The organism is Sphingopyxis sp. GW821-FHT02C12 (assembly GCF_059421785.1).
Genome location: NZ_JBWKVQ010000001.1, coordinates 448,359 through 504,696, shown reverse-complemented (window position 1 = coordinate 504,696; position 56,338 = coordinate 448,359). Strand labels below are relative to the sequence as shown.

At 66.3% G+C, this 56,338-nt stretch carries 52 protein-coding genes and 1 tRNA gene (2 of these 53 only partly in view); 27 read left to right on the top strand and 26 right to left on the bottom strand.

What is annotated here, in order from left to right; genetic code table 11:
- Positions 1-964, top strand: partial view of a MarR family transcriptional regulator gene (locus AC07U1_RS02400; RefSeq protein ID WP_495178829.1) — the 3' portion only. 71 nt of this gene lie to the left of the window's left edge; 964 of the gene's 1,035 nt are visible here — the last part of the coding sequence; its start codon lies beyond the left edge, outside the window; its stop codon occupies positions 962-964.
- Here AC07U1_RS02400 and AC07U1_RS02395 read toward each other — a convergent pair.
- The gene (locus AC07U1_RS02395) at positions 940-2,190 is read right to left on the bottom strand and encodes a hypothetical protein (RefSeq protein WP_495178828.1); all 1,251 of its coding nucleotides are present in this window, start codon (positions 2,188-2,190) and stop codon (positions 940-942) included. The genes AC07U1_RS02400 and AC07U1_RS02395 overlap by 25 nt on opposite strands.
- 160 nt (positions 2,191-2,350) lie before the next feature.
- On the opposite strand from AC07U1_RS02395, the gene AC07U1_RS02390 reads away from it, so the two are divergent.
- A tRNA-Val gene (locus tag AC07U1_RS02390) sits at positions 2,351-2,426 on the top strand.
- A gap of 93 nt (positions 2,427-2,519) precedes the next feature.
- Here the strand turns inward: AC07U1_RS02390 and AC07U1_RS02385 are convergent.
- Both AC07U1_RS02385 and AC07U1_RS02380 read right to left on the bottom strand, forming a co-directional pair.
- Positions 2,520-3,491 carry a quinone oxidoreductase family protein gene (locus AC07U1_RS02385; RefSeq protein WP_495178827.1) on the bottom strand — a complete coding sequence of 324 codons (972 nt, stop codon included), beginning with the start codon at positions 3,489-3,491 and terminating at the stop codon, positions 2,520-2,522.
- A 69-nt stretch (positions 3,492-3,560) separates the two neighbouring features.
- On the bottom strand, positions 3,561-5,300 hold the full coding sequence (locus tag AC07U1_RS02380; RefSeq protein ID WP_495197631.1) for an N-acyl-D-amino-acid deacylase family protein: 1,740 nt from the start codon (positions 5,298-5,300) through the stop codon (positions 3,561-3,563).
- A gap of 87 nt (positions 5,301-5,387) precedes the next feature.
- On the opposite strand from AC07U1_RS02380, the gene AC07U1_RS02375 reads away from it, so the two are divergent.
- The gene (locus tag AC07U1_RS02375) at positions 5,388-6,068 is read left to right on the top strand and encodes a Crp/Fnr family transcriptional regulator (protein ID WP_495178825.1); all 681 of its coding nucleotides are present in this window, start codon (positions 5,388-5,390) and stop codon (positions 6,066-6,068) included.
- A 12-nt stretch (positions 6,069-6,080) separates the two neighbouring features.
- On the opposite strand, the gene AC07U1_RS02370 is transcribed toward AC07U1_RS02375, so the two are convergent.
- From AC07U1_RS02370 to AC07U1_RS02355, 4 genes are read right to left on the bottom strand one after another with little or no spacing between them, the layout of a single operon-like run.
- Positions 6,081-7,265, bottom strand: coding sequence for a DUF1214 domain-containing protein (locus tag AC07U1_RS02370; RefSeq protein WP_495178824.1), 1,185 nt, complete (start codon positions 7,263-7,265; stop codon positions 6,081-6,083).
- A gap of 17 nt (positions 7,266-7,282) precedes the next feature.
- Entirely contained in the window at positions 7,283-7,768 is a 486-nt protein-coding gene (locus AC07U1_RS02365) for a VOC family protein (protein WP_056344268.1), read from the bottom strand.
- A gap of 1 nt (position 7,769) precedes the next feature.
- A complete protein-coding gene (locus tag AC07U1_RS02360; RefSeq protein ID WP_495178823.1) occupies positions 7,770-8,927 on the bottom strand; it encodes a sulfotransferase family protein in 1,158 nt (385 codons plus the stop codon).
- Complete coding sequence (locus tag AC07U1_RS02355; protein ID WP_495178822.1) at positions 8,924-9,940, bottom strand: alcohol dehydrogenase catalytic domain-containing protein; 1,017 nt, start codon at positions 9,938-9,940, stop codon at positions 8,924-8,926. The genes AC07U1_RS02360 and AC07U1_RS02355 overlap by 4 nt, the downstream gene beginning before the upstream one ends.
- An 84-nt stretch (positions 9,941-10,024) precedes the next feature.
- On the opposite strand from AC07U1_RS02355, the gene AC07U1_RS02350 reads away from it, so the two are divergent.
- Positions 10,025-11,116: a helix-turn-helix transcriptional regulator gene (locus tag AC07U1_RS02350; protein WP_495178821.1), complete on the top strand. Its 1,092-nt coding sequence runs from the start codon at positions 10,025-10,027 to the stop codon at positions 11,114-11,116.
- A 157-nt stretch (positions 11,117-11,273) separates the two neighbouring features.
- On the opposite strand, the gene AC07U1_RS02345 is transcribed toward AC07U1_RS02350, so the two are convergent.
- The 6 genes from AC07U1_RS02345 to crtY form a co-directional block, all read right to left on the bottom strand.
- Positions 11,274-11,792 carry an AAA family ATPase gene (locus tag AC07U1_RS02345; RefSeq protein WP_495178820.1) on the bottom strand — a complete coding sequence of 173 codons (519 nt, stop codon included), beginning with the start codon at positions 11,790-11,792 and terminating at the stop codon, positions 11,274-11,276.
- On the bottom strand, positions 11,789-12,355 hold the full coding sequence (gene pnuC / locus AC07U1_RS02340) for a nicotinamide riboside transporter PnuC (RefSeq protein WP_495178819.1): 567 nt from the start codon (positions 12,353-12,355) through the stop codon (positions 11,789-11,791). The genes AC07U1_RS02345 and pnuC overlap by 4 nt, the downstream gene beginning before the upstream one ends.
- The gene (locus AC07U1_RS02335) at positions 12,352-13,299 is read right to left on the bottom strand and encodes a phytoene/squalene synthase family protein (RefSeq protein WP_495178818.1); all 948 of its coding nucleotides are present in this window, start codon (positions 13,297-13,299) and stop codon (positions 12,352-12,354) included. Before AC07U1_RS02335 ends, pnuC begins: the two co-directional genes overlap by 4 nt.
- Before the next feature lie 181 nt (positions 13,300-13,480).
- A complete protein-coding gene (locus tag AC07U1_RS02330) occupies positions 13,481-14,062 on the bottom strand; it encodes an LOG family protein (protein WP_495178817.1) in 582 nt (193 codons plus the stop codon).
- A gap of 98 nt (positions 14,063-14,160) precedes the next feature.
- Positions 14,161-15,639 carry a phytoene desaturase gene (locus AC07U1_RS02325; protein WP_495178816.1) on the bottom strand — a complete coding sequence of 493 codons (1,479 nt, stop codon included), beginning with the start codon at positions 15,637-15,639 and terminating at the stop codon, positions 14,161-14,163.
- Complete coding sequence (gene crtY / locus AC07U1_RS02320) at positions 15,636-16,790, bottom strand: lycopene beta-cyclase CrtY (RefSeq protein ID WP_495178815.1); 1,155 nt, start codon at positions 16,788-16,790, stop codon at positions 15,636-15,638. Before crtY ends, AC07U1_RS02325 begins: the two co-directional genes overlap by 4 nt.
- A 47-nt stretch (positions 16,791-16,837) precedes the next feature.
- On the opposite strand from crtY, the gene AC07U1_RS02315 reads away from it, so the two are divergent.
- From AC07U1_RS02315 to trmB, 8 genes are all read left to right on the top strand, one after another.
- On the top strand, positions 16,838-17,620 hold the full coding sequence (locus tag AC07U1_RS02315; protein ID WP_495178814.1) for a sterol desaturase family protein: 783 nt from the start codon (positions 16,838-16,840) through the stop codon (positions 17,618-17,620).
- The gene (locus tag AC07U1_RS02310) at positions 17,571-17,981 is read left to right on the top strand and encodes a DUF2141 domain-containing protein (RefSeq protein WP_495197630.1); all 411 of its coding nucleotides are present in this window, start codon (positions 17,571-17,573) and stop codon (positions 17,979-17,981) included. Before AC07U1_RS02315 ends, AC07U1_RS02310 begins: the two co-directional genes overlap by 50 nt.
- A gap of 33 nt (positions 17,982-18,014) precedes the next feature.
- A complete protein-coding gene (gene lnt / locus AC07U1_RS02305; protein WP_495178813.1) occupies positions 18,015-19,637 on the top strand; it encodes an apolipoprotein N-acyltransferase in 1,623 nt (540 codons plus the stop codon).
- Positions 19,638-19,686: 49 nt separating this feature from the next.
- Complete coding sequence (gene metK / locus AC07U1_RS02300) at positions 19,687-20,907, top strand: methionine adenosyltransferase (RefSeq protein WP_056344250.1); 1,221 nt, start codon at positions 19,687-19,689, stop codon at positions 20,905-20,907.
- A 68-nt stretch (positions 20,908-20,975) separates the two neighbouring features.
- Positions 20,976-21,953, top strand: a complete 978-nt coding sequence (locus AC07U1_RS02295; protein ID WP_495178812.1) for a hypothetical protein — start codon at positions 20,976-20,978, stop codon at positions 21,951-21,953.
- A 147-nt stretch (positions 21,954-22,100) separates the two neighbouring features.
- Positions 22,101-22,964 (top strand): ETX/MTX2 family pore-forming toxin, encoded by an 864-nt coding sequence (locus tag AC07U1_RS02290; RefSeq protein WP_495178811.1) that lies wholly within the window; start codon positions 22,101-22,103, stop codon positions 22,962-22,964.
- 73 nt (positions 22,965-23,037) lie between these two features.
- Entirely contained in the window at positions 23,038-24,123 is a 1,086-nt protein-coding gene (locus AC07U1_RS02285; RefSeq protein WP_495178810.1) for a hypothetical protein, read from the top strand.
- A gap of 37 nt (positions 24,124-24,160) precedes the next feature.
- A complete protein-coding gene (trmB, locus tag AC07U1_RS02280; RefSeq protein ID WP_495178809.1) occupies positions 24,161-24,874 on the top strand; it encodes a tRNA (guanine(46)-N(7))-methyltransferase TrmB in 714 nt (237 codons plus the stop codon).
- Between the two features lie 6 nt (positions 24,875-24,880).
- Here trmB and AC07U1_RS02275 read toward each other — a convergent pair whose 3' ends face one another.
- From AC07U1_RS02275 to AC07U1_RS02260, 4 genes are all read right to left on the bottom strand, one after another.
- A complete protein-coding gene (locus tag AC07U1_RS02275; RefSeq protein ID WP_495178808.1) occupies positions 24,881-25,747 on the bottom strand; it encodes a Rossmann-like and DUF2520 domain-containing protein in 867 nt (288 codons plus the stop codon).
- Positions 25,747-26,838 carry a prolyl aminopeptidase gene (gene pip / locus AC07U1_RS02270; RefSeq protein ID WP_495178807.1) on the bottom strand — a complete coding sequence of 364 codons (1,092 nt, stop codon included), beginning with the start codon at positions 26,836-26,838 and terminating at the stop codon, positions 25,747-25,749. Before pip ends, AC07U1_RS02275 begins: the two co-directional genes overlap by 1 nt.
- A gap of 2 nt (positions 26,839-26,840) precedes the next feature.
- On the bottom strand, positions 26,841-27,332 hold the full coding sequence (locus AC07U1_RS02265) for an FKBP-type peptidyl-prolyl cis-trans isomerase (RefSeq protein WP_495178806.1): 492 nt from the start codon (positions 27,330-27,332) through the stop codon (positions 26,841-26,843).
- A gap of 167 nt (positions 27,333-27,499) precedes the next feature.
- Positions 27,500-27,838 (bottom strand): hypothetical protein, encoded by a 339-nt coding sequence (locus AC07U1_RS02260; protein WP_495178805.1) that lies wholly within the window; start codon positions 27,836-27,838, stop codon positions 27,500-27,502.
- Positions 27,839-27,951: 113 nt separating this feature from the next.
- Here AC07U1_RS02260 and AC07U1_RS02255 point away from each other — a divergent pair, with 113 nt between their 5' ends.
- Positions 27,952-28,848, top strand: a complete 897-nt coding sequence (locus AC07U1_RS02255) for a LysR family transcriptional regulator (protein WP_235535570.1) — start codon at positions 27,952-27,954, stop codon at positions 28,846-28,848.
- Positions 28,849-28,976: 128 nt separating this feature from the next.
- Complete coding sequence (locus tag AC07U1_RS02250) at positions 28,977-29,744, top strand: sulfite exporter TauE/SafE family protein (RefSeq protein WP_495178804.1); 768 nt, start codon at positions 28,977-28,979, stop codon at positions 29,742-29,744.
- 193 nt (positions 29,745-29,937) lie between these two features.
- Here AC07U1_RS02250 and AC07U1_RS02245 read toward each other — a convergent pair whose 3' ends face one another.
- Both AC07U1_RS02245 and AC07U1_RS02240 read right to left on the bottom strand, forming a co-directional pair.
- Positions 29,938-30,708, bottom strand: a complete 771-nt coding sequence (locus AC07U1_RS02245) for an enoyl-CoA hydratase/isomerase family protein (protein ID WP_495178803.1) — start codon at positions 30,706-30,708, stop codon at positions 29,938-29,940.
- The gene (locus tag AC07U1_RS02240; protein ID WP_495178802.1) at positions 30,705-31,421 is read right to left on the bottom strand and encodes a 2-oxo acid dehydrogenase subunit E2; all 717 of its coding nucleotides are present in this window, start codon (positions 31,419-31,421) and stop codon (positions 30,705-30,707) included. The genes AC07U1_RS02245 and AC07U1_RS02240 overlap by 4 nt, the downstream gene beginning before the upstream one ends.
- Positions 31,422-31,563: 142 nt before the next feature.
- Between AC07U1_RS02240 and AC07U1_RS02235 the strand changes: the two genes are divergently transcribed.
- The 7 genes from AC07U1_RS02235 (at position 31,564) to AC07U1_RS02205 (ending at position 39,218) form a co-directional block, all read left to right on the top strand.
- The gene (locus AC07U1_RS02235; RefSeq protein WP_495178801.1) at positions 31,564-33,171 is read left to right on the top strand and encodes a class I adenylate-forming enzyme family protein; all 1,608 of its coding nucleotides are present in this window, start codon (positions 31,564-31,566) and stop codon (positions 33,169-33,171) included.
- A gap of 43 nt (positions 33,172-33,214) precedes the next feature.
- Positions 33,215-34,036, top strand: a complete 822-nt coding sequence (locus tag AC07U1_RS02230) for an SDR family NAD(P)-dependent oxidoreductase (protein ID WP_495178800.1) — start codon at positions 33,215-33,217, stop codon at positions 34,034-34,036.
- Positions 34,033-35,229: a sulfotransferase family protein gene (locus tag AC07U1_RS02225; protein ID WP_495178799.1), complete on the top strand. Its 1,197-nt coding sequence runs from the start codon at positions 34,033-34,035 to the stop codon at positions 35,227-35,229. Before AC07U1_RS02230 ends, AC07U1_RS02225 begins: the two co-directional genes overlap by 4 nt.
- A complete protein-coding gene (locus AC07U1_RS02220; protein ID WP_495178798.1) occupies positions 35,226-36,464 on the top strand; it encodes a hypothetical protein in 1,239 nt (412 codons plus the stop codon). Before AC07U1_RS02225 ends, AC07U1_RS02220 begins: the two co-directional genes overlap by 4 nt.
- 4 nt (positions 36,465-36,468) lie before the next feature.
- On the top strand, positions 36,469-37,275 hold the full coding sequence (locus tag AC07U1_RS02215) for an acyl-CoA thioesterase (RefSeq protein ID WP_495178797.1): 807 nt from the start codon (positions 36,469-36,471) through the stop codon (positions 37,273-37,275).
- An 84-nt stretch (positions 37,276-37,359) separates the two neighbouring features.
- Positions 37,360-38,430 (top strand): phosphotransferase, encoded by a 1,071-nt coding sequence (locus tag AC07U1_RS02210; protein WP_495178796.1) that lies wholly within the window; start codon positions 37,360-37,362, stop codon positions 38,428-38,430.
- A 5-nt stretch (positions 38,431-38,435) separates the two neighbouring features.
- On the top strand, positions 38,436-39,218 hold the full coding sequence (locus AC07U1_RS02205; protein WP_495178795.1) for a tyrosine-protein phosphatase: 783 nt from the start codon (positions 38,436-38,438) through the stop codon (positions 39,216-39,218).
- Between the two features lie 15 nt (positions 39,219-39,233).
- On the opposite strand, the gene AC07U1_RS02200 is transcribed toward AC07U1_RS02205, so the two are convergent.
- The 3 genes from AC07U1_RS02200 to AC07U1_RS02190 all read right to left on the bottom strand — a co-directional run bounded on the left by AC07U1_RS02200 (position 39,234) and on the right by AC07U1_RS02190 (position 41,305).
- Entirely contained in the window at positions 39,234-39,788 is a 555-nt protein-coding gene (locus AC07U1_RS02200) for a TetR/AcrR family transcriptional regulator (RefSeq protein ID WP_492735877.1), read from the bottom strand.
- Between the two features lie 120 nt (positions 39,789-39,908).
- Positions 39,909-40,736 carry an enoyl-CoA hydratase/isomerase family protein gene (locus AC07U1_RS02195; RefSeq protein ID WP_492735879.1) on the bottom strand — a complete coding sequence of 276 codons (828 nt, stop codon included), beginning with the start codon at positions 40,734-40,736 and terminating at the stop codon, positions 39,909-39,911.
- Positions 40,733-41,305, bottom strand: a complete 573-nt coding sequence (locus AC07U1_RS02190) for a carboxymuconolactone decarboxylase family protein (protein WP_492735880.1) — start codon at positions 41,303-41,305, stop codon at positions 40,733-40,735. The genes AC07U1_RS02195 and AC07U1_RS02190 overlap by 4 nt, the downstream gene beginning before the upstream one ends.
- A gap of 365 nt (positions 41,306-41,670) precedes the next feature.
- Here AC07U1_RS02190 and AC07U1_RS02185 point away from each other — a divergent pair, with 365 nt between their 5' ends.
- The 5 genes from AC07U1_RS02185 to AC07U1_RS02165 all read left to right on the top strand — a co-directional run bounded on the left by AC07U1_RS02185 (position 41,671) and on the right by AC07U1_RS02165 (position 51,558).
- Complete coding sequence (locus AC07U1_RS02185) at positions 41,671-44,073, top strand: TonB-dependent receptor (protein ID WP_492735882.1); 2,403 nt, start codon at positions 41,671-41,673, stop codon at positions 44,071-44,073.
- Between the two features lie 90 nt (positions 44,074-44,163).
- Positions 44,164-45,144 carry an SDR family NAD(P)-dependent oxidoreductase gene (locus AC07U1_RS02180; RefSeq protein WP_495178794.1) on the top strand — a complete coding sequence of 327 codons (981 nt, stop codon included), beginning with the start codon at positions 44,164-44,166 and terminating at the stop codon, positions 45,142-45,144.
- Positions 45,144-46,364 (top strand): MFS transporter, encoded by a 1,221-nt coding sequence (locus tag AC07U1_RS02175; protein ID WP_495178793.1) that lies wholly within the window; start codon positions 45,144-45,146, stop codon positions 46,362-46,364. The genes AC07U1_RS02180 and AC07U1_RS02175 overlap by 1 nt, the downstream gene beginning before the upstream one ends.
- Before the next feature lie 240 nt (positions 46,365-46,604).
- On the top strand, positions 46,605-49,142 hold the full coding sequence (locus tag AC07U1_RS02170) for a TonB-dependent receptor (RefSeq protein ID WP_495178792.1): 2,538 nt from the start codon (positions 46,605-46,607) through the stop codon (positions 49,140-49,142).
- A 136-nt stretch (positions 49,143-49,278) separates the two neighbouring features.
- Positions 49,279-51,558, top strand: coding sequence for a sulfatase-like hydrolase/transferase (locus AC07U1_RS02165; protein ID WP_495178791.1), 2,280 nt, complete (start codon positions 49,279-49,281; stop codon positions 51,556-51,558).
- Positions 51,559-51,570: 12 nt separating this feature from the next.
- On the opposite strand, the gene AC07U1_RS02160 is transcribed toward AC07U1_RS02165, so the two are convergent.
- The 4 genes from AC07U1_RS02160 to AC07U1_RS02145 all read right to left on the bottom strand — a co-directional run bounded on the left by AC07U1_RS02160 (position 51,571) and on the right by AC07U1_RS02145 (position 55,573).
- The gene (locus AC07U1_RS02160) at positions 51,571-52,353 is read right to left on the bottom strand and encodes an enoyl-CoA hydratase/isomerase family protein (RefSeq protein ID WP_495197629.1); all 783 of its coding nucleotides are present in this window, start codon (positions 52,351-52,353) and stop codon (positions 51,571-51,573) included.
- A gap of 43 nt (positions 52,354-52,396) precedes the next feature.
- On the bottom strand, positions 52,397-53,650 hold the full coding sequence (locus AC07U1_RS02155) for an FAS1-like dehydratase domain-containing protein (RefSeq protein ID WP_495178789.1): 1,254 nt from the start codon (positions 53,648-53,650) through the stop codon (positions 52,397-52,399).
- 82 nt (positions 53,651-53,732) lie between these two features.
- On the bottom strand, positions 53,733-55,415 hold the full coding sequence (locus tag AC07U1_RS02150; RefSeq protein WP_495178788.1) for a class I adenylate-forming enzyme family protein: 1,683 nt from the start codon (positions 55,413-55,415) through the stop codon (positions 53,733-53,735).
- Positions 55,412-55,573 (bottom strand): hypothetical protein, encoded by a 162-nt coding sequence (locus tag AC07U1_RS02145; RefSeq protein WP_495178787.1) that lies wholly within the window; start codon positions 55,571-55,573, stop codon positions 55,412-55,414. Before AC07U1_RS02145 ends, AC07U1_RS02150 begins: the two co-directional genes overlap by 4 nt.
- Before the next feature lie 25 nt (positions 55,574-55,598).
- On the opposite strand from AC07U1_RS02145, the gene AC07U1_RS02140 reads away from it, so the two are divergent.
- On the top strand, positions 55,599-56,338 hold the 5' portion of the coding sequence (locus AC07U1_RS02140; RefSeq protein WP_495178786.1) for a cytochrome P450. It continues 466 nt past the right edge of the window; the window shows 740 of its 1,206 coding nt (coding positions 1-740); its start codon is at positions 55,599-55,601; the stop codon falls past the right edge of the window.

The window sequence follows — 56,338 nt, the reverse complement described above, 5'->3', positions numbered from 1 at the left end:
GCCGCGGTGGGATGCGCCCGCCGATGCCGACGTCGGCCCGGCGGCGGTGCTTTTCGTCGGGCCGCGGGCGATCGGCGCCGATCTGACGCGCACCGGGCGGGCGCGGGTGGTCGACCATATCCCGCCGACCCGGATTGCCGCCCATCTGCGCACCATGGCGCTGCCCGATATCGTCTGGCTGATCGACGCCGAGACGATCGAAAGCGAGACGCTCGCCGAAATTTGCGATGCGGTGCTCGCGATGGAATGCGCTTTGGTGTGCGAAACCGCGCTCGGCGCGCTCGACCGCGTCGCGGCGATGGTCCCGGCGTCGATCCGCACCGAATGGCTGGTCGATGCCGATGCCGCCGACCGCCTCGTCGCGCTCGCCGCGGCCTCGCGGTCGCTGTGCATGGCGGTCCATGACATCGCGCGCGACGAGGCGATGGAACGGATCGACCGGTTGCAGGACGAGGTCGCGCGCATCGCGCGGCTGCTCGGCGACCTGTCGGGCCAGCGCGGCCTCGCCGGCACGCCGCCCGCGCTGGCGCCGCGCGAAGAGAATTTTGGCGAGTCCGGCGGCCTCGTCCGTTCGCCGGCGCGCGATTACGCCGCAGGCCCGCGCAGCTTCGAACCCGAGGAACGCACCGTGCATCGCCAGCGCGCCAAAGCGGTGCGCCGGATGCTGCGCCAGCGCCGGATGCGCGAACAATATTTCCCCGCCGACCTGTTCGCCGATCCGGCGTGGGACATGCTGCTCGACCTGTACGCCGCGCGGCTCGAACGCCAGCCGGTGTCGGTATCGAGCCTGTGCATCGCCGCCGCGGTCCCCGCGACGACCGCGCTGCGCTGGATCAAGACGATGACCGACGCCGGGCTGTTCGTGCGCGAGGCCGATCCGCAAGATGGCCGCCGCATCTTCATCGGGCTTGCCGACGCCGCCTTCGATGCGCTGGCGCGTTATTTCGAGGCGCTGGAGGAATAGGCCTCGGCCTGCGCGATCGCTTCGGCGCATGTCTGCGGCGGGGCCGGCCGCGCCGCGGGCGGTGGACCGGGGACCGACGATTTTATAGGCGGCGCATGGCCCACCCGCCTGGACAGCGCCTTCAGCTCGTCGCAAGGCCAGCCGCCCGGTTCGGTCGACGTCAGCAGATCGTCCAGTTCGCGGCGGGCGCGGCCGGTGTCGCCGGCGCCGTCGAGCGCATCGACGAGGCAGGTTTTCGCGCCGAAGCTGCGCCGCTCGCGCGGGATGTCGCTCACCGCCGCGGCTGCGGCGTCATAGCGCCGCTCTTCGACGAGCGCGGCGCAGGCGTGGCCCGCCTCGAACCGCCCGGTGCTCGCCTTCAGATTTTTTTCGAGGAAGGCGGCATAGTCGGCCCGCCCGGCCTGGCGGAACATCTCGGCCGCCTGCGCATAGGCGCGTTCGCCGCCGCGATAGTCGCCCGCCGCGAAGCGCGACTGGCCCTGAAATTCCAGCATCTCGGCGTGCAGATATTTGCTGCCCGTCGCCTCGATACGATCGACGCCTCGCTGATAGAGTTTCGCGCTCGCGTCATAATCCTGCCGCTCGTCGAGCATCTGGCCGTAAAACTGGGTCGCATAAGCGATTTTCGTCGCATCGCCAACCGCCTCGGCGGCGCGGACCGCCAGCGGGTACCAGCGCTCGACCGACGCCAGGTTGCCGGCCGATACCGAGACTTTGAGCGCCATATACGCCATTTCGGATTTGGCCTTCGGCTGCTTCGCCCGGCGATAGACGGCCTCGAAATCGGCGAGCGCAAGGCCATATTGTTTTCGCTGCGCGAACAGCAGGCCGCGGTCGGCGCGAAAGATCGTCTCGCGATCGACATGGCCCGTTCGGGTCGCGCCCTCGATCGCCTCGTCCCAGTTTTGCAGCGCGCGTTCGCCCTGGCGGTCGAGCGCCAGCGCGCGCGCCAGATAGCCCTGTGCCGACCAGCGGTCCGCCTCGGCCATGCGCCCGGCCGCGGCCTCCAGCGCCGCGATCGCGGGCAGCGCCTTGCGCTCGGCGAGCAGCGCCAGGCCTTCGCACAATTGGGGATCCTCGCTCGCCGCCCGCGGCGCGGTGCGGATCGCGTCGGCGCCGGCATGGCGATCGGCCTCGGCGAGGCACCCGGTCGCGACCGGCGCCTTCTTGGGCGCGCAGCCGGTCGCCGCCAGCATGGCCGCGCCGACAAGCAGCAGGGCCTTCATCCTCGCGCCGTTCGACATATTCGCCCCCATCCCGCCAAAGGACGGACGCTAGGGAGAGAAGGATTATTTTCCGTTTATGCACAAAGGCGCCTCGCGCTACCTCCGCTCGGCCGCTTGCCAGCGACGGCGGCTTATGGCAGGGGCGCGCTTCTCCGAAAGGGGGCGCTTAGCTCAGTTGGTAGAGCATCTCGTTTACACCGAGAGGGTCGGCGGTTCGAGCCCGTCAGCGCCCACCACACAGCCATCGGCAAAAACGATCGAGCCTAGTCCGCATTGTACGGCGTTTCGGACATTGGCGATCGTATCGCCGCCGCCTGTTTGCCCGAAGGTCAGGGGATGAGGACAAAGGGCCCCGCGGCCCGGTCCTCCAATGCGCGATGCGCCAGCGCCGCGTCGGTCAGCGGATAGGCGATACCGCGTTCGGCTTTCAGAATCCCCGTTTCGATCGCGCCGAAAAACATGGCGGCGATTGCGTGGAGCGTTTCGGGGGTGCGGATATGGTGCGCATAGGCCGGGCGTGAGATCGTCAGGCCTTTCATCGCCAGCCGCGAGATGTCGAACGGGGCGACGGGTCCGGACGCCTGGCCATAGTTGACGAGGTGGCCAAGCAGGCCCAGCGATTTCAGCGACCCGTCGAACGTGTCGCGTCCGACCGCGTCATAGACGATATCGACGCCGGCGCCGCGGGTCAGGTCGAGCACGCGCTCGGCGACATCCTCCTCGCGATAGAGAATGACCTCATCGCAGCCATAAGCCCGCGCGGCGGTCGCCTTTTCGCGCGACCCCGTCGTACCGATGACCCGCGCGCCGATATGCGAGGCCCATTGCACGAGGAGGCGCCCGACACCCCCGGCGGCGGCGTGGACGAGGATCGTATCGCCCGCCCGCACCTGCCGGACGCGGTGCAGCAGAACGGCGGCGGTCAGCCCCTTGAGAAACATCGTGCCCGCGACCCGATCCTCGATCGGCGCGGGCAGGCGCACACACAGGTCGGCGCGTATATTGCGTTCATCGGCATAGGCGCCGTAGGAGGAATCGATATACGCCACCCGGTCGCCAACCGAAAATCCCCGCGCCGCTTGCCCGACCGCTTCCACAGTGCCCACGGCCTCGAGACCGGGTATGCCGGGAAGAGCGAGCGTCTTGTAGGCGCCCGACCGCACATAGATGTCGTGAAAATTCACCCCGATGGCGGTCTGGCGAAGCCGCAGTTCGCCCGGCCCCAATGCCGCAAGCTCGGCCGGCTCGGCGCGCAGCGCCGCCGGGTCGCCATATTGTCTAAGCATGATCGCCTGCGCCATCCGCCATCCTTTTCGATCGGTTGAAGCCCCGCCTGTCGATCGGCGCTGCGGGGCTTTGGCGCTGTTCTGTTACGCCGCCAGCGGGCGGGCGCCGCGCACCAGCCGTCCCGGCACGGCGCCGGTGTGCCGGCCGTGCCGATAGGTCACCACACCCGAAACGATGGTCGCGTCATAGCCATCGGCCAATTGCCGCAACCGCCGGCCGCCCGCCGGCAGATCGTTCACGACCGAGGGGTTGTGGAGGCGCAGCGCGTCGAAATCGATGATGTTGATATCGGCCTTGGCCCCCACCGTCAGCCGGCCCCGGTCGCCAAGCCCGACCATATCGGCGGGTTCGCTGGTCAGCGCGGCGATCGCCGTTTCGAGCGGGATGCGCTGGTCGGGGTGGGCATCGGCGGCCCAGCGTTTGAGGAAGAAGGTGGGAAAGCTGGCGTCGCAGATCATGCCATAATGCGCGCCGCCGTCGGCGAGGCCGACGACCGTGCCCGGATGCGCCAGCATGGCGTGCACCGCGTCGAGGTTTCCGTCGCGATAATTGGCGCCCGGCTGGTACAACAGCGCCTTGCCGTCCTGCTCGAGCAGCAAATCATAGGCATGCTCCTCGGCCGTGATACCGAGCGCCGCGGCGCGGGTATCGATGCGGTCGGCGAGGTCGGGTTCGTAATCGGGCGCCGCACCCATCGGATAGGCATAGCGGAACGCCTGCACCGTCTTCACCGATACCGGGTTGCTGTCCTCGGGCCGTTCGGACAGCAGTTGCGCCCGGAACGCCGGATCGCGCATCGCCGCGACCTTGTCCGCCAGCGGCCGGTCGAGCAGCGGCCTGAAGCTGGGATGGAGCGAAAAGGGGTGGAAGCTGAGATCGAGCCCATAGAGCATCCCCACCGGCCGCGGCGCGACCTGGGCGCAGATCGGCAGTCCGTCGCTTCGCGCCGCCGACAGCCCGTCGAGCGACACGCGCCATTCGTCGGGGTCGCCCGTCGGCATCTGGAGCAGCGAATAGGATAGCGGCCGGCCCGATGCCTCGGCGAGCCGGCGCATCAGCGCGAACTCGTCGGCCGCGGGTCCCATGACGCGCGGGATGATCTGGTACACGCCGTCGCCCGCGTCGCGCAGGCCGTTCGCGAGCGCGATCAGCTCATCCTCTTCGGAATGGAGGCTGGGGGCCAACTCCCCCGCCTTCGTGCGGTGCATCAGGTTGCGCGAGGTGCTGACCCCCAGCGCCCCAGCATGGATCGCCTCGGTCGTCAGCGCGCGCATCTGCGCCAGATCCTCGGCGGTCGGCGGCTCATGATCGGCCGCGCGTTCGCCCATCACGAAAACGCGCAGCGCCGAATGCGGCAGTTGCGCGGCGATATCGATGTCGAGTTCGCGGGTATCAAGGACGTCGAGATATTCGGGAAAGGTTTCCCAGTTCCACGGCAGGCCCTCGGTCATCACGACCTCGGGAACATCCTCCACCCCCTCCATCACCGCGACGAGCATGTCGCGCTGGTGGGGTTTGCAGGGTGCGAAGCCGACGCCGCAATTGCCCATGACAGCGGTGGTCACGCCATGGTTGGACGAGGGCGCGAGGCGGTTTTCCCAAAGCGCCTGCCCGTCATAATGGGTGTGGACATCGACGAAGCCCGGGGTGACGATTCGCCCCGCCGCCTCGATCTCTTCGCGCCCCTTGCCCTCGATCTGGCCGATCGCGACGATGCGCCCGTCCTTGACCGCAAGGTCCGCCGCCTCGCCGCGATGGCCGAGTCCGTCGAATATCGTTCCGCCGCGAATCACCAGGTCATAATCGGCCATCTTGGTTCCCATCCTGCTTGTCGCCCGACGATAGCAACGCGCCGCGAAGAAAAATGTCGCCTTGTTGACAATCTGCGGCGCGCGATCCAGCGTCGCGACATGGCATCCGATCTGGCCGACATTCTTGCCGCCGACAGCTGGTTCGGGGGCCTGCCGGCCGAGCAGCGCCACGGGTTGCAGGCGCGGGCGCGGGCGCACGACTTGCGCGATGGCGTCCACATCTATCGCATCGGCGACCCGCCGAACGGATTGCATGTCGTGGTCGAGGGTCAGGTGCGGCTGGTCAGCTATCCGGCGGCGGGGCAGGAACTGGTCAACATGATCGTCAAACCCGGCCGCTGGTTCGGCGAGCTTTCTGTGATCGACGGCAAGGAGCGGCCGCACGACGCGATCGCGGCGGGCGCCGTACGCCTGTTGACGGTGCCGATGGCCGCGATCGCCGAGCTGACGGCAGCGATGCCCGACCTGTGGCGCGGCTTGGCGCTGCTCAACTGCGCGCACCACCGGCTCGGCATGCGCGAGGCGGGGCGTGTCCGCGCGCTGCCGGCGCTCGCCCGGCTCGCGGTCTTTCTGGCTGGTGGCGCCAGCAGCGCACCCGATCGTCCGCTCCGCGCGACGCAGGACGATCTGGCGCGGATCGTCGGGGTGTCGCGCCAGCATATGAACGGGCTGCTGCGCCTGCTCGCGGACCGCGGGCTAATCTCGACGGGCTATGGCGGCGTCACAATCGGCGACCGCGCGGAGCTTCTCACGCTGGCCGATCGGGAGGAACTGGGCTGAGCCGGCACACGATCACCATTTGCGCCGCCATTGCGCGCCGCGGAAGCGGGCGCGCAGGCTTTCGCGGCGCGCTTCATGGCCGACCAGCGGGGTATCGGCGGGAAGATGATCGCGCAGGTCGGCCAGTTTGACGCGTTTCAGCCGCGGGGTCGGCGCCGAACTCGCCTGATACCAGCGGCCCTGCACGACGCCCTTGTACCGGCCCGCGGTGTCGAGCCAGTTGGGAACCCCGGGATCGTCGACCGATATGACCGCGCGGAACAGCCCGTCGGTGTCGCGCTGCGCCTGAAAGCCGTTGAGGCTCGACTGGCATTTGTCCCAGTCGATGGTGTTGAACAATTGATCGGCGAGCAGGACCGACCAATAGCGCACCTGGTCGGGCACTTCGGTTTCGAGGATCAGCGCCTCGCCTTCGGAAAATTCGAACAATCCTTCATAATAGGTCTGCTCGGCCAGCCCGCCGATATCGGACCATGTGTTGAGGACAACGCTGTTCACCGGATGCTGGCTCAGCGTCTTGACGAAGTGGACGAACAGCTGGGCATAGCGTTCGGGAAAGCCCGCGAGGCGTTCCATCCGGTACGCGACCTCGTCGATCGTCGGGCGGCTGAATCCGCCAGCATCGTCGAGCCGCTCGATCGCGATGCGGCTGTCGACCTCATTCTCCCAGTCGTAGCTCGCCTCGCGGATGCCGATCGTGCGCGCGTTCGCCGGGAGTTCGTACCAGTCGCCGTCGTAGTTCGCGGGGCGCTCGGCGCTGAGGATCACCGAGAAGCGGCCATCCGCGTCGAGCGTCAGCGTGTCGGCATCGATATGCCCGACCGACGGTCCCGGCTTGTCGTCGACCCCGATATAGCCTGATCCGATGCCGATATGGACGAACAAGGTCGTGCCGCGCCAGCCCGACAGGCGATAGCGGCCATGGCCCTCGACGAAGGTCGATCGATACATATAGTCGGGATTGGGCGCCGCCGATTTGATGACCGGATTGAGGAAGGTGTAGAATCCGGGGACGCGCGCGTCCTGCGCCATGATCGGCGCATAGCCCTGCGACAGGCTCATCGCCATCTGCTGGATCGCCTCCTGCTTCAGCCAGGGATCGCTGGGGTCGATCATATGTTCGAGGCTGCGATCGATGCCGGAAATCAGGTCGATGAAGCGTGCCCATTCCATCGGGACGGCGGGTCCGGTCGTCATTACGTTCTTCCTCCCGGTCAATTGCGCGGAATGCGCGCGAAGAATTGCTCGCCCGCGGGCTTGAGGTGGATGAGTTCGTAATAGTGGCCGAGCAGTGCGGTGGTGTCGGCGTAGTGATAGTCGAGCGCGTCGCCGAAGCTGCCGGCGACCGCGGTCGGATAACCCGCCGCGCCGAGCTGCGCGATCGCCGCCCGGAAATCGGCGTCGCTATGGACGAGAAAGCCGAGATGGTGGAGGCGGACGCCGTCCTCCGCATCCGGGATCCAGTCGCGATAGATCGACTCGCTCGCCGGGTCGGGCTCGATCAACTCGATCATCATGTCGCCGACGAAGCTGTTGCCGATGAAACGGGTGGCGTGGCCGGGTCCCATCAGCGCGGTCATGTCCATGACATCCCATTCGATGATCCCGAACTCGCGCGCGAGCCGCGCGCGCGCGGCGTCGAGATTGCGCACGACATAGGCGATCTGGAAATGCTGTTTGAAGAGGACGGGGATGCTCATCTCAGGCTCCTGCGGTGGCGGGGTGCTTCAGGTCGAAGCGCGCGATGTAATCGGTAAACAGCGGCGTCACCGCGCTGGACTCGACCGGGGTGTAGCGGTGCGTCGAACGGGCTTCGGGCGGGTTGGCGGCCGCCCAGCCGCGAAAGCGGGTCTCGGCGTCCGGCGACAGCGGAAGGCCGAATTTGCCATAGATGCGCCGGACGACGTCCATCGGATCGGTCCGGATATCTTCCTGCCGAATGTGGATGAAGCGGTCGGGCGCGCGGTCCGCGGCGGCCATGCTGCGCCGGGCGCCCTCCGCCCAGAAACCTGCCTCGCGGGCGAGCAGGCGCTCGCGATCGACCGGGGTATCGGTCATCAGGTCGCGAATGCCGCCGAGCAGGCTCATCAGCGAGGCGATCGACGCTGCGGGGTGGCGGTGCGTCTGGACGATGCAGGCGTCGGGAAAGGCCTCCAACAGCGCGTCGATGCCAAAGACATGGCTGGGATTTTTGAGCAGCCAGCGCCGCCGGTCGCCGAGGCCGACCAGCTTCAGCACCTCCTTGTAACGCAGAAAGGAAGGGATCTCGTCGGCGGCGCGGAACCAGGCGTCATAGGCGGGCGCGTCGATGTTGGAGGCGAACCAGTTGCAGACAAAGCTTTGCGCCATCGGCATCAGGCATTCGTCGACCTCGCCGGCTTCGGTCGAGTGGGCGGCCATGATCTTTGGGGCCATCGCGCGCATCGCGGCGATGCGCGCGACGCTGGCCCGATAGGCGGGGTGCGCGTCCCATTCAGCGCGCGGGGGGCGAACCATCGGGTTGCCCGTCAGCCAGCGCTCGAAACCCTGAAACTGCGGGTCCATGCTGAGCAACTGGTGCAGCGCGGTCGTCCCGGTACGCGGCAGGCCGATGACGATCAACGGCCGCTCGATCGGCTCGGCGGCATAGGCCGGATTCGCTGCCCAGCCCGCCTGCGTCACCAGCCGGCCGGTGAGCGCTCCGGTAATCACCCCGGTCGCGGAGGCTTCGGTCGCGGGACCCGCGGGCGGATGTTCGTCGATCGCGTCGAGCAGGACGCGCATGGCTTCATGATAGGCCGTGTCGCCGAAATCATCATATCCCGTCGCGATCGTCGCGCCTTCGTGCAGCGCGTCGAAGCGGTCTTTCCAGCGCGTCATCGGCCAAGCCACGGATCGATGAGGAGCTTGCCGCCGCCGCCGGTCCCGGCGCGCAGGCGTTCGAAGGCGGCGGGGGCGTCGGCGAGCGCCACCGTCTCGGTCACCATCGCCCGCGCGCGGTCGCCGTCGGCATCGAGCGCCGCGGCGCATTCGGCATAATCCTCGCGCGTGTAGATCAGCGAGAAGCGCAGGTTGACGTCCTTCATCAGCGCCATGCCCGGCACGAACTGGTCGGGCACCATGCAGAAACCGAGCGAGACGATGCGGCCTTGCGGCCGGACCAGCGCGATCGCGCGGGCGATCGTTCCCGGCACCCCGGCGCATTCGAAGACGATGTCGGGCTTGCCGCCGAGTGCGGCGGCGATGTCCTGCGGCGCGGTGTCGCCTTCGAGGATGAACCGCTCGGCGCCCATCGCTTCGGCGAGCGCCCGGCGCCGGTCGCTGCTCGCGAGCAGCGCCACCGATCGTACCCCCGCACGGTGCAGCCAGAACAGCACCGCGAGGCCGATCGGCCCCGGACCGATGATCAGAACGCGATCGTCGGCCTTGGGGGCGGCGAGCCGGACCGCGCGGCGTCCGACGGCGAAGGGTTCGACCAGCGCGCCGTCGGCGAGCGACATCGTCCGGGGCAGAATCGTCGCGCCGCGCTCGCTGATCCGCGCATAGTCGGCAAGCCCGCCGCCAAAGCCTTTCCAGCGCGAACAGAGCACGTCGATGCCGGTGCGGCAGGCTTCGCATTCGCCGCATCCGACGACGGGCAGCGCCGCGACCCGGTCGCCGACCCGTAGCCGTTCGACGCCGCGGCCGACGGCGACGACCTCCCCGGCATATTCATGACCGAGTTGCGCGCCGGCGGGCAGGGTATAGCCATGGCCGCTCGTCGAATGGAGGTCGGTGCCGCACACGCCGCAGCGCGCGACCCGGATCACCGCCTCACCCTCGCCGGGTTCGGGGTCGGGGATATCCTCGATGCTCAGTGGTTCGCCCACCGCCTTGAACAGCGCCGCTTTCATTTCATTCTCCCGAGTCCATTCTTTCGGCTATATGAGTAGCCTGGATCGGCAAGCGACATTCCCAAATGGGAGGCGGAGAGGATTTTGGACGAGTCACTGGAGGCCTTGTTGCTGTCGATCCAGGCCGGGCCGCTCGAGGCGCCGCCCTGGACGGATTTCGTGCGGCGGCTGCGCGAACAAATCGGCGGCAATTTCGCCAATTTGATCTTCCGCCGCGCCGACGCCGATCCCGCCGGCGGCATCGAGGTGCGCGACGCGCTCGCGCCGCCCGAATGGCTGTGGACGCGGTATCGCGAAAGCTTCGCCAGCCGCGACCCCATCCCCTATTTCGCGATGCGGCCGGGGCGGGTCTATGCCTATGACGAACTCGAAGGTGTCGCCGCCATCGATCATGATGCGTTTCGCGAGGATTTTCTGCGCGCCGCCGATTTCGAGCATTTTCTGATCTTCCGGGTCGTCGAACCGAGCGGTTGCAACATCTGGGTCACGGTGACGCGCAGCGCCGATGAGCCGGCGTTCGGAGCGGCCGACCGGGCGCTGTGCGAACGGCTCGCGCGTGCGCTGGTGCCGGCGCTCGCTTGTTATTCGGCGCTGCTGAGCCGTTCGATCGAGACGCAAATGTATCGCCGCGCAGCGGACCTTTTGTCCTTTGGGGTCATTACGCTCGATTCGGCGGGGCGCATCGTGGCGGTCGACGACGCCGCGCGGCGCTGGGTCGACGAGGCCGGCGTCCTCGCGATCCATGGCGATCGGCCGCACGCGGTGCAGCGCAATGTCGACCTGTCGCAACGCATCGCGGCGGTGATGGAATCGACCGAGGCGGAGGCGATCCATCTGGGCGACGCCGACGGGGTCGACCTGTTGCTCGTCCCGCTCGCCTCGCGCGCCGACGCGGGGCCGCGCGGGGTTTGCATGATGCTCTACCTGTCCGGCCGCCGCCCGTCGCGACGCGACATTTCGGCGCATGTCGCCGCGCTGTTCGGACTCAGCGACACACAGGCGCGGCTGGCGATGCTGCTGGCGAACGGCCGCACATTGGCCGAATCGGCGGCCGAGATCGGCATCACCGAACAGACGGCGCGGACCTATTCGAAGGATATTTACGCCCGCACCGGCACCGCGCGGCAGGGCGAATTGATCCAGCGCATCCTGACCAGCGTCGCGATGCTCGACTGATCGAAAAGGGCTTGCCAAGCAGATAGAGTAATATTAGTTAGATGATTGTAGGTTCATCTGAATCTCCAATCAGGGCAACTCCAATGGGCCGATCCGCAGGGGTCGGCCCTTTTTTGGCGATCATGTTAAAGTCGGCATTCGCGCCATCTCGATGTCGCTAAGGCAAATCCGCCGTCGCTATCGCCGTCAACGCGCTCTGCAGCCGCGTATCGCCTTCGCCCTCGACCCACGCCCAGCGCAACTTGCGCCGCTCGAGTTCGGCGAGCGCGACGTCCATGAACTGCATTCGCGCCAGTTCGCTGCCGAACAGCCGGGTGCCGTCCTCTTCCCACGGCAGGTCCATCGCCGGGACGAGATAGAGGTCGGCGACGTCGGTCCAGGCGTCGATCGCCGGCAGCCGCTCGCCGAGCAGCATCACCGCCCACGCCTGCGTCATCAACGGATCGGTGTCGGAAATCAGCCACGCCGGGCCGGTCGCCAGCGCCGCCTGCGTCGCCGCGACATGGCCGTCGAAGATCGCGAGCAGATCGGCGGCGTCGAGATCGGTGCCGTTCGCCTCGCAATAAGCGCGGCCATATTCGGGCACGACGACCCCGCCGAGCGCCCGGGCAAGGCGCGGTGCGAGCGTCGATTTGCCGGTGCTTTCGGCGCCGTGCAAGCAGATGTGGCGCGTCATGCCGGCGCCTCCTGCGCCGCGGCGCGGCGCCACTGGATCAGCCCGTCGATCGAGAGGCCGAGGAGAATGACATAAACGATGCTCGTCGCGTACAGCCCGCGCCAGGCGAAAAGCGGCACCGCGATCAGGTCGACGAGGATCCACAGCCACCAGCTTTCGACGCGCCGCCGCGCAAGCAGCCATTGCGCGGTGATGCTGAGCATCGCGATCGCCCCGTCGATCCACGGCGCGATCGCGTCGGTATAGCGGTGCATCAGCGAACTCCACACGATCCAGGCGATGATCGTGGCGACGCCCCAGGCCATCCGCGCGTGGTCGGTCATCCAGCCGACGGGCACCCCGCGGTCTTCGCGGGCGCGCATCCACGCCGCCCATCCATAAAGGTTGAGTGCGAAGAAAAAACCCTGCAGCGCCATGTCGCTGTAGAGCCGCGCGTCGTGGAAGACGACCGCATAGACACTGACCGCGGCGAGCGCGAAGGGGTAGTTCCACACGCTGCGCAGCGCGACGAGCGCGACGTTGATCAGCACCAGCGCGGCGGCCAGCCATTCGAGCTGGCTCATGTGGACGTTTCCGCGCGGGGCCGCGTCCACAGCCCGTCGCGGCTGATCCGCCGCTGCGGCGGGCGTCGCAGCACCGACCATCCGGCGCGCGCGACCCAGCCCAGCTTGGCGACGATCGAGGTGCCGGCGCGGTGATCCCAGGCATGGTCGCCGCGCGCGCGAACCTCGCGCGCGATGTCGCCGTAAATGCCGGCGGCGGCGAGCACCGCCCAGCGGCTGCGCGGCGGCAATTTGCGCGCGCCCCAGCGCGCCGACGCTTCATATTCCTCGGCCATTTCGGACAGCCATTTCGCCATCACCGACAGCCGCGCGCGAAAGGCGGGGTGCATATGCTGGCCCGGCGGGATGTCGAGTTCGACCATCCATTCGACCGGCAGATAACAGCGGTCGGCGGCGGCATCCTCGGCGACGTCGCGCGCGATATTGGCGAGCTGAAAGGCGATGCCGAGGTCCGACGCGCGGTCGAGCGTCGTCGCGTCGGCGGGGTCGATCCCCATCACCAGCGCCATCGCGACCCCGACCGCGCCGGCGACATGATAGGAATAGCGCAGCAGATCCTGTTCGCTGCGCGGGCGCCAGTCGGCGGCGTCGAGATCGAAACCGGCGATGATGTCGTCGATGACGGCGCGCGGGATATCGACTTCGGTGAGCAGGTAGCCGAGGCCGTCGAAGGCGGGGTCGCCGGTCGGCTGCCCCGCATAGGCCCGATCGGTCAACTCGCGAATCCGCGCCACCGCCGCCTTGGCATCATGGCCCGCGGTCATCGCGCCGCCATGGTCCTGCCCGTCGGTCAGGTCGTCGGCGGCGCGGCACCAGGCGTAGAGCAGCCACACCCGTTCGCGGGTTTCGCGGTCGAACAACTGGCTCGCGAGCGCGAAGCTTTTCGATCCCCGCGCGATGCTGTCGTGCGCGAAACCGTGGAGGGTTTGGGGGTCGTAGGTCAAATCCCCCTCCCACTTGTGGGAGGGGAGTTCCAGGTCGAATGTGCCCCCGGCACATTCTTGATCAGCCGGGGGCTGATCAACCTGAAACTGGGAGGGCATGTCGAAAGGAACTGACCTAACAAGCCCTCCCCCGACCCCTCCCGCAAGCGGGAGGGGAGAAAAAGGCCCCCCGGCTCACGCATTACAGATCGTCGGCCTTCATCGCGAAGATCGGCGCATGCGGCTCATAGGCCGCCATCTTGTCGAGCAGGGGGTCGAGGCTGGCATCGACGACCATGATCCCCGCATGCGCGGGCCGGATGAAACCGACCTCGATCATATGCCGGTTGAACGCGATCAGATCGTTGTAGAAGCCCGCGGCGTTGAGCAATCCCACGGGCTTGGCATGATAGCCAAGCTGCGCCCAGCTGATCGCCTCCCACAATTCGTCCATCGTGCCGACGCCGCCGGGGATGGTGAGGAACCCGTCGCTGAGGTCGGTGAACATCTTCTTGCGTTCGTGCATGCCCGACACGACGTGGAGTTCGGTACAGCCGCGGTGCGCGACCTCGCTGCCGACGAGCGCATCGGGGATCACCCCGATCACCTCACCGCCTGCTTCGAGTGCGCTGTCGGCGACCGCGCCCATCAGCCCGAGCCGGCCGCCGCCATAGACGACGCCGATGCCGCGCTCCGCAAGGGTGCGGCCGACATGGCGCGCGGTGTCGATATAGATCGGGTCGGCGGGGGTGGCGGAGCCACAATAGACGGCAAGGCGTTTCATAAATTCCCTTTAACCGTTCGTGTCGAGCGAAGTCGAGACACCCATCGACTTGGCGCCGAGCGGGATGGGCATCTCGACTTCGCTCGATGCGAACGGAGTTATAAGTCCAACATCAATTGGGCAGTCGCCTTGGCGCTGCCGACGACCCCCGGAATCCCAGCGCCCGGATGCGTCCCTGCGCCGACGAAGTAAAGATTGGAAATCACATCGTCGCGGTTGTGGGCGCGGAACCAGGCGCTCTGCCACAGCACGGGTTCGAGGCTGAACGCGCTGCCCAGATGCGCCGACAGGTCGCGGCCGAAATCGGCGGGGGTGTAGTGGAAGCGGGTGACGAGGTTGGCGCGCAGGCCCGGCAGCACGCGCGCCTCGACCTCGTCCAATATCGCATCGGCGAATTGCTGCCCGAACGCACCGTCCCAGTCGGCTTTCGACTTGCCGAGATGCGCGACGGGGGCGAGGGCGTAGAATCCGGCGTGGCCGGGCGGCGCCATGCTCGCGTCGGTCGCACTCGGATGATGGAGATAGAGCGAGAAATCCTGCGGCACGACGCCGTTCTTGTAGATGTCGTCGAGCAACCCCTTGTAGCGCGGGCCGAAGAGGATGCTGTGGTGCGCGATGCCGGGATAGTCGCCCTTCACCCCGAAATGGACGACGAACAGCGACGGCGACCAGCGTTTGCGCGCGAGGCTTTTCGCAACCTTCGGCCCGCGTTTGTGATCCGCGAGCAGGTCGCGATAGCTGTGCATCAAATCGCCGTTGGTCGCGACCATATCGGCGGCGCCGTGCCAGCCGCTCGCGGTCGTCACGCCGGTTGCGCGGTCGCCCTGCGTTTCGATGCGCGCCACCGGATCGCCAAGCCGCAAGCTTCCGCCAAGCCGTTCGAACAGCGCCACCATGCCGCCGACCAGCGCATTGGTGCCGCCGCGGGCGAACCAGACCCCGCCGTCCTTCTCGATCGTGTGGATCAGCGCATAGATCGAGCTGGTCGTCATCGGATTGCCACCGACGAGCAGCGTGTGGAACGACAGCGCCTGCCGCAGCCGTTCGTCCTGCACATAAGAGGAGACGATCGAATAGACGCTGCGCCAGGCCTGATATTTCATCAGCGCCGGCGCGGCCTTGATCATCGAGGCGAAGTCAAGGAAGGCGACCGAGCCGAGCTTCACATAGCCCTGTTCATAGACCCCCTTCGAATAGGTCAGGAATTTCTCATACCCCGCGACATCGGCGGGATTGAGCTTCGCGATCTCGGCCGCCAGCGCCGCCTCGTCGTTCGAATAATCGAAGTTGGTGCCGTCGGGCCAGTTGAGGCGATAGAAGGGCATGACAGGGACGAGGTCGACATCGGCCGCCATATGCTGTCCGCTGAGCGCCCATAATTCGTGCAGGCACGGCGGATCGGTGATCACGGTCGGCCCGGCATCGAAGGTGAAACCGTCGCGCGTCCAGTGATACGCCCGCCCGCCGGGCTTGTCGCGCGCCTCGACCACCGTCGTTGCCACCCCCGCCGACTGCAAGCGGATCGCGAGCGCGAGGCCGCCGAAACCGGCGCCGATGATGATCGCGCTGCGGCTCATTTCCAGTCGAATTTCCGCACCGCGCTCAGCGCGCGCGCGACCGGCACCGGCGGCTTGCCCGCCAGCAGGCGCAGCTTGTCGCCGCGCGTCGACTGGCCGGCATAGAAGCGCGAAATCAGCCGCGGCGACAGGCGATAGAAGCGTTCGAAGACGCGGATGCGCTGCGCGGGTTCGGCGGCGCGGAACAGCATCGCGTCGAGCAGGCGATAGAAACGCTGGCGCCGCCAGCCGCGCGCCGCGCGCGCGCGCAGCTGCGCGCCGAGGTCGGCACCGTCGACCAGCCGCGGCAGCGCCGCGGCGGTGCGTACCGCATCGGGCAGCGAATAGCCGGTCGTCGCATGAAACGCCCCGGCGCGGGTGCCGATCCGCCCGACCTTGTCGCCCTCGGGCCAGAAACGGTCGAATTCGCCCGCGATCACCACCGGCAGCACGCCCGTTTCCTCGCGCGACACAGCGGTGACCTCCCACTGCCGCCAGGCGGCATAGGCGCCGATCCGTTCGCGGATCAGGTCGGCGTCGAGGTCTGGGCTGTCGCTGTAATAGGTATCCTCGACGAACACCGTCTCTTCGCTCAGCGGCAGCAGGTAGACGAAGCGATAACCGTCGAGCTGCGCGACGCGCGCGTCCATCACCACCGGGTGGGCGAGGCCGTGGCCGCCCTTCACCGTCAGCACCTGCCCGACAAATTTCTGCCAGCCGCAGGTCAGCGCCGACAGATGGCCCGCGCCGCGCGCGTCGATGACATGTTTCGCATCGAGCCGGCCGCCGCGCCCGAACAGCAGATGGTCGGCGGCGACATGCTTGGCGCGGTCGGCGATGATGCGCTCGGCGGGCAGCGCCGCCGCGACCGCTTCGGCCAGCGCTTCGCCGGGGATGCTCTTATATCCCATGCGCAATGTGCGGCGATGGTGCGGGAACTGCACGTCATAGCCGTGCCAATAATGGCGGACGAGCGGCGCGACGAGCCAGCGGTCTTTCTCGGCGATATCGCCGTCGAAAAAGGACCAGATATGATTGCCGCCGACCGGCCCCGGCTCGACCAGCCGCACGTCGAGGTCGGGGCGCTTCGCCGCCAGCGCGAGTGCCGCGAGCCCGCCCGCAAGCCCGCCGCCGACGATGGCGATGTCGCACGAGAGATCTGCCTTGCCCATGCCCCCGCCCTAGCCGCGCTTGGCAAGCGGCGCAAAGCGATTGCGCCATGGCGTGCACCCGCTATCCCGAACGCATGATCGCCGCCCCCGCCATCCTGCTTTCCGCGCTCGCGATGACGCTGATCGTCGGGGTGCGCTATCTGATCAGCAGCGGCGGTTTCGCGCTCGCGACGCGGATCAAACATCCGGGCCTCTATCGCGGGCTCGAACCGCAGATGCGGCGCGAGATCGGGTGGAGCCTTGCCAGCGCGGCGATTTACGGCGTGCCCGCGGGCATCGTCGCCTGGGGGTGGCAGGAGCATGGCTGGACGCGTATCTATACCGACATCGACGCCTTCCCGCTCTGGTATCTGCCGGTCAGCCTGCTTTGCTATTTGCTGATCCACGACACATGGTTCTACTGGACCCACCGCTGGATGCACCGGCCGGCGCTGTTCCGCATCGCCCACGCCGTCCACCACGACAGCCGCCCGCCGACCGCCTGGGCGGCGATGAGTTTCCATCCGATCGAGGCGCTGACCGGCGCGGTCGTCATCCCGGCGCTGGTGTTCCTGATCCCGATCCATGTCGCGGTGCTCGGCCTTGTCCTCACGATCATGACCATCATGGGCGTCGGCAATCATATGGGCTGGGAAATGTTCCCGCGCGCGCTTGTTCATGGACCGGCAGGGCGCTGGCTGATAACCGCGACCCACCACCAGCAGCATCACGCCGCTTACCGGGGGAATTATGGGCTTTATTTCCGTTTCTGGGACAAGGCGTGCGGCACCGATCTGGGGCTTGGCCGCTTTGGCGATGCTGACCGCGGCGAGCGCGCCGCCGCCCCCTGAGGTCGACGTCAGCATCACCGGGCTGCGCAACAGCAAGGGCCAGGTCCTCGTCTGCCTGACCACCAATCCCAAGGCCTTTCCCGATTGCAGCAAGGACAAGGCGTCGGTGCGGATGGCGGTGGCGGCCAGCGCCGCCGCGCATTTCAAGATCGCGGCCCCCGCCAACGGCACCTATGCGATCGCGGTCGTCCATGACGAGAACAGCAACAACAAGATGGACCTCGCGATCTTCCTGCCCAAGGAGGGCTTCGGCTTCTCGCGCAACCCGACGATTACCGTCGGCGCGCCGAGTTTCAAATCGGCGAGCTTCGTCGTGACCGGCGACACCGCGCAGACGATCAAGATGAAATATATGCTCTAGTGAGCGCGCGGGCGGGCCGCTAAAGCAGCGCGCGTGACCGCTTTATCCCCCCGCATCGCCGCTTTCGCCGACCGCTGGCCCAAGCTGATCGCCCTGCTGCTCGGCGCCGTGTCGGCGACCGGTTTCGCGCCGCTCCATTTCTGGCCGCTGACGCTGATCGCGCTTGCCGGCTGGATGGCGCTCGTCGCGCGTAGCCCGAAAGGGCGGCGCGCCTTTGGCATCGGCTGGGCCTTCGGGGTCGGGCATTTCACGATCGGGCTGAACTGGATCGCGACCGCCTTCACCTATCAGGCGGCGATGCCGGCGTGGCTCGGGTGGATCGCGGTGGTGCTGCTGGCGCTGTATCTGGCGGTCTATCCGGCGCTGGCGGCGTGGGGGGCGTGGATGGTCCGGCGTATCGATCACAGCGACTATCCGCTCGCCAGCACCTCGTTCGTCCCGGCGTTCGCGGCGCTGTGGATTCTCACCGAATGGCTGCGCAGCTGGGTCTTCACCGGCTTTGCCTGGAACCCGCTCGGTGCGACGGTCGTGTGGGCGGCCGACCCGGTCAAGTGGATCGGCACCTATGGCCTGTCCGGCCTCGTCGTTTTCGTGGCGGGCCTCTACATATTGCCGTTCCTCCAGTCTCGCCCCGCGCCTGAAGCCAAGCCACAATTGACCCCGCGCCAGGAGCTTAAGCACCAGCTGGGATTTGGCGTCGTAATGGCGATTGCCATCGCGGGCGTCTATTTCACCCCCTTCGCTGGCGGCAACCCGCCCGCGACCTCCAAAATCCCGATCACCGTCGTCCAGCCCAATGTCGGGCAGGAGGATAAGTGGGTCGGCATCAAGGCCGGGGTCAATTTCGCCAAGCTGGCGCGGCTGACGGTGCCGCGCGGCGATCAGCCGCGGCTGATCCTGTGGCCCGAGGCCGCGATCCCCGACTATCTCGAAACCGGCTATCCGACCTATTATTACGAGCGCTCGCCCGCCGAAGCGCGGATGCGGCTGACCAATTTGATGAACCCCGGCGACGTCCTGCTGCTCGGGGCGCTGAAGCTGGAGATCGACGACAGCGGCGAGGTCGTCGGCGCGCGCAACGCGGTGATGACCGTCCATGCCGACGGCAGGCTCGGCCCGCGCTACGACAAGTCGCATCTGGTGCCGTACGGCGAATATCTGCCGATGCGGCCGATATTGTCGGCGATCGGCCTGTCGCGTCTCGCGCCCGGCGATATCGATTTCTGGCCGGGTCCGGGACCGCGCACGCTCGACCTCGGCGCCTTCGGCAAGGCGGGGCTGCAGGTCTGTTACGAGATCATCTTTTCGGGCCAGGTCGTCGACCGCGACCATCGCCCAGACTTCATCTTCAACCCGTCGAACGACGCCTGGTTTGGCGGCTGGGGTCCGCCGCAGCATCTGGCACAGGCGCGGCTGCGCGCGATCGAGGAAGGGCTGCCCGTCGTCCGCTCGACCCCTACGGGCATCAGCGCGGTGATCGACGCCAACGGCCGCATCCTCGACTCGCTGCCGATGCACCGCGCCGGGCGGATCGACACCGTCCTGCCGCCGGCGCACGCACCGACGCCGTTCGCGCGCTATGGCAACATACTTCCCGTCGGATTTGCGCTGCTGCTGCTCGCAGCCGCCATTGCCTTTCGGCGGCGCGGGCGTTAACAGCGCCCACACATAAAGCTTCCTTTATATTCGATCCAAGAAGGCTCCCATGCGCAACAGCTTCCTCTTCACGTCCGAAAGCGTTTCCGAAGGGCACCCCGACAAGGTGTCGGACCAGATCAGCGATTCGATCGTCGACCTGTTCCTGTCGAAGGACCCCGAAGCGCGCGTCGCCTGTGAAACGCTGACCACGACCCAGCTCGTCGTCCTCGCCGGTGAAATCCGCTGCAAGGGCGTGTTCGAGAACGGCGAATGGGCGCCGGGCGCGCTCGAAGAGATCGAGGCCACCGTGCGCAACACGGTCCGGGAAATCGGCTATGAGCAGGACGGCTTCCATTGGGAGACCTTCCGCTTCGAGAACAACCTCCACGGCCAGTCGGCGCATATCGCGCAGGGCGTCGACGAAAGCGGCGACAAGGACGAAGGCGCCGGCGACCAGGGCATCATGTTCGGCTATGCGTCGGACGAGACCCCCGATCTGATGCCCGCGACGCTCGATTACAGCCACAAGATCCTCGAGCGTATGGCCGCCGACCGCAAGGCGGGAACCGCGCCCTTCCTCGAGCCCGACACCAAGAGCCAGGTGACGCTGCGCTACGCCAACGAGCGCCCGGTCGAGGCGACCGCGATCGTCGTGTCGACCCAGCATGCGCCGGGCTATTATTTCCACAATGGCGAAGGCGACGAAGCCAAATACGCCGAGCTGCGCGACTATGTGAAGGGCGTCATCGCCGACGTGCTGCCCGCCGAACTGCTCACCGCCAACACCGTCTATCACATCAATCCGACCGGCCGTTTCGAGATCGGCGGCCCCGACGGCGACGCCGGGCTGACCGGCCGCAAGATCATCGTCGACACCTATGGCGGCGCCAGCCCGCACGGCGGCGGCGCGTTCAGCGGCAAGGATCCGACCAAGGTCGACCGCTCGGCCGCCTATGTCACCCGCTACCTCGCCAAGAACATCGTCGCCGCGGGCCTCGCGCGCCGGTGCACGATCCAGCTCAGCTACGCGATCGGCGTCGCCGAACCGCTGTCGATCTATGTCGACCTGCACGGCACCGGAAATGTCGACGAAGGCAAGCTCGAAGCCGTGATCCCGCAGCTCGTGCGCCTGACGCCGAAGGGCATCCGCACCCACCTCGGCCTCAACAAACCGATCTACAAGCAGACCGCAGCTTACGGCCATTTCGGCCGCACCGCGACTGGCGATACGTTCCCCTGGGAACGCACCGACCTGGTCGACAAGCTGAAGGCCGCACTCGCCGAATAAAGCGCCGCAAGGCCCGCTTGCCATCGCCCTCCCGTTCTGACAGCTATCGGCTGGGAGCGGGGGGATCGATGATGACAAGCATATGGTATCGGGCAGTTTTTATCGCTTCGGCGCTGATCGCCGTTCCCGTCGCGGCGCAGGAACCGCTGGCGGTCGCCGAGGGCAAGCCGTGGACGCACGCACATAGCGGCATCACCATCCCCGCCGCGCTCGACGAACTGCCGCGCGTGCGCGCCACCAGCTTCGCGGCGCCCGAACTCGACATCAGCCAGAATTTCGCGTCGGACGACGGGCGCGAATCGCTCACCGTCTACATCTTTCGCAACACCAACGGCGCGGTCCCGGTCTGGTTCGCGCAGGCGCAGCGCGCGATCAGCCTGCGCACCGACCTAGCCGATCCGCCGCTCGGCGTCGCGCCGGTCGCCTTCACCCCGCCCGGACAAAGCACTGCGAGCGGGATCAAGGCGGTGTTTGCGCCCATTGGTGTCGAGGGCATCCGCAGCACCGGCGTCGCGCTGTTCGCGGTCGGCGACTGGTATGTGAAGCTGCGCGCCAATTCTGCGACGCTGACCCCCGCCGACCTGTCGGGCTGGATGGAGGGGGTGCTGGCCGAACTCACATTGCCGCGCGGCACCGCGCCCGCGGTGCGCCCGATCGCCGATTGCGCGCCGAAGCTGGTCTTTGGCCCCGACGCGACCGATTCGACGCTACCCGACACCGCATTGACCGCAGGGGTGAGGACCGCGGCGGCGCGGATGGTAGGCACGCGCTGGTGCCTCGACCAGGTCGTGCGCGGTAATCAGGCGGTGTACCGCCCCGACGGCGCGCGCGACCGCTATCTGCTGGCGACCGGCGACAATGGCAAGGCGTTCGCGGTCGAGCCGCAGGGGGCCGCCGGCGCGACCTATTATTCGGCCAATCTGGTGGGCGCCCGCCAAACTTTCACGATCGTCGCGCAGGACAGGATGCCGTCACCGCAACACGTCCTCGATCTGGCCGCCGCCGACCGCAGCGTTGCGGCGATCGAGACTTGGCCGACACGCTAACTGGCCGGCAACATTACTTAAAACGTGCCGAATCGATCCCTAAAAGAATCAATTGCCAGCGGACCGGTAAACAGTAGACTCCGGAGCCGGGGGTCGCGGCAATTGTGCCATGGAATCCCTGTTGCTTGCAGAAATGAGGGGGGTACCATGACGGATATTCCGAATATCATTTGGGCGTGGGGTTGTTTCGTGGCGCGCAGCCACGGCACCGGATGCCATTTTACCCAAGCGCTCGATTATTCCCAAGCCAGCGAGCTCGATGGCGGCGACGACGGCGGCTCCTATCATCGCTACCAATGCTCCGCGACGATGAACGATGTGCAACTGTCGGTCCGGCAGTCGACCCCGAACCCCAGTTCCTATGTCGCGTCGGACATCTGGTACGACAATGACACGAGCACCCAGCAATCGATTACCTTCGCCGCCAGCACCTCGACGACGCAGACCTATACGATGTCGATCACCGAATCGATCAGCCTCGGCATCGAAATGTCGGTGACCGTCGGGGTGGCGGGGGTCGCCACCGACACGTCGAAGGTATCGCTGACGATGTCGGTCTCGTCGACCCAGTCGCAATCGACGACCGCCCAGCACAGTTGGTCGGTATCGATCCCGGTGACGATCCCGGCGCAAAAATCGAACCATTGCATCGCCTATATGGACACGCAGGATTTCACGATCCCCTGGACCGCCGATTGCCGGATCAGCGGCAGCGTCGCGGTGTGGTTCGACGACTGGATCGACATCAACGGCGGCAGCAACGTCCATCACCTGTGGTTCGTGCCGATCGGCTATGTGCTCGACGCGGTGGTCGCCAACAATCTGTATGACACGACCGGTTTCCGCGCAGACGGCGCCGATGTCGTCGGCACCATTTCGGGCACCTTCTCGGGCAGCGAGGGTATCGACATCAACGCCCGTCCCGAGGAACAACCGCTGCGTCCGCGCCCGATGATGAAAGTGATGGTGCCGACCGCGGTGCCCGGAAAGACGGGGCTGGTCGCCGCCTGATCGCCCTCTTCGATGCCACTTGCCTTGCCCTCCCCGATCTGACAGCGTCGCTGCCAGATCGGGGAGGGTCATCATGCGAAACCGTTGGATCAAGGGGCTTATTGTCGCGGGCGCGCTCATGCTTGTCCCGGCGGCACCCGTCGCCGCGCAGCAGGATCTGGCGATCAGCCATGGCGAGGCCTGGACCCACGCGCACAGCGGTATCACCGTGCCCGCGACGCTCGGCGGCAATGCGCTGACCAAGGCCAAGGCCTATGCGCAGGACGAACTCGACGTCGGCCTGTCGTTCGAGCCGGAGGGGACCGAGGATTTCATTTCCTTCTACATCTTCCGCAACACCAATGGCGCGGCGCCGGTCTGGTTCGCGCAGGCGCAATCGGCGATCGAGTTGCGCGACGCCTTCGGAGCGCCGATGCTCGTCGAACCGCCCCACGCGATTGCCCTACCCGGTCAGACGGTGACCAGCGGCCTGCGCGCCATCTATGCGCCGCAGGCCGGCGCGCCCTTCACCAGCACCGGGGTCGTACTGGTGCCGGTTGGCGACTGGTATGCGAAATTCCGCGTCACCTCGCGGCGGCGCACCCCCGCCGAACTCGGCGCGCTGATCGACAAGGTGGTGGCGCAGATTCAATGGCCCGCACAGGCAGCCCCCGTTGCGGCCCTGCCGGTCGTCGCGTGCGCCGCGCCGCTGACATTCGCCAAAAAGTCCAAGGATGTACGCAGCGACGGGCTGACCGACATCTTGGGTGCGGCGCTGATGTCGGCCGCTACGGGCGACGATACGATCAAGAAGGAACCGGCATCGACCGCCCCGGTGCAATGGTGCCGCGACCGCCAGCTCAGCGCCAATGTCGCGACCTACCGTCCGGGCGAAAGCAAGGACGGCTATCTGCTCGCGCTCGGCGACAATGGGAATGGTCTCTGGGTCGGCCTGTCGGCGATGAACGCGGTGATGGCCGAAATCGAGGGCAAGAAGGCGACTCCCAATTACAGCGTGACGCTGCACACCGCGGCGCAGGACGTGAATTTCATAGCGCAGGACCGCCTGCCGTCGCCCGAACGCGCGGGCGAGATCCTCAAGGCGAATCGCCGCGCCAGTACGGTGACGACCTGGGGCAAGGAACGCACCGTCGAGATCAACAGCAGCGGCATCAAATAGCTTCCGCCCGGCGCCGCGGCGCGCTAACGCGCGCGCCATGACTGCTTACAAGCCCGGCGATCCGACGACGATCAACCGCCTCTATGGCCGCTCGAAAGGCAAACCGCTGCGCGCGGGCCAGCAGGACCTGATCGACACGCTGCTGCCGCAGATCGCGGTGCCGCTCGAAGGCGAGGTCACCGCCGAAGCGCTGTTCGGCTATGACCGCCCGCTGCATTTCGAGATCGGCTTCGGCGGCGGCGAGCATATGGCGGGGCGCGCCGACATGTTGCCCGACCATGGTTTCATCGGCGCCGAACCCTTTATCAACGGCGTCGCGCAGGCGCTGGTCCATGTCGCGGGCGACCATGGCGCCGGCCTGCCGCTCGGCAATGTCCGTATCCATCATGGCGACGCGCTCGAAGTGCTGCGCCGCATTCCCGACGGCGCGCTCAGCTTCGCCTATCTGCTCCACCCCGACCCCTGGCCCAAGGCGCGCCATGCCAAGCGGCGGATGATGAACGACGGCCCGATCGACCTGATCGCGGCGAAACTCAAGCCCGGCGGCGAGTTCCGCTTCGGCACCGATCATCCGGTCTATCTGGAACATGCGCTGATGGTGATGCGCCGCCACCGCCACCAATATGAATGGCTGGCCAAGGACGCGCAGGACTTTCTCGTCCGCCCCGCCGGCTGGCCCGAAACCCGCTACGAGGCCAAGGCCCGCGCGCAGGGCCATGAGGTGTGGTATTTCCGCTACCGGCGGCGCTGAGGCTCGCTAGCCGGCGACGATCCGGCGGAGGCCCGGCGAAGGCGCCTTCACTGACCGATCGAGCGCGTCGAGCGTCGCCAGCGCCATCGCGCGATAGGCGGGCAGCAATTCGGGACAGTCGCGTTCGAGCGCGGCGAGATGCGCGGCGATTGTGTCGCCGTCGCCGCGCAGCAGCGGCCCCGACAACGCCCCGAAGCCTTTGGCCAGGCTGTTCTCCAGCGCCGCCCGCACCAGCGGCGCGAGCAAGGCCTCCGGCTCGTCGGCACCCGCGACGCGCAACGCGTGCGATGCCCCGCCGAGCAAGGTCACCAGATGGTTCGCGGCGTGCGACAGCGCGGCGTGATAGAGCGCGCGGCGATCCTCGGCGATCGCGACCGCCACGCCGCCGAGCAGGCCGACGAGCGTCCGCGCCTCGGCCAGCGCCTCGCCATCGGGCGCGGTGATCGCGAAGCGCGCACCCGCCATGCGCTCGACCTCCTGCACCGGGTCGCCGGTGAAGGTCATCGCCGGATGGACCGCCGCGGTCAGCGCGCCGCGCGCGGCCAGCGGTGCCAGCACCGCAGCGCCGCTGCCGCCGCTGACATGGCAGACGAACGGGTCGCGGCCCGGCGCCAGCGCCGCAGCCAGGCTGGCCGCGACCGCCGCCAAGGCATCGTCGGCGACCGCAAGGACGATCGCGTCGCAACGCTCCGTCAGCCATTCGATCGCTTCCGCCGCGCGGGCGCCGGCCACTTCCGCGGCATCCCGCACGCGCTCGGGCGAGCGTCCCCACAGCAGCACCGGCTCGGCCGAGAACGGCGCCAGCGCCAGCGCCAGGGCCCGCGCCACGCGCCCCGACCCGGCGATGCCGACGCGATGATAGCGAACCGCCATCAGCCCGCCAGCTTCGGCAGCCCGTCCATGATCGCGGTCAGCGCCAGCGCATTCTCGCGCTCCATCGCGCTGTGCCCGGCGTTGGTGATCACATTGGTCGCGGGTTCGGCCCCCGCCCCGCGCAGCGCCGCGACAAGGCGCGACGCCTGCGTCAGCGGGCAAACCTGGTCGAAACGGCCATGGACGATATGCACCGGGATTTTCGCGAGGATATCGGCGCTGCCGAGCAGGTGGCCGGGTTCGATGAACAGGTTGTTGGCGAAATAATGCGCCTCGATCTGCGCGAAGCATAGCGCGAAATCGGCGTCGCCGAACTTGCCCGTCGCCGCCGATTCGGGGATCATATTCGAGATCACCCCTTCCCACAGCGACCAGGTGACCGCGGCATCGAGCTGCTTCTCGCGCTCGGCGTCGGTCGCGGGGACCATGTCGAAGATGCGCTTGTACGACGCCATGACGTCGCGCCGCTCCTCGGGGGTCAGCACCGACAGCAGCTCGGCCCATTCGTCGGGATAATGGATATAGGCGCCGGGCGCGGTCAGCGCATAGGGCGCCTCGTGAAAGCTCGCGGCATTGCCCTGATAGAGATAGTCGAGATCCTCGGCCGCGCCGAGGAAGATGCCGCGCAGGATCAGGCTGGCGCAATGGCCGGGGTGCTCGATCGCATAGGCCATGGCGAGTGTGCTGCCCCAGCTGCCGCCAAAGACATGCATCTTGCCCGTGATACCCAGCGCGTCGCGGAGCTTGACGATGTCGCCGATCAGGTCGGCGGTGGTGTTGTGACGCAGCGCCACGGCAGGCCCCGCCGAGGCGACCGTCGGCTCGCTCTTGCCGCAGCCGCGCTGGTCGAACAGGATCACGCGGTAGCGCGCGGGGTCGAAGAACCGCGCCATGTCGGGGGCGCAGGCGCCGCCGGGACCGCCGTGGAGGAACATCACCGGTTCGCCGTCGGGATTGCCATACTCCTCCCAGTACAGGCGGTGGCCGGCGTCGCTGTCGATGTCGAGCAGGCCGCTGCCGAGCGGAACGGCGGCGGGATAGACCCAGGCGTCGCCGATCTTGCTGCTCGCCTGAAGGCGCGAAAAATCCATGGTCAGCTCCCGATACCGAGCAGTTCGACGGTGAAGAACAGGGTCGCGCCGCCGGGGATCGGGCCTCTGCCGCCGGCGCCATAGGCGAGATAATAGGGAATCGCGAATTCGACCTTGTCGCCCACCGCCATATAGGTGACGCCCTCGGTCCAGCCGTCGATCACGCGGTTGAGCGGAAAGGTCGCGGGCTCGCCGCGTGCGACCGAGCTGTCGAAGATGCTGCCGTCGACGAAGCTGCCGACATAATGGACGGTGACCGAGTCACTCGGTCCCGGGCGCGGCCCGGCGCCGGTGCCCGCGACGCGGCGCCAGCGCAGCCCGCTCGCCATCACGTTCCAGCCGTTGCCGGCATTGCGTTCGGCGAGCGCCGCCGACTGGCGGTTGAGCCAGGCGGTGCTCACCTGCTGCGTCGGGGCATCCTGCGCGGCGGTCGGCACGGCGAACGCCATCAGGCTGGTGGCGGCAAGGACGGAAAGGCGGCGCGATAGGGTCATGGACGAAAACTCCCGGTTGGAGTTCGCGGCATAACCGCCCGGTGCCGCCGCGCAATCCCCCGCACCAACAAATCGGGGCGGCCCTGTGTCAGGTGCCGCCCCAGTTGGTGGATCCGTCGGGGAGAGGGAGAGGACGGATCGGAGATTGGTGTCGTGGTGGCTTAGGCTTAGTTGGCCGACGCCATCTTGCTGTCGGTTTCGAGTTCGGCGACGCCGGCGAGCTTGAGCGCGGCGCGGAACTGCTTGGCGGCGGCGCGTTCGTTGCCCGCTTCGCAAAGCTTCTTGCCGGTCGACACGAAGCGCTTGGCATTGACCTGCTTGCCGGCTTCGGCGCCGTCGGCGGCGGTGGCGGCCTGATCGGCGAGACCGGCGCAGCGATAGTCGCTGGCCGACTGGGCGTAAGCGGGCGAGGTGGAGGCGACGAGGCCGGTGAAGGCGAGAGCCGAAGCCGCGACGATCGTGAAGGCGGTCGGGAAGCTGCGGAAGGTGGAGAGCTGAATGGCCATGGGAGAGGTTCCTTTCGTTTCGTTGTGCAACCTTTTTAGCTGCGCTTGCGCGCATAGATAATCCTCTATAATCTGCAAGTGCCTTGAAGCAGGATTTAACAATCCCCCATGGGGTGCTCGACGGGATCGAAGCTTTCCTGCGTGTCGCGGTCAGGCGGAGCTTTTCCGCCGCGGCCTCCGATCTTGGCGTTTCCCCCTCGGCGATCAGCCAGACGATCAAGGGCCTCGAGGCCCGCGTCGGCGCGCCCTTGTTCATGCGCACGACGCGCAGCGTCGGGCTAACCCAGGCGGGCGAGATGTTCCTCGAACGCGCCGCCCCCGCCTATGCCGGGCTTGCCGACGCCTATGAAGCGGCGCGCAACCTTGGCAACCGGCCCGCCGGACGGTTGCGCATCAACCTGATGCGCGGCGCGATCCAGCCCTTGTTCGAACCGATCATCGCGGGCTTTTGCGAAACCTATCCCGACATCGAGCTCGAAATCTACGCCGAGGATGCGCTCGCCGATCTCAGCGCCGGGGGCTTCGACGCCGGGGTGCGGATGGGCGAATCGCTCGACGCCGATGTCATCGCGGTCCGCCTGACCGGGCCGTTCCGCTTCGCCGCCTTTGGCGCCCCCGCCTATTTCGAACGCCATGGCCGGCCGCAGGAGCCCGCCGACCTGCGCCATCATCGCTGCGTGCGGCTCCGCCTGTCCAGCGGCGGGCTGCTCCCCTGGTCGTTCATGGACGGCAATCGCGAGATCGAAATTGGGGTCACCGGCCCGGTGATCGTCAACGACCAGAGCGCGATCATCATGGCGGTGCGCAGCGGCATCGCGCTGGGCATGACCGCCGAACCCGTGCTCGAGGAACTGGTCGCGCGCGGCGAGGTCGAACTCGTGCTGCCCGAACGCGCGGTGTCGACCGCGGGGCTGTTCCTCTATTATCCCAGCCGCAAACAGGTGATGCCGAAACTGCGCGCCTTCATCGATTATGCGCGCGAATATCTTCCCGACGACATCGGCCGCTAAACCCCGGCAAAGCAGGGCTTCGGCATGGCGTAGAAACTATTCCCTTCACCGGGGGGAGAAAAATTGCTCTGGCGCAAGGACGAGAATCGCGGCAGCAGGTTGTCAACTAAAAGGGTTGGAATAAGATTATGATCGATTTCGCGGCCATCGACTTCTCGGCCTTGCTTCCCTTCATCCTGATCGGGTTCGCGGCGCAGCTCGTCGATGGCGCGCTCGGCATGGCGTTCGGCGTGATCTGCAACACCCTGCTCGTCGCGGTGCTCGGCGTGCCGCCGGCGACCGCCTCGGCCCGCATCCATGTCGTCGAAATCTTCACCACCGGCGCTTCGGGGCTCAGCCATTTGTTCCATCGCAACATCGAATGGCCGCTCTTCTGGCGGCTGTTGATCCCCGGCATGATCGGCGGAGTCCTCGGCGCCTATGTGCTGTCGTCGCTGCACGCCGACGCCGTGAAGCCCTTCGTGCTCGGCTATCTGGTGCTGATCGGCGTGTGGCTGCTGATCCGCGGCCTGCTCTATCCCCCCAAGTTCGAAAAGCCCAAGATCGTTGCGCCGCTTGCCGTTGTCGGCGGCTTTCTCGACGCCGCGGGCGGCGGCGGCTGGGGTCCGGTCGTGACCTCGAACCTGCTCGTCCAGGGCGGCGAACCGCGCAAGGTCGTCGGCACCGTCAACAGCGTCGAATTTTTCCTCGCGCTCACCGTATCGGCCGCCTTCATCTATCAACTCGGCTTCGAGCAAATCCTGGGCCCGACGCTGGGCCTGATCATCGGCGGCGTCGCCGCCGCGCCGCTGGGCGCGATGATGGCGAAACGCTTCTCGCCCAAGGTGATGCTGGTGATGGTCGGCATCGTGCTGATCGCGACGAGCGCCTTCGGGCTGTACAAGTCGCTGACCTGAGCGGGACCGGTTTCGACCGGTTGCGGACGATAGAGATGTGGACCCCGGCGAAAGCCGGGGTCCAGCATTGCAACGCAAACCTCGCGTATTTCCGCACTGGGCCCCGGCTTTCGCCGGGGTGCATAAGTGGGCAGCTCCCCACCCCAAAGCCGACATTCGTTCCGTGGGTTTGCAAAAGATATGGTCGCCCTATTTACGCCCCGTCCCGCGATCGGTTGTGAAAGCTTGCGCGCCGCGCGGCGGCGTCGCGGTCGAAGCCGGCGTTGCGCATGATTTCATGGTCCAGCCCCTCGGCCAGCCGCATGCCGTCGGTGTTGTAGATCAGCCGCTTGTTTTCGGCATTGCTGTGCCAGCTGTTGGCGAGGATGGTCCGCGCCAGTTCGGCGACCGCGCCCGCCAACTGCCCCGCGGCGACGCGCTGGTTGACGAGCCCCATCGCCACCGCCTCGTCGGCGCCATAGGGGCGGCAGGTCAGCATCATTTCCAGCGCCTTGGCGTGACCGACGCGCCGCGGCAACCGCTGCGACATGCCCCAGCCTGGGACGAGCCCCCATTTGCCGTGGGTATCGGCGAAGCGCGCGCTGTCGTCGCAGACGATGAAATCGGCCGACAGTGCCATTTCGAGCCCGCCGGTGAAGCAGATGCCCTGTACCGCGGCGATCACCGGCTGGCGCAGGCGGGTGAGCAGTTCAAGCGTCTGAACCTCGCGTCGCAGCCAGCCGAGCGCGTCGGCGTGGGGCTTTTCCGACAGGTCATGCCCTGCACAGAAATCGGTGCCGGCGGCGCGCAACACGATCAGCCCGATGTCGGCGTCCTGTTGCAGCACGAGCAGATGCGTCCGCAGTGTCTTGAACAATTCGCGATTGATCGCGTTCTTTTTTTCGGGCCGATTGAGGGTCAGCGTCGCGACGCCGTCGGCGTCATCGCGCAGCACCAGATTGTCGGTCGCTGTCTCGTTCGTCATGTCAAAGCCTCCGGTTCGGCCAAGGATTGCCCGATCGTGCGAACGAAGCGGGCGGTGTCGGCGCCGTTGATGACGCGGTGGTCGTAACTCAGCGACAGCGGCATCATCAGGCGCGGCTGAAAGGCGGCGCCGTCCCAAACGGGCTGCATCCGCGACGGCGTGACTGCCAGAATCGCGACCTCGGGCTGATTGATGATCGGGGTGAAGCCCGTGCCGCCGATCCCGCCGAGCGAGGTGATCGTCATGCAGCCCCCCGACATGGCGCTCATCGGCAAGCCCTTGTCGCGCGCCTGCGCGCTGAGCGCCGCAAGCTCGGCCGCCAGCGTCGCGACATCCTTGTCATCGACGTCGCGCAGCACCGGCACGAGCAGGCCGAGCGGGCCGTCGACCGCGATCCCGATGTGAAAATATCGCTTGAGGACGAGCGTCTTGCCGTCGTCCGAAAGCGACGCGTTGAAATTGGGAAAGGCCGCCAGCGCGCGCGCCAGCGCCTTGGCGAGGAAGATCAGCGGTGAAATCCGGACGCCGGGTCCCAGGGCCTTGCGATGCGCGTCGAGCGCGGTCACGTCGATATCGTCGTGATGCGTGACATGCGGAATCTGGGTCCAGCTCTGGGTCAGGCGGCGCGCCACCACTTTCTGGAAACCGCTCAGCGGCACCGTTTCGACGGCGCCGAACGCGGCATGTTGGTCCTCGGGCGAAGTCGGTGTCATTCTTTTCCTCTCGCTGGCATCACGGTGTGACGGGGTTCCCGAATCCATCCGCGACGCGCGGAAGCGGACTCAGGCCTTGCACATATATATCATAATCATATAGACCTTAAAGCAAGAGAGATACGCTGCGATGGCGAGGATTATGACGGAAGAGGAATATGCGGCGCTCGGGCTTCAGGCGCCCCCGGTTCGAATCGATCCCCCCGGCGCGCCGCGTGACGTCGCCGGCCTGATCGAACGCGCGGTGGCGCAATGCCCCGACGACGAGGCACTGGTCGACAGCCAGCGCGCCTATGATTTTCGCACGCTGGCACAGGCGGTCACGGCCGCCGCCGCGCTGTTCGACGCCGCCGGAATCCGCGCCGGCGACCGCGTCGCGGCGTCGCTCGGCAACGAGAATGCGCTCGTCATCGCCTTCTTCGCCGCGATGCGGCTCGGCGCCGTCTGGGTCGGGATCAACCGCATCCTGCCGGCGGACGACAAGCGCTATATTCTGGCACATAGCGGGACGACGCTGCTGCTCGCCGACAGCAGTATCGCGGCGCAGGTCGACGCGCTGCGCCCAGACCTGCCCGAACTTGCCCACGCCTGGATCCTCGATGCCGAGGACCGCGACGGTGGCTGGCACGCGGCGCTGGCCGACGCCGCCCCGGCGACCGCACCGCGGCCGGAGATCGACCCCTTCGCGCCCGCCGCGATCATGTACACCAGCGGCACGACCGGGGTGCCAAAGGGAGTCGTCCACAGTCAGCACAATATGATCACCGTCCCTGCCGCAGGGTTCGCGCACGGGCTGATGTCGCCCGAGGCGCGGCGCGGATCGGCGCTGCCGCTGACGATCACCAATGTCATGATCCTCGGCCCGGTATCGGCTTTCCTCGCCTGCCGGCCGTTTCTCTTTGCGCCGTCGATCAAGATCGAACCCCTGATCGCGTGGATCGGCGAACAGCGGATCGGGCAGATCGCCTTCGTCCCGACGATGATCTATGACCTGCTGCAGACCGATCTCGACCTTCCCGACGGCTTCCGCATGTCATCTGGCGGCGCGCCGCTGCCGCAGGCGATCCGCGAATCCTTCTTTCGCCGCCATGGCTATGATGTCTCGACCTCCTATGGCCTGACCGAAGCGCCGACCGTCGTCGCCCAGTCGTTCGACGCCGTCGCGCCCGAGGGAGCGAGCGGGCGCGCACTGCCGCATTTCGAGATCACGATCCGCGATGCCGAGGGCGAACCGCTGCCGACCGGCACGGTGGGCGAGGTGTGTTTCGGACCGGTCCGCACCGGCCCCTGGGCGAATGTCTATACCCCGCCGCTCGGCTATTGGCGCGAACCCGAAAAGACCGCGGCGCTGCTGCGCGGCGGGGTCGTCCATTCGGGCGATCATGGCAGCCTCGACGCCGACGGCTGGCTGAGCATCGCCGACCGCAGTTCGGAACTGATCCTGCGCGGCGGATCGAACGTCTATCCCGCCGAGGTCGAACGTATCCTCCACACCCATGATGGCGTTGCCGACTGCGCGGTGGTCGGCAAACCCGACCTTAGGATGGGGATGCTGACCGTCGCCTGCATCGTGGCGGCGCGGCCCGATACCGACATGGCGGCGCTGGAGGCCGAACTGGTCGCGCTCTGCCGCGACAAGCTGACCCGCTATAAAGTGCCCGACCAATGGCGCTTTCTCGACCAGTTCCCGCGCAATGCGATGGGCAAGGTGGTGAAACCCAAATTGCGCGAGATCGTCGTCGCCGATTGAGGCTGCGCTGCGCCCCGGCGGCGCTCGACAGAAAGGAAATCCGATGCCCCGGCCCACCCAATTTCACAACCGGCTGGACGGCTGGCGCGCGATCGTCACCGGCGCCGGGACGCAGGGGGAGGGTGTCGGCACCGGAAAGGCGATCGCGGCGCTGTTCGCGGCCGAGGGTGCACGCGTCGCGCTGCTCGACCTCGAGGCCGAGCGCGCGCAGGCGACGCTCGATCTGGTCCGCGACCTTGGCGGCGACGGCATCGTGGTCGCGGGCAATGTCGCCGATCCGGCCGAAGCGGCGCGGATGACCGCCGAAAGCCTCGCCTGGCTCGGCGGCCTCGACATTCTGGTGAACAATATCGGGGTCGGCGCCGGCTCGGGACCGCTTCACGAGGTCGCGGTTGTCGATATCGACCGCGTCATGTCGGTCAATCTCGGCACGATCTTCAACATGTGCCGTCCTGCGATTCCGGCGTTGCTGGAGGGGCGGGGCAAGGCCATCGTCAATATCTCGTCGGTCGCCGGCATCCGTGCGCATGGCAATGCCGCCTATGGGCCCAGCAAGGCGGCGGTGATCCAGCTGACCGCCGAGCTCGCGGTGATGTACGGCCGCGACGGCATCCGCGCCAATTGCGTGGCGCCGGGGCATATCGTCACCCCGATGGTCGAGGCGCATCTTGTGGGCGAGCGCCGCCGGGTGCGCAGCGCGATCGCGCCGCTCGGCGTCGAGGGCGACGCCTGGGACATCGCGCAGGCGGCGCTGTTCCTGGCCGGACCCGAAAGCCGGTTCGTCACCGGCGTCACCCTGCCGGTCGACGGCGGGGTGACGCAGACGGGGCCGCTGGCGGCGTATGAGCGGGTGACCGGGCTATGAGCGCAGCCTTCGCTTCGGCGCTCGTGCCCTATGCGGGGCCGATCGCCGCCGCGGCGCTGCTCACCGAGGCTCAGCAGCGGACCGGGCTGTCCGACTGGGGCGGCAAGCGCTGGGACGAGGCGCGTTTCCGCCACGATCTCGAAATCTTGTGCGACGCGATCGAAGCCGGGGCGACGCTCACCGCGACCGGGCGCGACCGCACCCACAGCCGGCTGATCGCCATGCTCGTCTCACGGCTCCGTTATCTCGACGCGCGCAAGGCGGCGACCGGCGCCGATGCCGAGCGGATCGTCGCGCCGCTGATCGGATCGGGAATGCCGCGCGCCGGCACGACCTTCCTGCACGGGCTGATGGCGCAGGACCCCGGCAATCGCGGTGTCGCGGCGTGGGAAGCGGCGATCCCGTCGCCGCTCGCCGACGCGGCGGACCGGGAAGCGCTTTATACGCAAATCCTGGCGTTTCAAGGGATGACGGCGCCCGATGTGACCGCGATCCATCCGTTCGGCGCGGCCTTGCCCGAGGAATGCATCTTCCTGCAGGAAGGCAATCTCGGCAGCCTTTATGGCGTCTACTGGAATGTCCCCGCCTATCAGGCGGCGATCGCCGACAAGCTGCCGGGGGCCTTCGCCTGGCAGACGGCGATGATGCAATATCTGCAGATCGATCGTCCGCGCCGGCGCTGGGCGCTGAAGGGACCGGGCCACCTCTTCAACTGGCGCGAGCTGCTGATCGCCTTTCCCGATGCGCGCCTCTATGTGAACCACCGCGATCCGGGCAAGGTCATCCCGTCGATCGCCAGCCTGTTCTGCAAGCTGCGCTCGCTTTTTTCCGACGCGGCGGTCGATCCGCTGGCGATCGGCGCGCAGCAGCTCGCCGCCTGGCAGGTCGCGGTCGATGACTATTCCGCCTGGCGCGCGTGCGAGGGGGCCGAAGCGCGGGTCAGCGACGTGCTGTTCACCGATCTCGTCACCGATCCGCTCGAAACCGTCGCGCGCGTCTATGACGACCTCGACATTCCGCTCACCACTGCGGCGCGCGGCGCGATGGCCCGGCATCTCGAGACCGATCACCATGGTTCGGCGCCCGGTCGCAAATATGGGCTGGCCGATTACGGCCTCGACGAAGCGGCGATAGAGGGGGCCTTCGCGCCCTATATCGAACGCTTCGCCATCCAGCGGGAGAGACGGCAATGACCAATCCCATCGCCAATCCGGGCCAGTTCGCGGCCGAAGCCGATGTGCGGGCGATGCTGGGCGATCCGCGGATCGCCGCGACGCTGGCGCAGATCGAGGCGCTGTTCGGGCGCGGCTATGGCGACCGCATCCCCGCCGAAGCGCGGCCGTTGCTCGGGGATTTCGCCAGGGAATATCTGAACAACTGGCTGTTCAAGGCGGCGGCATCGGACGCCCAGCATCCGCGGTTCGTGCGCGACTTCATGCCGGCCTATTCGTGGCACGGCCATGATGTGCCCGGCGCGCGCACCGGCGGCGACAATCCCGACAATTGTTACCGGCTCGCGGGGATCGAACATGGCACGCGCTACCGGGTGACCGGCCGCATCCTCGACCGCAAGGCGGCCAATATATCGTTCACGCTGACCGCCAATTACGGCACGTCGCAGACGGTGCAGACGATCGAAGACCATGACATGCACTTCGATGCCGACGGACGTTTCGAATTGCTGATCGACGATGGCGCGGGCGAGGGGAGGGGCAATCGCCTGGCCACCCGCCCCGGCGTCAAATTCCTGTTCGTCCGCGATTCGATGATGGACTGGGCGCACGAGACGCCGCTCGACCTCGCGATCGAGCGATTGGGCGACGCGCGGGCCGATCCGATTTCGATCGATGACATGGTCACGCGCGCGACGAGCAATGCCCTGAACGATCTCTACCTCTATTTCTGGTTTCAGAATGTGTGGAGCGGCCTGACGCCCAACAGCATCACGCCGGCGCAGACGTTTCGCGGCGCGGGTGGCGGGCTGGTGACGCAGGGCATTTCGAACGGCAGCTATAAGCTCGGCCCCGACGACGCCGCGATCCTCGAATATGATCCGGCGGGGGCATCCTATGCCGCGGTGCAATTGACCGAATGGCTCTATCGCTCGCGCGACTATCACCGCATCCAGTCGAGCCTGACCGCCGCGCAGTCGGCGGTCGATGGCGACGGGCGGATCCGCCTCGTCATCGCGCGGCGCGACCCCGGGGTCCACAACTGGCTCGATACCGGCGGCCAGTCGCAGGTCTTCTCGATCCTCCGGTGGCAGCATATGCCCGCCGACGGTCCGCCGCTCTTTTCCAGCCTGCGCCTGACGACGATCGACCGGTTGAAGGGCGATCTGCCCGCCGACACATGCTGGGTCGATCAGGGCGAGCGCGCGGCGCAACTGGCGGCGCGGCTTGCCGCCTATGGCCGCCGGATCGGCTGAGGCCATGACCGGCAAGCCCGCGGCCCTGCTCGCGCTCGCCGCGGGTGCGGATGACGGCATTTTCCTCGCCCAGGTTCCCGAACCGCTGTGCGTCGGGCCGCCCGCGCATCAGTTCCTGTTCGGTGGCATAGCGCTCGCGGCCGCCATTGAGGCGATGGAGCGGCGAACGGGGCGGCCCGCGCTCTTCGCCTCGGCGCAGTTCCTGACCTGGGCGCGGCCGGGCGACACGCTTTCTTTCGATACCGAAATCGTCGCCGACGGGCGGGTGGTGCGCCAGTGCCGGGTGACGGGACGATGCGGTCAGCCCGCCTTTCTTCACGTCCAGGGCGCATGCGGCGGACAGGATGCCGCCATCGCGCGTCGCGACGCAGCGATGCCCGTCGTACCGCCGCCGGACGCGTGTCCGGGCCGGTCGATGGCGCGGCGCTTGTCGACAAACCTCAACGCCTTGCTCGAGTTCCGGCTAGCAAGCGGTGCCATCCCCGATCGGGCCGATTGGAGCGGCCCCGGCGGCGTCGACCTTGCATGCTGGATTCGTGCGCGCTGCGGCGCGCCGCTCGACCGCAGATTGCTGGCGGTCGTTGCCGACTGTGCCTTTCTGGCCCTCGATGATGCGCTCGGACCGACGACGAGAGGCAGCAGCCTCGACAATGCCATCCGCTTCGTCGCCGCGCCGGTCGGCGAATGGGTGCTCGCGGCGATGCATGTCAACGGGGGTGAAAACGGCATCGCGCATATCGCGACACGGCTCTTTTCCGAGGACGGCGTCCTGCTTGCGGTCGCCGGGCAGACGATGCGGCTGCGCGGCTGACCCGCCAAAGCGAGAAGGCTTGCCAAAGCTCAAAACAGTATACTAAATAAGCTATAATGTGATTCGATGGAAGAGGAACGACGCATGACCGACGCCCCGACGAGCCACCTGCCGCTGCGGATCGAGGAGATTACCGCCGAATGGCTCACCTCGATCCTCGCCGAGCGCTTCCCGGGCACAGTGGTGACCGAGGCGCATATCGGCACGGTCATCGCGGGCACCGCGACCAAGGTCCGCCTGCTGCTGTCCTATAATGACGCCGGACACGCCCACCGCCTGCCGCCGACGATGTGGCTGAAGGGCGGGTTTATCCGCCACGCCTACACCTTCGACGATTCCTTCGTGAACGAGGCGAAGTTCTTCGCGAGCTGGGCGCCCGAGATGAACATCCACATTCCCGGCGCCTATTGGTCGGGCTGGCACGACGAGGTTCAAGGGCTGGTGCTGATGGAGGATCTGTCGGCGCGCAACGTCAGCTTCGGCGATGCGCGGCGGTTGATCACGATCGACCAGCAGGCGCAGACGCTCGAACTGCTGGCGCGGATGCACGCGCGCTGGTGGCAGTCGCCCGAACTCAAGACGTTGCGCAACTTCTCGACCGTCTGGCAGGCGGCCGACCGGGTGGTGATGATGATGCTCGAACCCGAATATTTCGACGCGTGCATGAACCACCGCCGCTGCGCCGCCTATGTCGGGCCCTATCGCGACCGCGACCGGATCAAGGCGGGGCTGCGGATGCAGTGGAAGCGGTCGGTGGAAATCCCGCAATGCTTCTCGCACGGCGACGCCCATCTCGGGAACATGTTCTTCGAAACCGACGGCCGGCCGGGCTTTCTCGACTGGCAGGCGTGGCAGGAGGGACCGTATATGCACGACGTCGCCTATTCGATCATCGGCAATCTGAAGGTCGAGGATCGCCGGTCGGCGGAAAAGGACTTGCTCGCCGGCTATCTCGAAGCGCTGAAAACGCACGGGGTGGCGACGCCGCCGAGCCGCGCGGACGCGTGGGAGGCCTATCGCCGCCATGCGATGCACGGCTTCATGTGGCCGTTCACGCCGCTGGAAATGCAGCCGATCGAAATCGTCACGGCGGAGGGCGATTGTTTCGGCGCCGCCGTCGCCGATCTCGACACCTTCGGCGCGCTCGGCGTCTGACGCCGATGGACGAGGCAGCGGTCCGGTTGCTCGACATTGCGGGATCGCGCAACCTGCGCGATCTTGGCGGCTATCGCGCCGCCGACGGCCGCACCGTGCGCTGCGGCATGCTGCTGCGCGGCGGGCATCCGGCGGGGCTGACCGAAAAGGGGATCGCGCAGGTCGCGGCGCTGGGGCTGGGGGCGATCATCGACCTGCGCACGACCGAGGAACGCGCCGGCCATCCCTGGCCGGCCGAACTGGTCGGCGGCCTGCGCTACTGGACGCGCGATTATGATCTCAGCCGGGGCGATCTCGTCGCGATGCTGCGCGATCCCGCGACCGGACCCGAAGACATGAGGGCCCGGATGCTGCAAAGCTATCGCCTGATCGCCGACGAACAGCGCGGCGGCATCGGGGCGATGTTCGACCTGTTGCGCGACCAGCGGACCCCGCTGCTGATCAATTGCACCGCCGGCAAGGACCGCACGGGCGTGGCTTGCGCCATCCTGCTTACCGCGCTCGGTGTGCCGATCGAGAGCGCGCGTGCCGACTATGCGCTGACCGAGACGTTTCAGGACCCCGGCAGCCCCTTGTTCCATGTCGACCCCGATGGTCCCTTCGCTTATCTGCTCGCGGTCGATCCGGAGGTATGGCGGACGATGATGCGTTCGGCCCCCGACTATATCGACGCGACCTTCGCCGCGCTCGCCGAGAAATACGGGTCGCCCGAGGCCTATCTGCGCGCCGAACATGGTCTGGACGAAGCGGCGTTGGCCGCGCTCAGGGATCGGTTGCTCGAACCCTGAGGCGGGCGTCGTCGATCAGCCGCCGTGCCCGATCGCGCGGCACAGGAGGTCGACCTGCCGGCGCGTCATCGTGCGCAGATCGTCGACATCCGCCGCGACGGCGCCCAGCCCCCGCACCGAAAAGACCAGCCCGCGCGCCAGTTCGGCGATGTCGGCGGGCGGCATTTCCGCTGCGCTCCCGGCGATCAGGCGCGCGATCAGCGCCTCCAACTCGGCATAGACGCGGCGCACCACCGGAATCGAAAGATCGTCCATGTCGCGGGCGTCGGGCGTCGTGCGCTGCAGGTCGAAGACCTGAACCAGCCACAGGTCGCAGGCGGTGAAGAGGCGATCGCTCAGCGTGGCGGCGTCGCCCAGCCGCTCATGGATCTCGGCCAGTCGCAGCCGGTTGAGGTGGACGACGGCCGCCTCGAAAACCTCTTCCTTGCCCGGAAACAGCAGATAGAGCGCGGGGCGCGACATGTCGGCGGCGCGGGCGATGTCGCCCATCGTCGTCCGCGCGAAACCGTGCCGCATGAACAGTTCGGCGGCGGCGACCACCGTCCGATCGATCTTTGCCTCCGATGCCATCCTGCCCCCTTTTTCGGCCCTAGGGGCCTGGGCTAGAGTCAATGTGACACTAACGCAATGACGCTTTTCGTCAAAATGTCATCGCGGTGATGGCGGTTGCTCCGATGGCGAATGCGCCGGCTATTCGCCCGTGAAGACGGGTTTCTCGCCGGAGGCAAAGACCTTGACCGCGGCCAGATTGTCCCTGGTTCTGGCCGTGCGCCCTACCGCCTTCGCTTCGCCTTCGAAGCTGCTGTGGATGTCCTGTCGCAGGCCTTCGCCGATCAGCGTCTTGATCTCGCCGAGCGCGATGGTGGCGTCATTGGCGAACCCTCGCGCGATTTCGAGCGCGCGGGCGCGGAGCTGCGCGGTCTCGACGGTTTCCGCGACCAGCCCCCATTCGCGGGCGGTGGCGGCATCGACCCGTTCGGCGTTCATCAGCATGCGCTTCGCGCGCGGCACGCCGATCGCGCGCGGCAACAGCCAGGTGAGGCCCGAATCGGGCGCGGACGCCAGATTCTTGAACGGCGTCTGGACCCAGGCATCGTCGGCCATCACGACATAATCGGCGGCCATCGCCAATCCCAGACCGATCCCGATCGCCAGCCCGTTGACCCCGGCAATGAGCGGGATCGGCAGCGCGTGCAGCCGGCGCAGCATCGGATGATAGAGCGTTTCGGCGCCGCCGAGCGGGGTGATCATGGCTTTACCCTCGGCGAGCGCCTTGCGGTTGACCATCAGGTTGTAACCGGCGCAAAAGGCGCGGCCCTCGCCCGTCAGCAGGACGGCGCGGCAGCGCCGCCGCGGCTTGGCGATTTCGGCCAGCGCGGCCGCCAGCGACTGCGCCATGTCGTCGCCCATCGCGTTCAGGCGATCGGGATCGTTGAGCGTGACGATCGCGAGAGGTCCTTCGAACGACAGCCGGACAAAGGCGTAGTCGATCGTCTCATTTGCTTGCGCCGCGGTCATGCGACGAGTCCCGCCTGCTGGTTCGCCTTGCGCCAGAATTCCCCGCCGACGATCCCGTCGATCTCGAGCTCCGCGACCTCGGACACGCGAACGAACAGCATATAGATGCCGATCACATGGATCAGTTCGACGATCTGGCGCGGCGAATAAAAGGCCGCGACGGCGGCGAAGACGAAATCGTCGACGCGCACCGTCTTCACCACCTGGCGCGTGAAGGCGAGCAGTGCTTTCTCGCGATCGTCGAATATCGGGTCGCCAAAGCGGTCGTCGGCGATCGCCGCGACCTTGGCGTCGGCGATGCCCATCGCCTTCGATACCTCGAGATGCTGTGCCCATTCATAGGCGCCGCGGTCGAGGTGGAGGACCGCGAGCACACAAATCTGGCGCTCGAGCGGCGGCACCTCGATGCCCGTCATCATCCCCTGAACGGCGAGCCCGATTCCGGGCTGGATCGTCACGGCATGGGCTAGCACGCGGCTGAGGTTCAACTTGCCGCCGGGTTTGTTGTCATAGGTATCGCGCTGCTGCGGCGTCAGGTCGTCGACCGCGACCGGGGGAATGCGGTTCATCCTCTATCTCCTCTTCCGGGAAAAAGGTTGGCTGGGATCGATGGCGGATGCAAGTATCAAATAACTTAGGTATATGATTATTCGTCGGAGGCGTCGGGGCCGCCGGCGCTGTCGCCGCACCGGATTTGCGCGAAGTGTGTTGACTCGCTAATCAGGTTCATTAATATAATCATATATACAACTAAGACGGCAGAAAGCCGCTTTGCGGAGAGGGAAAGGGTCGTTCGGCGCGATTTCATACCGGATAAAGGGACGGGGTAGCCGGACGGGTGGCCCCATTTGCCGGGCGCACGCGTCATCGGGGCCGCGGCGAGCGGCGCGGTGTCAGAAATATCACAAAAAATCAGGATAGTGGGAGGAAGACGATGAGGAATTTCAAGCAGTCGCTGTTGTCGGGGGTCATGTTGGGCGCCACGGTGCTGGCATCCGCGCCGGCGTTCGCACAGGCCGAAACCGATCGTTCCGCGAACGACAGCGTCGGTATCGAGGATATCGTCGTCACCGCGCGAAAGACCTCGGAAAGCCTGCAATCGACCCCGGTGGCGGTCACCGTCCCGACCGGCGACACACTCGACAAGGCGCAGGTCAACGGCATCGAATCGCTGCCGAACCTGGTGCCCGGCATCGTCGTGCAGCCCTCGACCGGCCAGCCGGCCTCGGCCTTCATCGGCATCCGCGGTCAGTCGTCCTCGGACGCGCTGCTCGCGCTCGACCAGGCGGTCGGCCAATATTTCGACGGCGTCTATATCGCCCGTTCGTCGGGCGCGCTGTTCAACTTCGTCGATGTCGAGCGGGTCGAAGTGCTGCGCGGCGCGCAGGGGACCTTGTTCGGTCGCAACACCACGGGCGGCGCGGTCAGCATCATTTCGAACAAGCCCACCGGCGATTTCGGCGGCAGCGTGCGCGTGCGCTATGGCAATTACGACACCTGGGAAACCACCGGCGTCCTGAACCTGCCGATCCAGGGCGACGAGATCGCGGTGCGGCTGGTCGGCCAGCATGTCCAGAGCGACGGCTATGGCCGCAACCTCAGCTTCGACACGCCGCTCGGCGGCGACAATGTAGACTTTCTGCGCGGCACCCTGTTGATCGCGCCCGAAGGCACCGGCCTGACGGTGACCGTGGTCGGCGACTATACCAACCGCAACGGCCAGGGGCAGATCACCGGCCTCAAGAGCTACAACCGCAACCCGACGACCGGCGCGAACCAGAACGGCACCGCGCAGGCGGTGCTCGCCGCCTGTTCGGGCGCCACCCCGAACCCGCTTTGCCCGGTCAAAGGACCGGTCGCCGGCGATTCCTATGGAAATTATGCGGTCAGCGTTCAGGGCAAGGACAATTTCTACGACGTCGCGCTCAGCATGATCCCGTTCAGCAAGGCCACATCCTGGGGCGTCGGGGTGACCACCGAATATGAGATCAGCAGTTCGACCGCGCTGAAATCGATCACCGCGTGGCGCGGGGTCGACACCGAATCGCTCTCCGATAACGACGGGACGCCCTATGTGCTGACCGGCGGGCTGCGCCCCGGCGACGGCAACATCATCGACCAGTCGCAATTCTCGCAGGAACTGCAGCTGTCGACGCAGGCGTTCGACGATCGCCTGCAACTGATCCTCGGCGCCTTCTATTTCACCGAGCGGGGCACCGACCTGTCGAAAAGCTTCTCGGCCTTCCCGCTGGGGACGCGCCGTCTGGGCTATAACGACGGCGACATCGCCAACAAAAGCTACGCCGGTTTCGGCCAGTTCAACTTCAACATCACCCCCGAACTGCGCTTCACCGGCGGGTTGCGCTACACCGAGGACAAGCGATCGATCCTGAGCCGCAACCGCCAGGAGAATACCGATCCCGTCACCGGTATCCCCAACGGCACCTTCGTGTGCAGCCTCATCGTCGATCCCGGCGCGCCGTGCGAGAAGTTCACCAAGGCGACCTTCGACTATTGGTCCTACACCGCCGGTTTCGACTGGCGCCCCAACGACAATGTGTTCCTCTACCTCAAGACCAGCAAGGCCAGCCGGGCCGGCGGGTTCAACCCGCGCGCGACCGGGACGACACCGTTGGTGTTCAATCCCGAAACGGTCGTCGACTATGAATTCGGCTTCAAGCTCGACCTGCTCGACCGCCGCCTGCGGTTGAACACAGCGATCTTCCAGACCAATTATGACGACATCCAGCGGACGGTTCCGGCGATCGTCAACGGCGTGCTCTCGAACTCGATCGTCAATGCGGCGACGGCGCGGATCCGCGGTATCGAGACCGAATTGACCGTGCAGCCGGTCGACGACCTGCAACTCGGCGTGTCCGCGACCTTCCTCGATCCGAAGTTCAAGGATTTCACGATCCCGCTGTCGCTGACGGTGTTTCAGGACGTCACCGACACGCCCTATTCCTTCGCGCCGAAGAGCTCCTATTCGGTCTATGCCGACTACACCGTGCCGATGAGCGCGGGCGAGTTGAACCTGCGCGCCGACTACAGCTGGCGCAGCAAGCAATATACGACCGGCCCGCTGATCGGCCCCGGCTATCAGGAGCAGTTCAAGGACACGGCCAAAATCCCGGCCTATGGCCTGCTGAACGGCCAGATCGCGTACCGGTTCGAGAATCCGAAGCTTGAAGTGGCGATCTATGGCCAGAACCTCACGCAGAAGAAATATTTCGCGCGCCTGCTCGCGATCGAGAACAGCCTCGGCGTCACCGGCTATTCGCCCGGCATGCCGCGCACCTATGGCGTGCGGCTGACCTACAAGTTCGGCGGAGAATGATCGCGGACGAAGGGTAATGGCGTCGATGGCGCATCCCCTCATAAGCCGGGAGGCAGCGGTTCGTCCGCTGCCTCCCGCGCCGTTGCCGGGATGAGCGGTGAAAGGATCGACCTTGGCGGCCGGGTGGCGATCGTCACCGGTGCCGGCGGGGGGCTTGGCCGGGCCTATGCCCGTGCGCTGGCCGAACGCGGCGCGGCGGTCGTCGTCAACGACCTGGGCGGCGACACCCGCGGTGAAAACCCGGCTGCCGCGCTTGCCGAAGATGTCGCGGCCGATATCCGGGCACGGGGCGGACGCGCCGTCGCCAATGCCGACACCGTCGCGACCCAGGCCGGCGGCGCGGCGATCACCCAGGCGGCGCTCGATCATTTCGGCCGGATCGACATCGTCATCAACAATGCCGGAAACCAGCGCAACGCGCTGTTCGAAGACCTGACCGAAGAGGATATCGAGGCGGTGCTCGCCGTCCATCTGAAAGGCAGTTTCTACGTCACCCAGCCGGCCTACCGGCTGATGAAGCGGCAGGGCTTTGGCCGGATCATCTTCACCTCGTCGCAATCGGGCGTGTTCGGCAATCCCTATCGCGCCAATTATGGCGCCGCAAAGGCTGGGGTGATCGGCCTGATGCGGGTGCTCGTGCAGGAAGCACCGCCGGCGATCCGCATCAACTGCGTCATGCCCAACGCCAGCGGCAGCCGCATGGGAGCGCCGGGCGAAGAGCGGGTCGACAAGGATTTCATCGCCGCGATCCTCGCGCGCGGCAACGCCTATGCCGATCGAAGCGCGCCCGACCATGTTGCGGCGCTGGTGACATGGCTGGCGAGCGACGCGTGCGATGTGACCGGCCAGACCTATTCGGTGCTGCGCGGCCATTATGCGCGGGTGTTCAGCGGGCGCGGGGAGGGGTGGGCATCGGCCCGCGGCGATTGCGCCAGCGCCGACGATATCGCCGCCCATGCCGCCGCGATCGCCGACACGGCGACCTGGGACGAGCCGCAAAGCGGCCTCGACGAAGGCGATATCGTCCGCGCCGCCCTCGACCGGCTTTATGGTGAAATGGAGAAAATTTGATGGCGTCGCGCCACTCGGGGTCGTTCCGCAGCCTGGGCATATTGTTCGCCGCGACGATGGCGATCGCCATCGTCGGCGTGCATTTTCATGTGGTCGGCGCGATGGTCAAGCCGCTTGGCGACGCCTATGGCTGGAGCCGCGGCGACATCGCCTTTGCGCTGACGATTTCCAGCGTCGTCCACCCTTTCACCAACATCTTTCTAGGCATGCTCGTCGACCGCTACAGCGCGCGCAGCATCGCCTTGCCCGGCATCGCCGGCTGGGCGGTCGGCACGGCGCTGCTCGGGTTCGTAGGCGGGCCGATCTGGACCTGGTACGCGGGCTATGTCCTGTTCAGCCTGCTCGGCTTTGCAGCGAGCTCGATCGTCTTCACCAAGTTGATCGTCGAAAATTTCACCAAAAGGCGCGGGCTGGCGTTGGCAACCTCGCTGGCGGGGGCCGGCATCCTCGTCAGCATCATCCCGACGATCGTTCTTGCGCTCGAACGCCATTTCGGAATTGCCGGCGTCTATCCGGCGATCGCAGCCTGTGCCTTCGTCCTGATGTTCATCCCCTGCTGGCTGTTCCTGCCGCGCAGCGGGTCGGCGGCGACGCCGCCGATGTCCGCCGTGCCGTCCAGGCCAAAGGCCGACTGGCGCGAAGTCGTCGGCTCGACGATCCTCTGGCGCCTGCTCTTCGCCTTCCTCTTCGTCGCCTCCTGTGTCGGCACGTTCATCGTCCATCTTCAGCCGATGCTGGCCGACGCCGGACTCAGCCGCGACGAGGCGGCGACAGTGGCGCTGTTCATCGGTCCGGCGATGATCGCCGGGCGCCTCGGCACCGGCCTGTTGTTCGATATCCTGCCGACGCGGCTGGTCGCCGCCTGCGCGTTCAGCCTGCCGGCCTTTGCCTGCCTGTGGCTGCTCGCTATTCCGCTCGACTACGGCAGCGCGGTCGCGCTCGCGCTGTTGATCGGCGTCGCGATGGGCAGCGAGGTCGATGTCGTTGCCTATATGTCGAGCCGCTATTTCGGCCTGCGCCGCTATGGCCTCGTCTTTGCGATCCTGATCAGCACCTATGGCTTCGCGGTCGGCACATCGTCCTGGGGCGCCGGCAAGGCGTTCGATGCGATGGGGAGTTATGACGGCGTGCTGATCGCGCTCATCGCCGGCGTGGCGCTTGCCGTGGCGCTGGTGATATCGCTGGGCCGCCCGCCGGAACTCGAACGCGAAACATCGTAGACGCGGCGATCCGGCGGCCGGAGAATCCCATGCCCAGGTGGCGAAGCCCTGATATTTTGGGGATTTCGTCTTTCATGGGTGGCGCTAATCCGACGTTTCGGTGAAATATTCATATCAATTCACCGAATTATATATACGATATTGACATGGCATCGGCGGGCGCTAGGTTTCCCGGAAGCTCCGAAACAGGAGACTCAATGAGGATGGGCCGCAGAGCCCGCAACGGGAGGGGTCAACCCCATGCAAAACTGGAAATCGATTCTGTTCGCCGGCACCGCCAGCGTGATGCTTGTCCAGCCGGCCTTCGCCTATCAGGGTGAGGCTCCCGCGGCGGCGGAAGCGACCGACAATATCGGGCTGAACGACATCGTCGTCACCGCGCGCCGGCAGGAAGAGCGTCTTCAGGATGTCCCGGTCGCCGTGACCGTGCTGACGCCCGAAACCCTGGAGGCCAAGGGGACGTTCAATCCCGTCGATCTTGTCCAGGTTACGCCGGGCCTGAACGTCACCGCATCGGTATCCGACCGCAACAACCTGACCTACACGATCCGCGGCCAGGGCTTCTCGTTCGGCACCGTGTTCCCGGCGGTCATCACCTATTTTAACGAAGTCCCCATCGCCCGCCTGACCCAGGGGCAATTTTTCGATCTCCAGAACGTCCAGGTGCTGCGCGGGCCGCAGGGCGTCAACTTCGGGCGCGTCACCGACGGCGGCAACGTCATGGTGACCCCGCAGACGCCGAAGGAGGATTTTGGCGGATATCTCACCGGAAAGCTCGGCAGCTATGGTCTGCGCACCTTCAACGGCGCGATCAACGTGCCGATCGTCGAAGACAAGGTGCTGGCGCGTGTCGCGTTCGAAACCGCGCGCCGGTCCGGCTTCACGACCAATATCGCGAACGGCCAGAAGCTCGACGATGTCAAATATGAATCCTTTCGCGGCGGTTTGACCCTGCGTCCGGTCGAGGGATTGGAAAACACCACGATCGTGTCGTACCAGCGCACCCACGACAATGGCACGGCGGTGGTTTTCGCGGGGTTCAATCCCGCGGCGTCGGGTCTCGCCCCCGCGATCGGGCAATTCTCCTTCCTGTTCTCGGGCGCCTATGGGATCGATCCCAACGGCAGCGTCGTGCCGTTCCGCGCCGGCCTCACGCCGCTCAGCGCGCCGGCCTATATCGCCTCGCTGCAATCGCAGCTGGCGGCGCAGAATGCGCGCGGCATCCGGCAGATTTCGCAGGTCGACCCGACTTATAGCGAGCGGAAGAATCTCTACATCGTCAACACCACGACCGCCGATCTGTCCGACAATATCCAGATCAAGAATGTGTTTGGCTATGTCCGCGAACGCGAGGACGAGGCATCGAACTTCGCGGCGAGCAACGGCGCGGCGGTGCTGACCTGTCATTCGGCCTGTCCCGGCGGCTTGCTGTTCACCAACCAGGAACAGTATAGCGAGGAACTGCGGATCTCCGGGCAGGCCTTCGACAACCGCCTGAACTTCTCGCTCGGCGCCTATTTCGACGAGCAGCGACCGGCCGGCCCGGCGGAAAATGCGACGATCAACGTCGCGATCCTCAACCGCGTCGGCGTCAACAATATCACGACCAAGTCGCGCGCGGTCTATGGGTCGCTGGAATATGACATCACCGACAATTTCAGCGTTAACGGCGGCCTTCGCTACACGCGCGACACGATCCATTCGGAACAGAACACCTATCTCAGCCCGATGGACGGCGGGCAGGCGGCGCTGTTCAATTTCCTGACCGGCCCCTTTGGCGGCAACCTCCCCCCCGCCATCGCGAACCAGGTGGTCGCCGCGACCTTCGCGCCGATCCCGCACGGCCAGTGCGTCAGCTATGGCGCCGGATCGGTGCTCTATGCCAGCGGCCCCGGCAACTGCATCGTGCGCGACGGCAAGTTCAACGCGACGACCTGGTCGGCGGGCGCGACCTACAAGACCGATGGCGGCCAGATGTTCTATGGCAAGGTCAGCAAGGGCTATCGTCCCGGCGGCGTGAACGGGACCGCCCCTCCGGGGATCGATCCCGCCTATCAGCCCGAGACGGACATATCGTTCGAAGTCGGCGTGAAGGCGGATTTCCGCTTTAACGATGTGTTCCTGCGGACCAATCTTGCGGCCTATACCGACCGGTACAAGGACATTCAGAAGAACGTCGTTCTTCCCGGTCCGGTACCCGTGTCGTCGGTCCAGAACGTCAATGACGCACGGATCAAGGGCATCGAGGCGGAAATCACGCTGATCCCCGTCCAGGGGCTGACCCTCGGCGGCACCTTTGCCTATACCGACGCGAAATTCGACAAGCTGGCACCGATCGTCGTTGGCAATCCCTGCGATCCGACGCAAACGACGACGGTCGGCTTCTGTTCGGACAACCGCTTCAACTCGGTGCCGAAGACGCAATATTCGCTGACGCTCGATTATACGCTGCCGCTCGATGACAAGCTCGGGCAGGTCAGCTTCGGCGCTGTCCTCTATCATCAGTCGAGCGTGTCCTATTCGGACACGAGCGTGTTGAACCCGCAATCGATCGAAAAACCGTTCACGACTCTCGACCTCAACCTGAACTGGAAGAATGTCGGTGGCCAGCCGATCGACCTCGGGCTGTTCGTCACCAATGTGACCAAGGAAGTTTATCGCATCGGCACGAACAATCTGATGCAGAATTCGTCGCTCGGCATCCTCGGCAACATCTATGCCGCGCCGCGGATGTGGGGCCTGTCGATGAAATACCGGTTCGGCGCCGACGCCGATTGACCGGCGCGGCGCTGCAGCCATGCCGCGCCCGAGCCATAGGACATGATTGCGGCCAGGCGGCTTTGCTGTCTGGCCGCCGTGGTTTCGGCGGCCGCAGCGTCCCATTCTTCTTGTTCCTGAAAAAAAAGGCGTCGTGATGATCCGGCCTTCTCCCTCGATGCTTTTACTGACGGCCTGCGCGCTCCTCTGCGTTCCCGCGATGGTCGGCGCGCACGCGGCCGCCGACCTGCCGGCCTGGCCGCAAATGCCCGTTGCCGCCAAACAGGCGCCCAATATTCTGGTGATCCTGACCGACGATGTCGGTTTCGCGGCGTCGTCCACCTTTGGCGGGCCGATCCCGACCCCGACCCTCGACCGCCTCGCGGCGCGCGGTTTGCGCTTCAATCGCTTTCACACCTCGGCGATCTGTTCGGCGAGCCGGGCGGCTTTGCTGACCGGTCGCAATCCATCGCGGGTCGGCATGAGCGGCGTCACCAACAGCGCCAGTTCGCATCCCGCCTATACCAGCATCCTGCCGCGCAGCGCCGCGACGATCGCGCGGCTGCTCCGCGACAATGGCTATAGCACCGCGATGATCGGCAAGGCCCATATCACGCCGAAATGGGAAACAGGTCCCAACGGGCCGTTCGACCGCTGGCCGACGGGCCTTGGGTTCGAATATTTCTATGGTTTCCTCGACGGCGACACCGACCAGTTCGCGCCGCAACTTTACCGCGGCACCGAAGCGATCGAGCCGCCCGCCGACGACCCCGGCTATGTTCTCGACAAGGATCTGGCCGACCGGGGCGTGCACTGGCTGCGCGAACAGAATGCGGTGCAGCCCGGCAAGCCCTTCTTCCTTTATTATGCCCCGGGCACCGCCCATTCGCCGCATCAGGCGCCGAGCGACTGGATCGACCGCTTTCGCGGGCAGTTCGACATGGGCTGGGACGCGTTGCGCGCGCAGATTCTGGAGCGGCAAATCGCCATGGGGACGGTCCCGGCGGGGACCCGCCTGACCCCGCGTCCCAAGGAGATCGTGGCGTGGGATACGCTGACCCCGGAAAAGCGGCGCCTCTATGCGCGGATGATGGAAGCCTATGCCGGGGCGCTCGCTTTTGCCGACGACCAGATCGGCCGCGTCCTCGACGAGATCGAACGCAGCGGAGAGCTCGACAATACGCTGGTCATCTTTGTCCAGGGTGACAATGGATCGAGCGCCGAGGGCGGGGAGAACGGCCTGTTCAACGAACTGGCCGGGCTGAACGAGCAAGGCGCGGAGGACTTTCCGGTCGCGCTGGCGAATATCGACCGGCTCGGCGGTCCAATGACCTATGGCCATTTCCCGGTCGGTTGGGCGCATGCGATGTCAACGCCCTTTCCCTATTTCAAACGCGTCGCCTCGCATCTCGGAGCGACGCGCAACGCGATGGTCCTGTCCTGGCCGCGCGGCGCACCCGACGCGCATGGCGAGGTGCGGACGCAATTCCACCATCTCGTCGATATCGTCCCGACGATTCTCGAGGCCGCCCTAATCAAGGCGCCGGCAAGGGTCGACGGCGTGACCCAGATGGCGTTCGATGGCGTCAGCATGCTTTACGCCGCGCGCGATGCAGGGGCGCCGTCGGCGCGCAAGATTCAGTTTTTCGAACTGTCCAGCGACGCCGCCATTTATGCCGACGGCTGGCTTGCCAACACGACGCCGGTTGCGATGCCATGGCAGTTCACGGGCATCAAGACGGCGCCCTTTGGCGAGCGAAGCTGGGAGTTATACGACCTCGCCTCCGATTTCAGCCAGTCGGCGGACCTCGCCGCGCAAAACCCCGCAAAGCTGGCGGCGATGCAAAAGCTGTTTTTCCGCGAGGCGAAGCGGAACAATGCGCTGCCCATTTCGCGGTCGCCGCGCGGCCTGCCCGCACCCGACATCAATCAGGGCCGCACCAGCTTTTCCTATCCGGCCGGCGTGAAACGCATTCCGAGCGCGATCGCGCCCGATATCCGCAACCGGTCCTTCTCGCTGGTTGCGACGGTCGATGTCGCGGCGGGTGGGGGCGATGGCATGCTGGTGACGCAGGGCGGGCGGTTCGGGGGTTACGCCTTGTTCGTCCGCGATGGCGTTCCGCACTTTGTCTATAACAAGCTGGGGATCGAGCGAACGGTGCTGGACTGGGACCGCCCGCTTGCCGCCGGTCGGCACCAGATTCGGCTCGATTTCGACTATGATGGCGGCGGCATCGGCAAGGGCGGCGTCGCGCGCCTGTCGGTCGATGGCGCCGCGTCGCGGTCGGTCCGCGTCGCCTCGACGATGCGCCTGCTGCTGCCCTTGTCGGAAACCTTCGATGTCGGGGTCGATACCGGCACGCCGGTTACCGAGGATTATAGCGTCCCGTTCCGTTTCGACGCGGGGCTTCGGGATGTGACCGTCCTGCTCCGCTGACGGCGGAACGGTTCAGCCTTTGGCGGCGTCCGCGTCGCGCGCTTTCTTGATCGCGCGCAGCATCTCGATGAAGGCGTCGGTCTCGCGCCGGAGATAGGCGTTGGTGTCGGGTTCGAGGGCGTTCTTCTGGAACAAGTCGCGTGTCAGCCGCATCTGAAGGCGTGGCGCGGCGGCGAGCGTTTCGCCGACCTTGATGGCTTCGTCCAGAAGCTGTTCGTCGGGAACGACGCGCGTGATCAGGCCGATATCCTTCGCCTCCTGCGCGGTCAGCTTTTGCGACGTCAGGCAGATGTCGAGCGCGCGGCCATAGCCGACCAGCCGCGGCAACAGCGCCGTACAGCCGAGTTCGGGCATGTAGCCGAGCGAGAGGAAAGGAAAGCTCCAGGTCGAGCTTTCGCCGCCGATGCGGATGTCCATCGGCAGCAACTGGGTGACGCCCAGCCCGATCGCCGCGCCATGCACCGCGCCGATCATCGGCTTCGAGCGCGCGAGCAGGTGGATCCAGCCGGTGTCCTGCATCATGCAGATCTGCGCGATGTTGAGCTTCTTGCCGGTGTCGGGATCGACCTCGGGCCCCGCCTTGAAATCGGTCCCCGCGCAGAAGATCGGCCCTTCGTGGGTCAGGACGATCGCACCGATCGCATCGTCGGCGTTGGCGGTCTCTATCGCGCGCTCGGTTTCGCGATAGAGCGGCGGGCTCCACGCGTTGCGCCGCTCCTGCTTGTCATAGGTGATGACCGCGACGGCCCCACGCTTTTCGTACCGGATATGGTCGTATGTCATCCTGCGGTCCATGTCTGGACCGCGGCGCACGCCGGCGCCGCGGTCAACGCCGAGATTATTGCTTCAGCCGCTCGACTTCATAAGCGTACATCTCGTCGATATTCTCCTTCGCCGGCTTGGGCAGCTCGACCGGCGCGTCGCGGGTCGGCAGGAGGACGACGGCATTGCCCGGCGACACGACGGTGCCGTGCTGGTTCTCGACCCAGATGTCGAGGTGCACCTCGTTGCGGCCTTCTTGCTGCACCTTCTTGCGGACCTTGCCTTTGATCCAATAGGTGTCGCCGGTGTAGACGAACTTGCGGTGCTGGCACGACAGCTTCCACAGCCAGCCGTCGTCGCCCATCCAGTTGGTGACGGTGTTGGTCAGAAAGGTCTCGCGCAGCCCGCCATAATCATAGGGAATGGGGATGCCGAGTTCATTGGCCCATGCCTTTTCCCAGTGCAGGCGCTGGACCGTGTCGGGGACATTGAGTTCGTTCGGGGTGTAAAGCCCCGGCACCTTGGCGCGTATTTTCCAGCTCTGGCGAAAGGCGCCCGGCGGGGTCAGCTGCATGCCCCAGCCGACATGCCAGACGACGAGGTCGCTGGTGCGCAGCGGGCCGCGGACGATCGTCTGCATGTCCTCGCCCTCGATCACATCTTCCCAATAGCGCGTCTCGGCGCCGCGCAGTTTTTCGGCGGCGTAGCAGGCGTCGATCTCGGCGAGCTGCGCGTCGGTGTAGGGGGTCGGAAGGTCATATTCCTTCTTCTTCTCCTTCGACGCGTGGCGTTCGGCGCGGATCCAGGTGCCGCGCTGGATCGCGTGCAATTCATCGTCCTGGTTGCGATAGATATAGCCGTTCACTTCGGACACGGTGCGGCCCGCAAAGCCGCTCTTGTCGTTCACCTGGACGCCGATCAGCGCGAAGCGCTGCTTGAGCTGGTCGCCCAGCCGCAGCGGACGCCACCATTCGAATTCCATCTGCGCCTGATACGAACCGAGGCCGGCGAGCGGATCGCCCTTCATCATCGCCTTCACTTCGGGGGTGATCGGCGGCGCGTCGGAGACGCCCATCGTGTAGAGGAAGTTCGGCGGCGCGATCAGCCCGCCCCAGCGGGTCTTGTCGCCATAATTCTTGTCGCACCACAGCGGATTGTCGTCGCCATAGCCCACCGCGAAGTGGCGGGTGCCGTCCCATGTCACTTCATAATTGTGCGGCGGGGTCGGCTTGTTGACCTGGATGCCGACCCGCTGACGCAGCTTGTCGATGCCTTCGTCGGTCAGGATGCCATAGTTATCCGGCACGTCCTTTTTCTGGGTTTCCGCCATTTGCCTCTCGCTCCGCCTCTATTGTCTGTCCCCAAATCCATGCAGATGTCGGCAAGTCGAATCAAGTAAATTCGTTATATGATTATAATGATCCGTCGCCGACCAATCTGGTCATCAGCGCGGCGAGTTCGGCTTTCTTGATCTTGCCCGATCCGGTCGCCGGCAGCGTCGCTTCGTCGAGCGCGACGATATGCTTCGGGACCTTGAACGAGGAGAGCTTGCCCCTGAGGTCGGCGATGACCGCGGCTTCGTCGAGGACGCGGTCCGGCGCCATCAGCACCGCCGCGACGAGCAAGGTGTCACCGGCGCCGGGGACGCCGACGACGCCCGCCTTTTCGATTCCCATCAGGCCGGCGAGCGCGAGTTCGACCTCCATCGGCGCGACATTGGCGCCATGGACCTTGATCATCTCGCCCAGCCGCGCCTCGAATTTCAGATAGCCATCGGCGTCGAGCAGGCAGAGGTCGCCGGTCGCATAATAGCCCTCGGCGTCGAAGGTCTCATGCCGTTCGCGTCCGTTCAATCCGAGCATCAGGCAATAGCCGCGCACCAGCAGTTCGCCGACCTCGCCCGGCGGCAACGGGATACGCGTTTCGGGATCGACGATCTTCAATTCGACCCCGGGAACGGCGCGGCCCTGCCAGAACGGCCGGTCTTCGGGCAGCAGTTCGTCGTGGCGCGCCGACGTATGCCCGCCCAGCGCCTCGGTCATGCCAAAGGTGCGGGCGAAGCGACCGCTGGGATGGGAAACCGGCGCGCCGAACCGTTCGGACAGATGATCGCTGACAAAGCGTCCGCCGTGCGCCAGTCCGGCGCTGTCCATATTGAGCCGCACCACGTCATAACCTGCCGCCTTCAGTTCGGCGGAGTCGCGCAACACGTCGAACCAGCCCGAATCGCCGGCGAGCGCGTTGGCGCGTTCGGTTTCGATCAGCGTCACTATATTCGCCGGCGACCCGTCGCTGGTGGTGATCAGGCAGGCGCCATTGTTGAGGCTGTAGAACAAGGTCGCGACAAAACCCGCGACCCAGAACATCGCGCGCGTCGTGATCACCCGGTCGCCATGGCCGAAGGGGGTGAAGTCCATGCCCATCTGCCAGCTGTGGCGGATGAGCGGACCGTGACCGTGGACGACACCCTTGGGCGTCGCGGTGCTGCCCGAGGTGTGGATGATGCACGCCGGGTCGGCGGGGGTCACCAGCGCTTCGACCTGTTCGAGCATCGCGTCGCCGATCGCATCGCTGCCGTCGAGCAGGGCGCCGAAGGGACGCGACCAAGGCCGCGTTTCGTTGCCGATGACATGGATATGCCGCAGTCGCGGCGTCGCCTCGAGCTGGAGCGCGCCGGCCGCCTGATCGGCGAGATCGGGCAGCGCCTCTTCGAGCCGGGCGAGATAGTCGTGCCGCAGGAATGCATCGGCAATGATCAGATGGTCGAATTCGGCATGGGCGAGCACCCAGCGCAATTCGGGCGCCTGATACAGCGTGCTCAGCGGGCCGACGATCGCGCCGATCCGTCCGGCGGCGAGGACCGCGACGACGAATTCGGGGCAGGGCGGGGCCATGATGCCGATCCGGGCGCCCTTGCCGACCCCCAGCGCCAGCAGCGATTTCGCGACCGCGGCCGATTGCCGGTCGAGGTCGTGGAAGGTCACCCGGCGGCCATCGCGGACCAGCGCATCGGCCTCGCCATAGCGCGCCGCAAAATTGCGGATCAGGCCGGGGATCGTGGGTCGGAAATCGGGTTCGGCGATCATCGCGCTCATGGCAGGCGGAATTCCCGCTGACCGAAATCATCGCTGATGATCTGACCGATCCGGACCTTTGGTTCCACGCCGCTCTCCTCGGCAAGCCTCTTTTCCCATGTCGCGCATCCGCGCGCCATCGCTTGCATCATCGGTATAAACAGATAGATGATATACACAACAAAAGCCTATCAGGAGCAGGATATGAACAGCCCCGTCCCTCTTACCCCGAAGCCGGACCATGTCCCGGCCGAGCTGGTGGTGGATTATGATTATATCCGTCCCGACGGCCTGGAAGAGGTGGGGGTGTACAAGGCGGTGAAGCGCCTGCACGACGGTCCCGACATCATCTGGTCGCCGCGCCATGGCGGCCACTGGATGGTGACGCGCGCCGAGGACGTCAAATTCGTCCAGCTGAATTACGAGATTTTCAGCCATGAGGAATTCATGATCCCGCGCACGCTGATGCCGCTCAAGCCGCTGCCGCTCGCGGTCGATCCGCCCAATCACGCGCGTTATCGCGCGGTCATCAACCCGGGCTTCATGCCCGGCAAGGTTGCCAAGATGCGCGATGACGCCCGCGAGTTGACGATCGAACTTGTCGAAAAGCTGCTGCCGCAAGGGCACTGCGAACTGCTCGGCGATTTTGCGCGGGTAATGCCGGTGACGATGTTCCTGCGTATCGTCGACCTGCCGCTCGACCGGCGCGAGGAATTTGTCGAATGGGGTATCGCGCTGATGTCCTCCTATGACCCCGCGGAGCGCCTTGCCGCGCAGATCCGCGTCCGCGACTATCTGAAGACCGTGCTCGACGAGCGCGACAATGGCGACGGCGACGATCTGTTGACCCGCGTCGCGGCGTGGCGCCGCAACCCGCGTTTCCAGTCGGAAGAGGAGGTGCTGTCGATGGCGAGCCTGCTTTTCTTTGGCGGGCTCGACACGGT

What these genes read in the sequence shown, in the direction of transcription:
- AC07U1_RS02295 (WP_495178812.1), top strand. Translation starts at nt 20,976, where the DNA reads ATGATGACAAGCATATGGTATCGGGCAGTTTTTATCGCTTCGGCGCTG.
- AC07U1_RS02260 (WP_495178805.1), bottom strand. Translation starts at nt 27,838, where the DNA reads ATGGCCATTCAGCTCTCCACCTTCCGCAGCTTCCCGACCGCCTTCACG.
- AC07U1_RS02225 (WP_495178799.1), top strand. Translation starts at nt 34,033, where the DNA reads ATGAGCGCAGCCTTCGCTTCGGCGCTCGTGCCCTATGCGGGGCCGATC.
- AC07U1_RS02325 (WP_495178816.1), bottom strand. Translation starts at nt 15,639, where the DNA reads ATGAGCCGCAGCGCGATCATCATCGGCGCCGGTTTCGGCGGCCTCGCG.
- AC07U1_RS02150 (WP_495178788.1), bottom strand. Translation starts at nt 55,415, where the DNA reads ATGAGCGCGATGATCGCCGAACCCGATTTCCGACCCACGATCCCCGGC.
- AC07U1_RS02380 (WP_495197631.1), bottom strand. Translation starts at nt 5,300, where the DNA reads ATGGGAACCAAGATGGCCGATTATGACCTGGTGATTCGCGGCGGAACG.
- AC07U1_RS02160 (WP_495197629.1), bottom strand. Translation starts at nt 52,353, where the DNA reads ATGGACCGCAGGATGACATACGACCATATCCGGTACGAAAAGCGTGGG.
- AC07U1_RS02365 (WP_056344268.1), bottom strand. Translation starts at nt 7,768, where the DNA reads ATGAGCATCCCCGTCCTCTTCAAACAGCATTTCCAGATCGCCTATGTC.
- AC07U1_RS02395 (WP_495178828.1), bottom strand. Translation starts at nt 2,190, where the DNA reads ATGAAGGCCCTGCTGCTTGTCGGCGCGGCCATGCTGGCGGCGACCGGC.
- AC07U1_RS02360 (WP_495178823.1), bottom strand. Translation starts at nt 8,927, where the DNA reads ATGACGCGCTGGAAAGACCGCTTCGACGCGCTGCACGAAGGCGCGACG.
- AC07U1_RS02200 (WP_492735877.1), bottom strand. Translation starts at nt 39,788, where the DNA reads ATGGCATCGGAGGCAAAGATCGATCGGACGGTGGTCGCCGCCGCCGAA.
- AC07U1_RS02375 (WP_495178825.1), top strand. Translation starts at nt 5,388, where the DNA reads ATGGCATCCGATCTGGCCGACATTCTTGCCGCCGACAGCTGGTTCGGG.
- AC07U1_RS02220 (WP_495178798.1), top strand. Translation starts at nt 35,226, where the DNA reads ATGACCAATCCCATCGCCAATCCGGGCCAGTTCGCGGCCGAAGCCGAT.
- AC07U1_RS02205 (WP_495178795.1), top strand. Translation starts at nt 38,436, where the DNA reads ATGGACGAGGCAGCGGTCCGGTTGCTCGACATTGCGGGATCGCGCAAC.
- AC07U1_RS02230 (WP_495178800.1), top strand. Translation starts at nt 33,215, where the DNA reads ATGCCCCGGCCCACCCAATTTCACAACCGGCTGGACGGCTGGCGCGCG.
- AC07U1_RS02355 (WP_495178822.1), bottom strand. Translation starts at nt 9,940, where the DNA reads ATGAAAGCGGCGCTGTTCAAGGCGGTGGGCGAACCACTGAGCATCGAG.
- crtY (WP_495178815.1), bottom strand. Translation starts at nt 16,790, where the DNA reads ATGGGCAAGGCAGATCTCTCGTGCGACATCGCCATCGTCGGCGGCGGG.
- AC07U1_RS02180 (WP_495178794.1), top strand. Translation starts at nt 44,164, where the DNA reads ATGAGCGGTGAAAGGATCGACCTTGGCGGCCGGGTGGCGATCGTCACC.
- AC07U1_RS02330 (WP_495178817.1), bottom strand. Translation starts at nt 14,062, where the DNA reads ATGAAACGCCTTGCCGTCTATTGTGGCTCCGCCACCCCCGCCGACCCG.
- pnuC (WP_495178819.1), bottom strand. Translation starts at nt 12,355, where the DNA reads ATGAGCCAGCTCGAATGGCTGGCCGCCGCGCTGGTGCTGATCAACGTC.
- AC07U1_RS02215 (WP_495178797.1), top strand. Translation starts at nt 36,469, where the DNA reads ATGACCGGCAAGCCCGCGGCCCTGCTCGCGCTCGCCGCGGGTGCGGAT.
- AC07U1_RS02275 (WP_495178808.1), bottom strand. Translation starts at nt 25,747, where the DNA reads ATGGCGGTTCGCTATCATCGCGTCGGCATCGCCGGGTCGGGGCGCGTG.
- AC07U1_RS02245 (WP_495178803.1), bottom strand. Translation starts at nt 30,708, where the DNA reads ATGACGAACGAGACAGCGACCGACAATCTGGTGCTGCGCGATGACGCC.
- AC07U1_RS02385 (WP_495178827.1), bottom strand. Translation starts at nt 3,491, where the DNA reads ATGGCGCAGGCGATCATGCTTAGACAATATGGCGACCCGGCGGCGCTG.
- AC07U1_RS02345 (WP_495178820.1), bottom strand. Translation starts at nt 11,792, where the DNA reads ATGACGCGCCACATCTGCTTGCACGGCGCCGAAAGCACCGGCAAATCG.
- metK (WP_056344250.1), top strand. Translation starts at nt 19,687, where the DNA reads ATGCGCAACAGCTTCCTCTTCACGTCCGAAAGCGTTTCCGAAGGGCAC.
- AC07U1_RS02185 (WP_492735882.1), top strand. Translation starts at nt 41,671, where the DNA reads ATGAGGAATTTCAAGCAGTCGCTGTTGTCGGGGGTCATGTTGGGCGCC.
- AC07U1_RS02210 (WP_495178796.1), top strand. Translation starts at nt 37,360, where the DNA reads ATGACCGACGCCCCGACGAGCCACCTGCCGCTGCGGATCGAGGAGATT.
- AC07U1_RS02370 (WP_495178824.1), bottom strand. Translation starts at nt 7,265, where the DNA reads ATGACGACCGGACCCGCCGTCCCGATGGAATGGGCACGCTTCATCGAC.
- pip (WP_495178807.1), bottom strand. Translation starts at nt 26,838, where the DNA reads ATGGATTTTTCGCGCCTTCAGGCGAGCAGCAAGATCGGCGACGCCTGG.
- AC07U1_RS02155 (WP_495178789.1), bottom strand. Translation starts at nt 53,650, where the DNA reads ATGGCGGAAACCCAGAAAAAGGACGTGCCGGATAACTATGGCATCCTG.
- AC07U1_RS02290 (WP_495178811.1), top strand. Translation starts at nt 22,101, where the DNA reads ATGACGGATATTCCGAATATCATTTGGGCGTGGGGTTGTTTCGTGGCG.
- AC07U1_RS02175 (WP_495178793.1), top strand. Translation starts at nt 45,144, where the DNA reads ATGGCGTCGCGCCACTCGGGGTCGTTCCGCAGCCTGGGCATATTGTTC.
- AC07U1_RS02285 (WP_495178810.1), top strand. Translation starts at nt 23,038, where the DNA reads ATGCGAAACCGTTGGATCAAGGGGCTTATTGTCGCGGGCGCGCTCATG.
- AC07U1_RS02165 (WP_495178791.1), top strand. Translation starts at nt 49,279, where the DNA reads ATGATCCGGCCTTCTCCCTCGATGCTTTTACTGACGGCCTGCGCGCTC.
- AC07U1_RS02265 (WP_495178806.1), bottom strand. Translation starts at nt 27,332, where the DNA reads ATGACCCTATCGCGCCGCCTTTCCGTCCTTGCCGCCACCAGCCTGATG.
- AC07U1_RS02170 (WP_495178792.1), top strand. Translation starts at nt 46,605, where the DNA reads ATGCAAAACTGGAAATCGATTCTGTTCGCCGGCACCGCCAGCGTGATG.
- trmB (WP_495178809.1), top strand. Translation starts at nt 24,161, where the DNA reads ATGACTGCTTACAAGCCCGGCGATCCGACGACGATCAACCGCCTCTAT.
- AC07U1_RS02315 (WP_495178814.1), top strand. Translation starts at nt 16,838, where the DNA reads ATGGCGTGCACCCGCTATCCCGAACGCATGATCGCCGCCCCCGCCATC.
- AC07U1_RS02235 (WP_495178801.1), top strand. Translation starts at nt 31,564, where the DNA reads ATGACGGAAGAGGAATATGCGGCGCTCGGGCTTCAGGCGCCCCCGGTT.
- AC07U1_RS02240 (WP_495178802.1), bottom strand. Translation starts at nt 31,421, where the DNA reads ATGACACCGACTTCGCCCGAGGACCAACATGCCGCGTTCGGCGCCGTC.
- AC07U1_RS02190 (WP_492735880.1), bottom strand. Translation starts at nt 41,305, where the DNA reads ATGAACCGCATTCCCCCGGTCGCGGTCGACGACCTGACGCCGCAGCAG.
- AC07U1_RS02195 (WP_492735879.1), bottom strand. Translation starts at nt 40,736, where the DNA reads ATGACCGCGGCGCAAGCAAATGAGACGATCGACTACGCCTTTGTCCGG.
- AC07U1_RS02250 (WP_495178804.1), top strand. Translation starts at nt 28,977, where the DNA reads ATGATCGATTTCGCGGCCATCGACTTCTCGGCCTTGCTTCCCTTCATC.